At 39.2% G+C, this 56,160-nt stretch carries 42 protein-coding genes, 1 pseudogene and 1 riboswitch; of the genes and pseudogenes, 23 read left to right on the forward strand and 20 right to left on the reverse strand.

The genetic code is table 11. From position 1 onward, the window contains the following. Together ACEW8O_RS19880 and ACEW8O_RS19885 are read right to left on the reverse strand one after the other, a co-directional pair. Window positions 1-416 (reverse strand): annotated as a pseudogene (locus tag ACEW8O_RS19880) (hypothetical protein); the annotation flags it as partial. 397 nt (window positions 417-813) lie between these two features. After that, window positions 814-1,251 (reverse strand): DUF2147 domain-containing protein, encoded by a 438-nt coding sequence (locus tag ACEW8O_RS19885; protein WP_373496374.1) that lies wholly within the window; start codon window positions 1,249-1,251, stop codon window positions 814-816. A 143-nt stretch (window positions 1,252-1,394) separates the two neighbouring features. Here ACEW8O_RS19885 and pdeM point away from each other — a divergent pair, with 143 nt between their 5' ends. The 11 genes from pdeM (at window position 1,395) to ACEW8O_RS19940 (ending at window position 13,214) form a co-directional block, all read left to right on the forward strand. Beyond that, window positions 1,395-2,054: a ligase-associated DNA damage response endonuclease PdeM gene (gene pdeM / locus ACEW8O_RS19890; RefSeq protein ID WP_373496375.1), complete on the forward strand. Its 660-nt coding sequence runs from the start codon at window positions 1,395-1,397 to the stop codon at window positions 2,052-2,054. 53 nt (window positions 2,055-2,107) lie between these two features. Beyond that, complete coding sequence (locus ACEW8O_RS19895; protein WP_373496376.1) at window positions 2,108-2,998, forward strand: cell division protein FtsX; 891 nt, start codon at window positions 2,108-2,110, stop codon at window positions 2,996-2,998. Window position 2,999: 1 nt separating this feature from the next. Then, entirely contained in the window at window positions 3,000-3,209 is a 210-nt protein-coding gene (locus ACEW8O_RS19900) for a DUF3098 domain-containing protein (RefSeq protein WP_373496377.1), read from the forward strand. A 6-nt stretch (window positions 3,210-3,215) separates the two neighbouring features. Further along, window positions 3,216-4,010, forward strand: a complete 795-nt coding sequence (locus ACEW8O_RS19905) for an undecaprenyl-diphosphate phosphatase (protein ID WP_373496378.1) — start codon at window positions 3,216-3,218, stop codon at window positions 4,008-4,010. Window position 4,011: 1 nt separating this feature from the next. Continuing rightward, a complete protein-coding gene (gene truB / locus ACEW8O_RS19910; protein ID WP_373496379.1) occupies window positions 4,012-4,695 on the forward strand; it encodes a tRNA pseudouridine(55) synthase TruB in 684 nt (227 codons plus the stop codon). Beyond that, window positions 4,682-5,614 carry a bifunctional riboflavin kinase/FAD synthetase gene (locus ACEW8O_RS19915; RefSeq protein ID WP_373496380.1) on the forward strand — a complete coding sequence of 311 codons (933 nt, stop codon included), beginning with the start codon at window positions 4,682-4,684 and terminating at the stop codon, window positions 5,612-5,614. Before truB ends, ACEW8O_RS19915 begins: the two co-directional genes overlap by 14 nt. A 19-nt stretch (window positions 5,615-5,633) precedes the next feature. Further along, a complete protein-coding gene (locus ACEW8O_RS19920; RefSeq protein ID WP_373496381.1) occupies window positions 5,634-6,335 on the forward strand; it encodes a CoA transferase subunit A in 702 nt (233 codons plus the stop codon). Window positions 6,336-6,732: 397 nt separating this feature from the next. After that, window positions 6,733-7,398, forward strand: a complete 666-nt coding sequence (locus ACEW8O_RS19925; protein WP_373496382.1) for a 3-oxoacid CoA-transferase subunit B — start codon at window positions 6,733-6,735, stop codon at window positions 7,396-7,398. A 209-nt stretch (window positions 7,399-7,607) separates the two neighbouring features. Next, a complete protein-coding gene (gene gldC / locus ACEW8O_RS19930; protein ID WP_373496383.1) occupies window positions 7,608-7,952 on the forward strand; it encodes a gliding motility protein GldC in 345 nt (114 codons plus the stop codon). Between the two features lie 403 nt (window positions 7,953-8,355). Then, window positions 8,356-11,304, forward strand: coding sequence for a carboxypeptidase-like regulatory domain-containing protein (locus ACEW8O_RS19935; protein WP_373496384.1), 2,949 nt, complete (start codon window positions 8,356-8,358; stop codon window positions 11,302-11,304). Between the two features lie 158 nt (window positions 11,305-11,462). Next, window positions 11,463-13,214, forward strand: coding sequence for a SulP family inorganic anion transporter (locus tag ACEW8O_RS19940; protein WP_373496385.1), 1,752 nt, complete (start codon window positions 11,463-11,465; stop codon window positions 13,212-13,214). A 25-nt stretch (window positions 13,215-13,239) separates the two neighbouring features. Here the strand turns inward: ACEW8O_RS19940 and ACEW8O_RS19945 are convergent, their stop codons facing one another. Further along, window positions 13,240-13,896 (reverse strand): Crp/Fnr family transcriptional regulator, encoded by a 657-nt coding sequence (locus ACEW8O_RS19945; RefSeq protein ID WP_373496386.1) that lies wholly within the window; start codon window positions 13,894-13,896, stop codon window positions 13,240-13,242. A 369-nt stretch (window positions 13,897-14,265) separates the two neighbouring features. On the opposite strand from ACEW8O_RS19945, the gene ACEW8O_RS19950 reads away from it, so the two are divergent. Further along, complete coding sequence (locus tag ACEW8O_RS19950) at window positions 14,266-15,093, forward strand: universal stress protein (protein WP_373496387.1); 828 nt, start codon at window positions 14,266-14,268, stop codon at window positions 15,091-15,093. A 169-nt stretch (window positions 15,094-15,262) separates the two neighbouring features. On the opposite strand, the gene ACEW8O_RS19955 is transcribed toward ACEW8O_RS19950, so the two are convergent. From ACEW8O_RS19955 to ACEW8O_RS19980, 6 genes are all read right to left on the reverse strand, one after another. After that, on the reverse strand, window positions 15,263-16,915 hold the full coding sequence (locus ACEW8O_RS19955) for a Na/Pi cotransporter family protein (RefSeq protein ID WP_373496388.1): 1,653 nt from the start codon (window positions 16,913-16,915) through the stop codon (window positions 15,263-15,265). A gap of 84 nt (window positions 16,916-16,999) precedes the next feature. Beyond that, on the reverse strand, window positions 17,000-17,563 hold the full coding sequence (locus tag ACEW8O_RS19960) for a PepSY domain-containing protein (protein ID WP_373496389.1): 564 nt from the start codon (window positions 17,561-17,563) through the stop codon (window positions 17,000-17,002). Between the two features lie 83 nt (window positions 17,564-17,646). Beyond that, the gene (locus ACEW8O_RS19965) at window positions 17,647-18,495 is read right to left on the reverse strand and encodes a hydroxymethylglutaryl-CoA lyase (RefSeq protein ID WP_373496390.1); all 849 of its coding nucleotides are present in this window, start codon (window positions 18,493-18,495) and stop codon (window positions 17,647-17,649) included. 184 nt (window positions 18,496-18,679) lie between these two features. Further along, the gene (gene metF / locus ACEW8O_RS19970; RefSeq protein WP_373496391.1) at window positions 18,680-19,633 is read right to left on the reverse strand and encodes a methylenetetrahydrofolate reductase [NAD(P)H]; all 954 of its coding nucleotides are present in this window, start codon (window positions 19,631-19,633) and stop codon (window positions 18,680-18,682) included. 3 nt (window positions 19,634-19,636) lie between these two features. Continuing rightward, the gene (gene metH, locus ACEW8O_RS19975) at window positions 19,637-22,345 is read right to left on the reverse strand and encodes a methionine synthase (RefSeq protein WP_373496392.1); all 2,709 of its coding nucleotides are present in this window, start codon (window positions 22,343-22,345) and stop codon (window positions 19,637-19,639) included. Further along, window positions 22,338-23,381 (reverse strand): homocysteine S-methyltransferase family protein, encoded by a 1,044-nt coding sequence (locus ACEW8O_RS19980; RefSeq protein ID WP_373496393.1) that lies wholly within the window; start codon window positions 23,379-23,381, stop codon window positions 22,338-22,340. The genes metH and ACEW8O_RS19980 overlap by 8 nt, the downstream gene beginning before the upstream one ends. Window positions 23,382-23,445: 64 nt before the next feature. Next, window positions 23,446-23,547, reverse strand: a riboswitch (SAM riboswitch). Between the two features lie 188 nt (window positions 23,548-23,735). Between ACEW8O_RS19980 and ACEW8O_RS19985 the strand changes: the two genes are divergently transcribed. Beyond that, window positions 23,736-24,293: a RidA family protein gene (locus ACEW8O_RS19985; protein ID WP_373496394.1), complete on the forward strand. Its 558-nt coding sequence runs from the start codon at window positions 23,736-23,738 to the stop codon at window positions 24,291-24,293. Here the strand turns inward: ACEW8O_RS19985 and ACEW8O_RS19990 are convergent. The 3 genes from ACEW8O_RS19990 to ACEW8O_RS20000 all read right to left on the reverse strand — a co-directional run bounded on the left by ACEW8O_RS19990 (window position 24,290) and on the right by ACEW8O_RS20000 (window position 30,752). Then, window positions 24,290-25,513: a hypothetical protein gene (locus ACEW8O_RS19990; RefSeq protein WP_373496395.1), complete on the reverse strand. Its 1,224-nt coding sequence runs from the start codon at window positions 25,511-25,513 to the stop codon at window positions 24,290-24,292. The two genes, ACEW8O_RS19985 and ACEW8O_RS19990, sit on opposite strands and share 4 nt — an antisense overlap. Window positions 25,514-25,659: 146 nt before the next feature. Further along, complete coding sequence (locus ACEW8O_RS19995) at window positions 25,660-30,015, reverse strand: PAS domain S-box protein (protein ID WP_373496396.1); 4,356 nt, start codon at window positions 30,013-30,015, stop codon at window positions 25,660-25,662. Window positions 30,016-30,551: 536 nt separating this feature from the next. Then, window positions 30,552-30,752: a hypothetical protein gene (locus ACEW8O_RS20000; RefSeq protein WP_373496397.1), complete on the reverse strand. Its 201-nt coding sequence runs from the start codon at window positions 30,750-30,752 to the stop codon at window positions 30,552-30,554. Between the two features lie 215 nt (window positions 30,753-30,967). On the opposite strand from ACEW8O_RS20000, the gene fmt reads away from it, so the two are divergent. The 7 genes from fmt (at window position 30,968) to ACEW8O_RS20035 (ending at window position 37,274) form a co-directional block, all read left to right on the forward strand. Continuing rightward, window positions 30,968-31,891, forward strand: a complete 924-nt coding sequence (fmt, locus tag ACEW8O_RS20005; protein ID WP_373496398.1) for a methionyl-tRNA formyltransferase — start codon at window positions 30,968-30,970, stop codon at window positions 31,889-31,891. Between the two features lie 126 nt (window positions 31,892-32,017). After that, the gene (locus ACEW8O_RS20010; RefSeq protein ID WP_373496399.1) at window positions 32,018-32,440 is read left to right on the forward strand and encodes an antitoxin Xre/MbcA/ParS toxin-binding domain-containing protein; all 423 of its coding nucleotides are present in this window, start codon (window positions 32,018-32,020) and stop codon (window positions 32,438-32,440) included. Continuing rightward, window positions 32,437-32,901 carry an RES family NAD+ phosphorylase gene (locus ACEW8O_RS20015; protein ID WP_373496400.1) on the forward strand — a complete coding sequence of 155 codons (465 nt, stop codon included), beginning with the start codon at window positions 32,437-32,439 and terminating at the stop codon, window positions 32,899-32,901. The genes ACEW8O_RS20010 and ACEW8O_RS20015 overlap by 4 nt, the downstream gene beginning before the upstream one ends. Window positions 32,902-32,973: 72 nt before the next feature. Then, window positions 32,974-33,903 carry a DUF4412 domain-containing protein gene (locus ACEW8O_RS20020; RefSeq protein ID WP_373496401.1) on the forward strand — a complete coding sequence of 310 codons (930 nt, stop codon included), beginning with the start codon at window positions 32,974-32,976 and terminating at the stop codon, window positions 33,901-33,903. A gap of 230 nt (window positions 33,904-34,133) precedes the next feature. After that, on the forward strand, window positions 34,134-34,637 hold the full coding sequence (locus tag ACEW8O_RS20025; RefSeq protein ID WP_373496402.1) for a dihydrofolate reductase: 504 nt from the start codon (window positions 34,134-34,136) through the stop codon (window positions 34,635-34,637). After that, window positions 34,624-35,889, forward strand: a complete 1,266-nt coding sequence (locus ACEW8O_RS20030) for a competence/damage-inducible protein A (protein ID WP_373496403.1) — start codon at window positions 34,624-34,626, stop codon at window positions 35,887-35,889. The genes ACEW8O_RS20025 and ACEW8O_RS20030 overlap by 14 nt, the downstream gene beginning before the upstream one ends. Window positions 35,890-35,972: 83 nt before the next feature. Then, window positions 35,973-37,274: a dihydrolipoamide acetyltransferase family protein gene (locus tag ACEW8O_RS20035; RefSeq protein ID WP_373496404.1), complete on the forward strand. Its 1,302-nt coding sequence runs from the start codon at window positions 35,973-35,975 to the stop codon at window positions 37,272-37,274. Window positions 37,275-37,283: 9 nt separating this feature from the next. On the opposite strand, the gene ACEW8O_RS20040 is transcribed toward ACEW8O_RS20035, so the two are convergent. The 5 genes from ACEW8O_RS20040 to ACEW8O_RS20060 form a co-directional block, all read right to left on the reverse strand. Next, window positions 37,284-40,181, reverse strand: coding sequence for a response regulator (locus ACEW8O_RS20040; protein ID WP_373496405.1), 2,898 nt, complete (start codon window positions 40,179-40,181; stop codon window positions 37,284-37,286). Further along, window positions 40,178-41,182: a Cache sensor protein gene (locus tag ACEW8O_RS20045; protein WP_373496406.1), complete on the reverse strand. Its 1,005-nt coding sequence runs from the start codon at window positions 41,180-41,182 to the stop codon at window positions 40,178-40,180. Before ACEW8O_RS20045 ends, ACEW8O_RS20040 begins: the two co-directional genes overlap by 4 nt. Window positions 41,183-41,209: 27 nt before the next feature. Continuing rightward, on the reverse strand, window positions 41,210-41,449 hold the full coding sequence (locus ACEW8O_RS20050; RefSeq protein WP_373496407.1) for a hypothetical protein: 240 nt from the start codon (window positions 41,447-41,449) through the stop codon (window positions 41,210-41,212). Then, complete coding sequence (locus ACEW8O_RS20055; RefSeq protein ID WP_373496408.1) at window positions 41,446-41,862, reverse strand: OsmC family protein; 417 nt, start codon at window positions 41,860-41,862, stop codon at window positions 41,446-41,448. The genes ACEW8O_RS20050 and ACEW8O_RS20055 overlap by 4 nt, the downstream gene beginning before the upstream one ends. A 107-nt stretch (window positions 41,863-41,969) precedes the next feature. Beyond that, on the reverse strand, window positions 41,970-45,350 hold the full coding sequence (locus ACEW8O_RS20060) for a methylmalonyl-CoA mutase family protein (RefSeq protein ID WP_373496409.1): 3,381 nt from the start codon (window positions 45,348-45,350) through the stop codon (window positions 41,970-41,972). A gap of 351 nt (window positions 45,351-45,701) precedes the next feature. Between ACEW8O_RS20060 and ACEW8O_RS20065 the strand changes: the two genes are divergently transcribed. From ACEW8O_RS20065 to ACEW8O_RS20075, 3 genes are all read left to right on the forward strand, one after another. After that, on the forward strand, window positions 45,702-46,781 hold the full coding sequence (locus tag ACEW8O_RS20065) for a site-2 protease family protein (RefSeq protein WP_373496410.1): 1,080 nt from the start codon (window positions 45,702-45,704) through the stop codon (window positions 46,779-46,781). Between the two features lie 83 nt (window positions 46,782-46,864). Beyond that, on the forward strand, window positions 46,865-49,003 hold the full coding sequence (locus ACEW8O_RS20070; RefSeq protein ID WP_373496411.1) for a glycoside hydrolase family 97 protein: 2,139 nt from the start codon (window positions 46,865-46,867) through the stop codon (window positions 49,001-49,003). Window positions 49,004-49,195: 192 nt separating this feature from the next. Next, window positions 49,196-50,695 carry a glycoside hydrolase family 32 protein gene (locus ACEW8O_RS20075; RefSeq protein WP_373496412.1) on the forward strand — a complete coding sequence of 500 codons (1,500 nt, stop codon included), beginning with the start codon at window positions 49,196-49,198 and terminating at the stop codon, window positions 50,693-50,695. A gap of 11 nt (window positions 50,696-50,706) precedes the next feature. Here the strand turns inward: ACEW8O_RS20075 and ACEW8O_RS20080 are convergent, their stop codons facing one another. The 3 genes from ACEW8O_RS20080 to ACEW8O_RS20090 form a co-directional block, all read right to left on the reverse strand. Next, window positions 50,707-51,612, reverse strand: a complete 906-nt coding sequence (locus tag ACEW8O_RS20080; protein ID WP_373496413.1) for a hypothetical protein — start codon at window positions 51,610-51,612, stop codon at window positions 50,707-50,709. A gap of 162 nt (window positions 51,613-51,774) precedes the next feature. Continuing rightward, window positions 51,775-54,633 (reverse strand): PD-(D/E)XK nuclease family protein, encoded by a 2,859-nt coding sequence (locus tag ACEW8O_RS20085; RefSeq protein WP_373496414.1) that lies wholly within the window; start codon window positions 54,631-54,633, stop codon window positions 51,775-51,777. A 105-nt stretch (window positions 54,634-54,738) separates the two neighbouring features. Continuing rightward, window positions 54,739-55,923 carry an ATP-binding protein gene (locus ACEW8O_RS20090; protein WP_373496415.1) on the reverse strand — a complete coding sequence of 395 codons (1,185 nt, stop codon included), beginning with the start codon at window positions 55,921-55,923 and terminating at the stop codon, window positions 54,739-54,741. Window positions 55,924-56,160 lie beyond the last annotated feature (237 nt).

Consider the following 56,160-nt stretch of genomic DNA (forward strand, 5'->3'; position numbering starts at 1 on the left):
CCTCCGGTATCATAACTGTATTCCTTGGTAATAAAACTCTTCCCATAACCAATTCCGAAAGAGAAGTTATTCCTCGGATTTCCAATGGTGTTGGATGCATAAAATCCAAAAAAACCCGGTTGGCTAAATTGAGGCAAAGGTCCTTTACCCACAAAACCAGAAACTTTTAAATAATAAATATTTTCTTTTTGCCATACTGCATATGATGTACTAATTAAATACGCAATTTCAAAATCAGAAACAATCCCTAGGTCAGGAATAATCAAGAATGAAGCATTTGCAGAAAATTTATCGGTGATTCCTAAACCAAACTGATTAAATAGAAGGTAAATATTCTTCCATTCAAACTGCCCCGCCTCCATAGGTATTCCTGAATTAGAAATAATATTTCTATGCTTGTATTTGGTAAACTCCATATCAACGTTAGAGACGGAGTCCTCCCTAGAATCAAGTGCGTGTTTGAAATTTTGATCAAAAAAAGTAGTGTCGGTTTTCACTGATTCTGGATGACCTACAAGCAATATCAAGAATACAAGTAAAGTGTTCATAGCTTTGGATATTAAAGTGGATAATTTGGACTCAGGCTTTTAATCAACCTCTCCGCATGAAATAAATTTACCGAAGTCCATCCGATATGTTATCCAAAGCTATTTTTCGATTTTCGCAAAAAACAAAACAAATAAAGCAATTATCACCTGCAATAGTAAAACCTGCGGAACAATATGGATGATTAATTGGATTTGTGCCATTTTTCAATAAAAAAAGCTGAATCAATAAATGACCCAACCTAGTTATAATCGTTATTTTCCTCCTCTACTCAGCTTTAGTCCACTCCACTGTCCTTCCAATTAAGGAAATACCCACATATCCCCGAACCTCAAGCGTCTTATTATCTTTTTTCTTTATGATGCAGGAATAGGTTTTACCATTTTTTGGATCATAAATGGTTCCGTTTTCCCAGGTACGGCCTTTATGTTCAAAATCTGTCAAAAGCTTCATGCCCATAATCGGTCTGTCCCTTTTGGATTTATCGGAATTGTTTTTGTCTGTTTTGGGTTTTCCATTTTCTTTTGGATCCTGTAACCATACAATTTTGCCGTGGTATTTCCCGCCCTCTTTGAATATCTCCACCTGCGCATCTTTTTCAGTATTGTACCATTTTCCAACAATAGCATCAGCAGCTTGGGAATAAGCCGAGAGTGTTATTCCCGAAAAAAACAGGAAAGTGAAAATTAAAATATATCTTTTCATGGTCATTTTGATTTTTATTTGCCCTTTAATTAAACTGAAATTATACATTTATAAACGGGATTTGACTCAATTGTTTGGTGAATATCATAAAGCAATGGGTATGAGACCGTTTACTTTTGGATTTGATGGATGAAGTGAAAAAAATGGGAAGTTTTATTATGCAATGGGGGGACCTTTCAATCCAACTACTTCCTGAAAAGGCAATCTATATTGACGCACTCAGTTCGCTCTTGATTGCTGACCCTCATTTTGGAAAGGCAGCACATTTTAGAAAAGCCGGCATTCCGGTTTCGGAGAAATTGCATATTGGGGATCTCATGATCATTCAAAAACTGATACAAAAATACAAGCCTCTTCATCTCTATTTTTTGGGAGATTTGTTCCACAGTGATCTGAACATTGGGTGGAGCGACCTTGAAACCTTTGCCGAATATCATCCTGAAACCTACTTTCACCTGATCAAAGGAAACCATGACATACTTCCTGAGATGGTTTACCGTTCGGATATATGGGAGGTGCATACAGAATCACTGGCATTAGGGCAAATGATATTATCCCATAAACCGATGACAAATATCCCTGCGGAAAAAATCAACCTATGTGGACATATACATCCCGGCATTTCTCTTTACGGAACAGGGAGGCAAAAACTTACCCTGCCCTGCTACTTTGTTTCCCCCAATCAGATCATCCTACCTGCATTTGGGAGATTTACCGGATTGTACATCATGAAATGCGGCAAAAATGACAAGGCCTTTGTAATTGCAGAAAAAAAAGTTATTCCAGTCAATTTCATAGATTAAGATTGGTTTAGTAACCCAAGCTGTTTAATTTTGACACAATTCTAATTCACGACATGAGGGTAAATCCAAGAAAAAAAACCAAGCTGGGGAGATTTAAATTTATTTCAGTACTTTTCAGCACTACCCTTTCCCTATTTATTTTAGGTCTTTTTGGAGTGATTGTTATTCAGGCCAAGACCCTGACAAGCATTATTAGAGAAAATATCGAAATCCAGGTCTTCCTAAATAAAAACATAACCGATGCAGACAAAACCCAAATCGGGAGTTTGCTGGAATCCAAACCATATATCCTTCAAAAAGAAGGTAAATCCGGCATTTCATTTATTTCTCAGGAAGAAGCAGCCCAATCATTTCTGGAAAGTACCGGGGAAGACTTCACAAAATTTCTGGATGACAATCCACTTAGGGACAGTTACACCATTGCCATTGCAGAAGAATATCAGACGGCCGAACTCATTGAAGAAATCGTCAAAGAGATAGAATCTATTGATGGGATTTTTGAGGTGACCTACATGTCTGACCTGGTAGAATCCATCAACCAGAATCTGTTCAAAGTGGCCCTGGTCATGGGAGGTTTTATACTTATTCTGGTTTTCACCGTGGTAATGTTGATCAATAATACCATCAGACTGGCGCTGTTCTCCCAACGATTCCTAATCAGGAGTATGCAATTGGTAGGGGCAACAAGGGGTTTTATAAGAAAACCTTTTTTGGGCAGGGCATTGGTTTTTGGCTTACTTGCAGGTCTGATTGCCTCTGTGCTTTTGTTTGGCATTATTGAATACACCAAGGCCAACATTGATGGATTTGCATTGCTTCAGGATTACAACTTATTATATGGCCTTTTTGGTGCATTGATTTTGATCGGTATCCTACTTTCGGTATTCAGTACTTTACAGGCTGTAAACAAATATTTAAACATGTCTTTGGACGAATTATATTAATATGAACAACCCACAATTTGCATTTACCAAAAAGAACTACCTCCTCATGCTGATAGGCATTGGCATTATTGCTTTGGGATTTATCATCATTGGGATGGATAGTGCACCACATGGTTTTGGCTTTTTGGGTCTTACCTTAGGCCCCATCATTACTTTGGCTGGATTCATTTTTGAGTTCTATGCTATTTTTTACCGTTCTGAAAAAAAATAATTTTCTATGGAAATCATTGATGCAATCATCCTTGGGATAATCCAGGGACTGACTGAGTTTTTGCCTGTTTCCTCCAGTGGGCATTTGGAATTGGGTTCTGCTATTTTGGGTGATGACAAAATCCCTAAAGAAAGTCTTATGTTCACGGTAGTATTACATTTTGCTACTGCTTTAGCCACCATAGTGGTGTTCAGGAAAGATATTGTAGAAATCGTAATCGGACTGCTTAAATTCCAATGGAATGAAGAAACCCAATTCACGGTAAAAATCATCCTTTCCATGATTCCCGCTGTCATCATTGGTTTGTTTTTTGAAGAGCAATTGGAGCAGTTTTTCGGTGGTAAAATTGTTTTTGTTGGCTTTATGTTATTGATTACTGCTTTGCTGCTATTCCTGGCGGATCGTGCAAAGGATACTGGGAAGCCTGTGAGTTTTACCAACTCCGTGTTGGTAGGTTTGTCACAGGCAGTGGCCATGCTACCGGGAATTTCAAGAGCCGGCGCTACGATTTCAACATCAGTCCTACTGGGAATTGACAAAAACAAGGCAGCGAGATTTTCATTTCTGATGGTAGTACCGTTGATTATAGGAAAAATCGCAAAGGATATTCTTGACGGGGAATTGACTTATAATGAAGCAAGTTTTGGTTACCTCTCTGCCGGATTTATAGCTGCTTTTATTGCGGGTATTTTTGCATGTACCTGGATGATCCAATTGGTGAGAAAAAGTAAATTGACCTATTTTGCAATTTATTGTACCATCGTTGGTCTGTCAGCCATCTTTGCAGGATTATATATGTAACATGCAGGAAGAACCTTACGGAGAAGTTTTTCTCATCGACAAACCTTACCAATGGACCTCTTTTGACGTCGTCAAAAAAGTCAGAAATGCCCTAAGGATCAAAAAAGTAGGACATGCCGGCACTTTGGATCCATTGGCAACAGGGCTCCTGATTGTCTGTGTGGGTAAAAAAACCAAATCCATAGAGTCTTACATGGCTAAGGAAAAAGAATACACAGGGGTCTTTGTTTTAGGCAAAACCACCGAAAGTTTTGACCTTGAAAAGGAAATCATCGAAGTGGCCGATCCCTCCCATTTGACCATAGCCGACGTAGAATCAGCCACCAAGCAACTCTCAGGTGATATCATGCAGGTACCTCCCATGCATTCGGCGATAAAAGTGGGCGGTAAAAGAGTTTATGAATCTGCACGGAAAGGAGAAGAAGTAAAAATGGACGCAAGACCTGTCACTGTCTCAGAATTCGAAATTGTTAAATTTGAAAACCCTGAAGTACATTTCAGGATAGTTTGTTCCAAAGGCACTTATATCCGAAGCCTCGCAAGGGATTTGGGTGAAATATTGGAAACCGGAGCTTACATGTCCTTTTTGACAAGGACAAGGATTGGGGAGTTTAGGCTGGAAGACGCTTTTGATCTTATGGATCTGATAGAAAAAATCAAAAACAGACAGAATGAAAATCTATGAGGGCATAGAACATTTTGATCGGGTAAAAAACCCTGTCGTCACAAGTGGTACTTTTGACGGGGTTCATCTCGGCCATCAAAAAATATTGAGCAGAATCAGAGAATTGGCAGATGAAATCAATGGAGAAACTGTTCTCATTTCATTTTGGCCACATCCCCGGATGGTACTTTATCCCAATGAACACAACCTGCGTTTGTTGACCACTTTTGAAGAAAAAACCAGGCTTCTCAGAAATCTCGGTATTGACCATCTACTGACAATCCCATTTACAAAGGAATTTTCAGAACTGAGTTCAGAACAGTTTATCAGAAATATACTGATCGATAAAATTCAAACCCGTAAATTGGTCATAGGATATGACCACAGGTTCGGAAAAAACAGAGAAGGAAGTTTTGAATACCTTAAATCCAACATCATGCAGTATAATTTTGATCTAGAGGAAATCTCTAGGGAAGATGTGGACAATGTTGGCGTTTCAAGTACCAAAATCCGGAAGGCTTTGGAGGAGGGAAAAGTAAACATTGCAAACGAATACCTTGGTAGGGATTATGAACTGAATGGGATCATCATCAAAGGTCAGCAACTTGGCCGATCAATTGGATTCCCCACAGCCAATGTCCACATTACACATGATTATAAACTCATCCCCTGTGATGGTGCCTATGCCGTTAAAGTGGAAATTGAAGGCAAAACCCATGGTGGAATGCTCAACATAGGCAACCGACCGACCGTAAACGGAAGTAGTCAGACCATAGAAGTACATTTGTTTGATTTCAACGGTGACCTATATGATAAAAGAATCAGTGTTTACCTCAAATCTTATTTGAGACCGGAGTTCAGGTTTTCCGGACTTGAATCCCTCCAAAATCAATTGGAGAAGGACAAACAAGAAGCCAAACGGATTTTGACCCAATTTTAACCAATTAATATTCTTTTCAATGATCGATAAAACCATAGCCAATGCAAGAGAAGCTGTAAAGGATGTCTTTTCGGATGCGGTATTGATGTTTGGAGGTTTTGGCCTCTGCGGTATTCCTGAGAATTCCATCCGCGCACTTTTGGAAAAAGATCTGAGTGGTCTTACCTGTGTCTCCAACAACGCCGGAGTGGATGATTTTGGGATTGGTCTGATGCTCAAAAAGCGCATGGTCAAAAAAATGATTTCCAGCTATGTGGGGGAAAATGCTGAATTTGAAAGGCAACTGCTCAGCGGGGAATTGGAGGTGGAGCTCTTGCCGCAAGGAACATTGGCAGAAAGAATCAGAGCAGGTGGGGCAGGAATCCCTGCATTTTTTACCCCCGCTGGAGTTGGCACTGAAGTAGCCGATGGCAAGGAAATCAGGGAGTTTGACGGCAAACTCTATTTATTGGAAAGGTGGATCAAAGCTGACTTTGCATTTGTCAAAGCATGGAAAGGCGACACAGCAGGAAACCTGATATATAAAGGAACTGCCCGCAATTTCAATCCCATGATGGCCTCAGCCGGAAAAATCACTATCGCAGAAGTTGAGGAACTGTTGCCCGCCGGAGAACTTGACCCCAATCAGATCCATACCCCCGGGATTTATGTGCAAAGAATCTTTCAAGGGGAAGGATATGAGAAAAGGATTGAGCAGAGGACGGTGAGAGTAGAAGGATGAGGGATGAAGGTAGAGGGATGAAGGGATGAGGGTAGAAGGTAGATTTTAGATTTTAGATTTTAGATTTGGGAAGGATAAAGTGTGAAGGAAGGATGAAGGATGAGGGATGAAGGGTAGAAGCGAGAAGCGAGAGTTTAGAAACAAGATACAAGATACAAGAGCCAAGAATTTAGAAATTAGAGGCGAGAGGCGAGATGCTAGACATTTATAATCAGACCCAATAGTAAAGAAAATAACGAATTGATATAAGAAGGCGAAAAGTTTAAAAATGGGCCTTTCCTTGTCATGTCGATCCCGACAGCAGTACGGGAGAGACATCTATAGAGACTGAGACACAAGCTTGTCCCGAAAAATTTCGGGGAACCAAACAACTGGACAATAAAAATTATCAACTCCCATGCTGGACAAAACCCAAATAGCGCAGAGAATAGCTAAAGAAATCAGAAACGGACAATACATCAACCTGGGAATTGGTATTCCAACTTTGGTGGCCAATTATATCCCTGACCATCTTGAAGTCGTCCTGCAATCTGAGAACGGGCTTTTGGGAATAGGCCCCTTCCCTGTAGAAGAGAAAATTGATCCTGATCTGATCAATGCCGGAAAACAGACCATCACGATGACAAAGGGTTCAGCATTGTTCAATTCCTCCGAATCTTTTGCCATGATACGGGGCGGTCATGTACATTTAACTATATTGGGTGCCATGGAGGTTTCTGAGAATGGGGATATTGCCAACTGGAAGATTCCCGGAAAAATGGTAAAAGGGATGGGTGGGGCGATGGACCTGGTAGCTTCTGCCGAAAATATCATAGTCGCCATGCAGCATTGCAGCAAAGACGGTCAATCCAAACTTCTGAAAGAATGTACCCTTCCGATTACAGGTATTCGCTGTGTCAAAAAGATAGTGACTGACCTTGCTGTTCTGGATGTTCTTCCTGAAGGTGGATTTAAATTACTGGAAAGGGCCCCGGGAGTAAGCGTGGATGAAATCATGGAAAAAACCGAGGGGAGATTGGTCATAGAAGGGGACATTCCTGAAATGCAGTTTAATCAAGGATAATTATTTTTGAATCTTTATACCAAAGCCGGAACTATATTTTGATGAGTATGATTCTTTTTCCTAGTGTTAAATTAACTCTAACATTTAAAGGTTATCACCATTGCGCAAAGATTCAAGTTTTCCTTCTTTGCGTCCTTGCGTCAGGAGAAAGATTGTCAATTCATCCTTAACAAAGCACTGGTTTTACAATAAAAATCACCAATCCAATAATGAAAAACTCTGAAATAAAATTTTCGATTGAACTCGATGAAAAAAACCTTCCGAAAAAAATACAATGGGATGCGTCTGACAAGGAAGAAGAAGGTGCCGAATCCACAAAAAGCATCAGTCTCAATGTTTGGGATAACTTAAACCAAAGTACATTGAGGATTGACCTTTGGACAGAAGATATGTCGGTGGTGGAAATGAAACGCTTCTACATAGATATCTTGGGAGGAATGGGCCAGACAATTCTGAACAGTACCGGAGATGAATTTATCTCCGAAGAAATAAAAATCCTTTGTGATAAACTTGTCAAGCATGTCAATGAGGAAAACAAAAAGTCTTCTAAATAACAATTTGACCCTGAATCCAATCAGGGTCTTTTTTTGACATTTTTATTTAATCCCTCCTCCTTCATCCCTAAAGAGATTGCCACGTCGCACGAAGGATTATTCAAAATATTAATATTTTCCCAAGTGCTCCTCGCAATGACGCACCTCCTTCCTCCAAAAGAAACATACATTATTCGCTAAATGTCTGTCAACCCTATTAATTTTTCCCAAAAATTAATTCACAGTTTGCATTTTTCCTTTTGATAATGAGTAGGTTTCAAATAAATTTATAATTCTATTAATATTTGTTAAAAATTTTTTTTGGTGAATGATATTGATAATTGGTATTTTAATCTAAATTTCCCCCAAATTAATGGCTTATTATTTGGCGATAATCAAATTAACAATTAACCCAATATACCTTATGCAAAATTTTACTAAAAGTTTTAGCCAGGGAGTATTCCTACTTCTTGCATTAGTTTCCCTTAGTACTGCTGAAGTTTTTGCCCAGACGACAACAATTTCAGGACAGGTGACCGAAGAAGGAACTAAAGAGACACTTATTGGTGTCAACATTGTGGTAAAAGGTAAAGTTGTAGGTACCATTTCTGACCTGAATGGTAATTTCACTTTGCGAGTTAACCAGGCACCTCCATTGACACTTATCTTTTCAATGGTAGGGTTTTCAAGTCAGGAAGTGGAAATCACAGATTCCAATGTCTCTAACCTTCAGGTAACCTTGGCAGAAGCTTCCATCCTCGGGCAAGAAGTGATTGTTTCAGCCTCAAGAATCGAAGAAAATGTCCTTCAGTCCCCCGTGACAGTCGAAAGGATGGATATCATTTCCATCAGAGAAGCTCCTCAGGCCAACTTTTATGATGCTTTGAATAACATGAAAGGAGTGGAAATGAGCACCCAATCTCTCACTTTCAAATCATTCAACACAAGAGGATTCAATGCCAATGGAAACGTAAGGACTGTCCAACTCATAGATGGAATGGACAATCAGGCACCCGGATTGAACTTTTCAGTGGGCAATATTGCCGGTATTTCGGAATTGGATCTTGAAAGCTTGGAATTGCTACCAGGTGCATCCTCTGCCCTCTATGGACCCAATGCCATCAATGGGATCCTTTTAATGAACAGTAAAAATCCTTTCCAGTATCAGGGATTTTCGGCCCAGATAAAAACCGGTGTAATGGATCAAGGACAAAGAAGCAATCCCACCACTGGATTTTATGATTTTGCTGCAAGGTATGCTACTGCTTTCAATGATAAAGTCGCTTTAAAAGTCAATTTCAATTACCTGAGAGCAGATGATTGGCAGGCCAATGATTTTAGGGACCAGTCTTTATTGAACGGATCTACAATTGAAGGTGGTACCAGACAAAATAACCCAGGATACAATGGGGTCAACGTTTACGGAGATGAAACTGCAGTGGACATAAGTCTATTTGCGCCAGGAGTAATCCCCACCGGCACTTTTGTTTCCCGAACAGGTTATAATGAAAGGGACTTAGCAGACTACGGTGCAAAATCCATAAAACTGAATGCAGCCCTTCATTGGAGATTAAATGACAGGGTTGAAGCCATATTTCAGGGAAATTATGGTGCAGGTACCACCGTATTCACTGGTGCAGACCGCTATTCCATTACAGGATTCAATATCGGTCAATACAAAGCAGAGTTGAAGGGTGCAAATTGGTTTGTACGAGCATACACCACTCAGGAAAGATCTGGAGATACTTATGCAGTAGGCATTGCTGCCCAAGGAATTAATGAAGCTTGGAAACCAAGTCTTAATACTGCAAATTTAGCGGGTTCATGGTTTCCACAATATGCAACAGCTTATGCAACAGCAGCAAGTCAAGGGGCTAATGCATCTGCGGCTCATGCCGCAGCAAGGGCATTTGCAGATCAGGGAAGGTATGAACCTGGTTCGGCCCAGTTCAATCAGGCATTGGCAGATGTACGATCCAGACCAATCCCTGGAAATGCCCAAGGAGTAGGCGCAAGATTCGTAGACAAAACCAACCTTTACCATTTAGAAGGTTCTTATACTTTCAAAGATGTGACTTGGGCCGATTTTGTCATGGGCGCAAATTATAGACTTTATTCATTGAATTCTGAGGGTACTTTATTTGCCACCCAGGAAAATGGTGATGAATTTTCCATCAATGAATATGGAGGTTATTTACAAGGCTCCAAAAGATTGATCAATGACAACTTGAAAATAACAGCATCTGTTCGTTATGATAAAAACGAAAATTTTGATGGCCAATGGTCTCCTAGGCTATCGGCTGTTTACACAGCAGGCCAACATAATTTCAGGGCTTCCTACCAAACAGGTTTTAGAATTCCTACCACTCAGGACCAATATATTGATTTAATGACTCCACAGGCAAGATTGATCGGTGGTCTTCCATTTTTAAGAAACAGGTATAATTTCAATACCAATCCTGTCTATTCTTTGGCAACAGTGACCCAGTTTGGAGGAGCTATCCAGCAATTGGCTCAGAATCCTGCTTTCCAGCAAGAAGTATATGGAATAATTCGTGACCAATTCCCTCCAGGAACAGCACCAAATGACCCAGCATTATTGGCTGCTGTCGCACAGGCCATACCTGTAATTGCGGCACAAAGAAACCAAAACCTAAAACAAGAATACGAAGTAAGACCATTCCAGCCTGAAATAGTCAGATCCTATGAGATTGGTTATAAGAGTCTTGTAGCAGGTGATAAATTGATGATAGATGGATATTACTACTACAACAGGTTCGAGAACTTTATCGGAGGACAGGTACTTGTTCAGGATCGTAATCCAGGACCTGGGCCTGCTTCTACCCTTGGTTTGAACCTATTGAGTGCAAACACCAGAAATGTATTCTCCATGCCCGTCAACCGTCAGGAAATCATCAAATCTTATGGATGGGCTTTGGGAATGGACTATCAGTTACCTAAAAACTACACCATTGGTGGTAACGTATCATTCAACAAACTATCCAATATTGAAGATTTGGGTGGTTTCCAGCCTTCCTTTAACACGCCTGAATACAGGACCAACTTCACATTTGGAAACAGAAACATCGCATACAAAAACATCGGATTTGCGGTTGCTTGGAGATGGCAGGATGAGTTTGTATGGCAGTCTTCATTTGTAGCACCTGCTGTTACTACCCAGATGCTTTCTGTCATGCCCGCATTCAGCACCTTTGACGCGCAGGTGAGTTATAAACTCAAAAGCCTAAAATCCATCATCAAAGTCGGTGGATCCAACCTTTTCAACAGCACTGGATACCGTCAGGCTTGGGGTAACCCCACTGTCGGAACCATGTACTTTGTATCGCTTACATTTGATGAGTTCTTAAATTAATTGACCACTGATTCCTATAAAAAACCACCTCAAAAGGGTGGTTTTTTTCTTGTAACAAACATCACCGTCAACGAAGACAGAATTATTGAATTTTGTGGCTGGACTTGGGACATGGAATAGCATGTTCCCGAATTTTGTTAACTTCAAGATATCAATCAATGAAAAATACAGTACCGGAAATAGCCAAACGATACCTTCCCATTTTGGATTGGTTACCCCAATATAAGAGCAGTGAGCTTCAGGGTGACTTAACTGCTGGGTTGACAGTGGGCATCATGTTGATTCCTCAGGGAATGGCCTATGCCATGCTGGCCGGATTGGAACCAATTCACGGACTGTATGCGGTCACAGTACCCTTACTGCTTTATGCCATATTTGGGACATCCCGGCAATTGGCAGTTGGTCCTGTCGCCATGGTTTCCCTTTTGACAGCCGCCGGTATTGCAGGACTTAATGCAAGCTCCCCCGAACAATATCTGCTTTACGCCTTAACCTTGGCTTTTCTGGTCGGAATGATCCAATTTGGAATGGGCATTTTGAGATTGGGCTTCGTCGTCAATTTTCTTTCTCATCCTGTCATCAATGGCTTTACATCCGCAGCAGCCATCATCATCGGACTCAGTCAGGTCAAACACCTTTTTCGGATCGATCTTCCCAATTCCGAGCATATTCAGGAAATGGCAGTAGCCATCTTCCAAAATATAGGAGAAATCCACTGGATTACTTTTGGGATAGGACTCATTGGAATTATCATAATCAAATACGGTAAAAAAATCCATAAAAGCTTTCCAGCACCTTTGGTTGCGGTCATTGTCGGGATAGCTTTGGTATCAGGATTTGATTTGGCGGGGCTTGGGGTAAAAATCGTCGGGGACGTGCCAAGTGGTTTACCTTCGTTTTCAAGTCCTTCATTCGACCTGACAACTTGGAAGACACTGTTCCCGATAGCTTTTACAATTTCTTTGGTAGGATTTGCAGAGAGTTTTGCAGTGGCCAAGACCATTCAGGCAAAGCATAAGAATTACCGCCTGGATTCAAATCAGGAATTGGTAGGGTTGGGCATAGCTAACTTTGGAGCGGCCTTTTTTCAGGGATATCCTGTTACAGGTGGATTTTCTAGAACTGCAGTCAATAACGATGCAGGTGCGAAAACAACCATGGCTTCAATCATCAGTGCTTTTTTAATCGTTCTGACGTTGTTGTTTTTCACAGGATTATTCTACAATCTACCCAGTGCCATCTTGGCTGCTGTCGTGCTGGTTGCAGTTTCAGGCCTGATTGACCTCAAGCAACCTGTACATCTATGGCACAAAGACAAGTCTGATTTTTCCATGTTGATCGCAACATTTGTCATCACCTTGACCTTGGGAATTGAAATAGGGATCATTTCCGGAATGGCTCTTTCTTTATTGGTTGTGGTCTATAGGGCATCTCGACCGCATATGGCACAGTTGGGAAGAGTTCCCGGGACAAATATTTTCAGGAATATCGACCGTTTTCAAAACCTGGAGATCAAGGAGCATCTCCTGATGATTCGTATTGATGGGCCCATTTATTTTGCAAATGTGGAGTATATTAAAGATAAGCTGGAAAAATGGATTCTTGAAAGGAATGAAAAAGTGAAAATGATCGTATTCAATATGGAAAGCGTGACCAATATTGACAGTACAGGAGCCCACGAACTGAACGATTGGATTGTGACGTGGAGAAAATCAGGAATGGATGTCTGCATGTCAAGTATCAAAGGTCCTGTGAGAGATGTGCTGAACAGATGGGCTTTGCTGGAAGGTGTAGGTGCTGACCACATCTTCCTGGACGACAATACAGCCGTGTCTGCATTTGACCATGCCATTGATGATGATATTCTCGAAAAATATTCTCCTTATGCCACCCAATCCAATATCAAATAAATACAATATTCAAATAGCAAAGAATCTAACCACTCATCAACTCTTCAAAATCATCTCTGATGTAGATGATATTTCTTCTCAATTCTATCCACTTTTTCTTTTCCAACTGTTTGAGCAATCTTGAAATAACCTCCCGGGAAGTCCCCAATTCATTGGCAATTTCCTGATGGGTAGTATGAAGTTCATTGGATTTTTGCTGCTTCATTTTGGTGACGATGTAGCGCATTAATCTTTCATCCATCCTTTTGAAAGCTACCGCATCCAAAGCTTCGAGCATCTCCTGAAATCTGGTCTGATAGGTCAAAGCCACAAACTCCTTCCATTGCTTGAACTGACCTGTCCATTCCTCGTGCCTTTGGATAGGAATGCCAATCAATGTGGTTTTTTCTTCTGCTACGGCTTTGATTTCGCTGGGTTTGGAAGCCGAACAACAAGTCAATGACAATGCGCAGGTCTCTCCTGGCTCTAAATAATACAGGAAAAGTTCTTTCCCATCCTCATCCATGCGCAAAATTTTGATAGCTCCCTCCAAAATCACCGGAACCATTTTGATAAACTGACCTGGTTCGGTAATGGTTTTACCTGCCTGAAAAACATGGACAGTTCCATATTTCAGCATCGCATCCAAAAGATCCGGGTCAGTGATGTTTGGTAATTTCCCTTTAAGGTCTTCTAATTCCATATTAAAAATTATTATAAATTAATTGGTTTACTAAAATCAATTTAGTGATAATAGTTACATAAAAAAAAAAGCTGGAAGAAACATCCGGCTCTTTTCGATATACAAAACCAATTAACTTTTAGACTGTAAAGCCACCATCTATCAGATACATTTTTTAGCGGTAGCCAAACCAATCCCGCCTGCTCCACCTGTAATAAATGCTTATTTCCCTTTGAGAGTCATGATGCTTTATATTTTTGGTTTATCAAATTTATACATACCACTAATCATTTATCCCAAGAACAATCAGGAATTTAGATGACTTTCATCATAATTTTGCAAGAAATATTTATAGAAATTTGACCAACAATAATCCAAATCAATAAAGCCATGAAAAGAATAATCGTCCCTATTGATTTCTCCTCATACTCTGACAATGCGTTTTTGAGTGCACTCAAAATAGCACAGAAATCAAACAGCAGTATTACACTGATCAATGTGGTAAGTACTGAACTGGACTGGAAAAATCTTTCCAAAGAGAGGAAAAATCAAAACCAAAAAATACTGGATATGGAGGCTGAGGCAAAGGATAAATTAAGGGCATTTATCATGGACCATAAGCTGAATACCGTACCTGTCGAAGCAGTAGTTGAAGTGGGAGTTCCACATCAGGAAATTGTCGATACCGCGAATAAACATGCCGCCGATCTTATCGTGATCGGAGCCTATGGAATGGGCCATACCAACGAAAAATTTGTGGGTTCAAACCTCCAGAAAGTATTAAGGAATGCAGATTGCCCTGTTTTGGCCGTAAAAAAAGCCATGAATGGCAATGATCTTAGAAAAATGGCTTTTGCTTCCAAATTCAATGAAGATTCCAGACCTGCCTTTATGAAAATGAAACCTATCTTAAAGGATTTTCAAACATCCGTACATTTTCTTTTTGTGAATACACCATCTGATTTTATCAATTCAGGAGAGGCCGAAAGCAAAATGGATACTTATGCCAAAGGATTGGAGGACCATGTTATCCACAAACATGTCTATAGCCATAAAGAATCTGAAAATGGCATTGTGGAATTCGCTAAGAAAAATAAAATCGGCTTTATAGGTATTGCTTCCAATAACAGAAAAGCCAAATCTACCTATCAGATCGGTACAACTGACACTGTGCTGTTCAAGTCAGATATACCTGTGCTGAGTGTGAAAATGGTGTAAATATTATGAGTATCCGTAAATCCCTGAACTGGGTGGAGTGCATAACTCCGCCTTATTTTTTTCGAATTTTTAAAGGAATTCCCATCATAAATGCTTTGTTTTAATTACTTCGGACTTCCTACCATTTGCAAAAAAAAATGTTATCTATTGTCCAGAAAGCGGTCAATTGCTAACCTACATCAATCACATCCTTTTTCTGATGTTTCCAATGAATGACCGAACTTCCCAAATTATCCATACCTGATACTACCTGTTTGATCACATTGGTGAGTGTAGATACAGGAAATTCCATTGGATTGGTTTTTATTTTTTGGTAGAGTCCTGAAATGAATTTCTTGTATTGTCTGGCATTTTCACCCATCCAATCAGGGACCTCATCAGGGAAGTTTTCCTGAAGGGTATATTCCCTGATTTTTTTCAAAAATTCAAATGTAAAGCCTTTCAGTTTATCAAAGAATTCCCGCACAATTTTGTCTTCCTCATCCTGCATATCATTGATATTGTGCATGACATCTTTAAGGTCTTTGGCGCCATACACCATGGTTCTCAATGCCAACATCAAGGAGGTAAGTTTCCGTGCCTCCTCGATGCTTAGATTTTCCTCCTGAACCTGAAGATGGTATTTGGTCAGTTCATCTTCCAGATTTTTGATTTCCTTATATTGTTCCGCAAGATCATGAGGCTGTTGGAGGATTTTTTTCCAAATAGAAACATTACCTTTTTCACTTTCTCCTACATTCCATACATTGATCATAAACTCAATTGTCTTTTCGAAAGCTAAATTGATGTCTTTTTCCAATGCGGCTATCGCTGCTTCGGGCACTTGTGGGTTTACATTTTTGGTGTAAACTGAAACTCCTTTTGGTTCGAATTGAGAAAACCGATTTTTGAGCCATTTCTCTAATTTTGAAATGAAAGGAAAAAACAGGACAATCCCTATCATATTGATGATCGTATTGAGTAGCACCAACTCCATTAGCGGGTCTGAAATAGAAAAAACAGACATGGTAATGTCAATCAAAGGTCTGATGAAAGAAAAAACCAGTAATCCTGTTATCACATTAAAAAGGAAATGTGCCAATGCCAGTCGCTTTTTGTCGGCAGGTCCGTTTAGGGATCCTATACCCACGGTGACAGTAGTTCCTATATTGGCCCCAATAATCAAAACCGCACCCTCTGTCAGCTCAATCACACCTGCACTCATGGCACTTAAAATGATTACCACCATGGCCGAGCTTGATTGGATCAGGGCAGTAATGACAAGCCCGATCACAAGGTATATCCAAAGACCATAAGCATGAAATTCACTCAGGTCAATTTGATCTGCTATTGCTTCGATGGCCGTTTTCATAAAATCCAGCCCTAAAAACAACAGACCGAAGCCTACTGAAAACGCCCCTAAATTCCTAAGAATTGGTCTGCTTGAAGCAAATAAAAACAACAGACTGCCTATGCCTAAAAAAGGCATGGAAAAAGCTGCAACGCTCAATTTAAAACCCAAAGTGGCGACAATCCATGCTGTGACTGTCGTTCCCAAATTAGCACCCATAATAACTCCAATGGCATTTTTTAAATTAATGACCCCCGCACCCAAAAATGCCAGGACCATCAGCGTAACCAATGAACTGCTTTGCAGAATTGCGGTAATCAGCGTACCAACAAGGATTCCTTTCCAAGCCGTATCAGTGAATTTTTGGAGTAAATGCCTGAATGATTTGCCGCCAAGTTCTTTGATTGCTGTTTCCAATTGGTGCATTCCCCAAAGGAATAAACCAATGCCTGCCAAGAATTTCCAAAAATCAAAAATTTCATCTTGAATCATCGGTGTTGGGTTTTTAATGGTAATACAGCAAAACCTTTAAGACAAATATAAATAGTTGAAGGTACTATAGAGAAAAACAATGAATTACATTTCAGGCTTCTTTTTAAATCTTTTCATCTTCCGTGGATTATACCAAAGGTAAAAGCCTGTAAAGCATAGAAAAATCAATCCCAAAGAAGTCAATGTACTATAAATGATTTTGGAATTTTCGGAATCAGAATCCATCAAAAAATCCAATATACTGCCATCATGTATTTTCTCCACCAAGTGAGAATTCCGCTGTTTGATGGATAATACCTCCCCGGAAAACCCATCAATCTGTATTTCAGTAAAATGTTTCTTGAAAACAATTTTGGCTATTCCTTTGTCAGGACGTACATCCACCCTATCAATCAAGTCACTTTTCCCAATGCTGTCTCTCATAAAAGTCTGACCTGTGATGATCATCTGTTCCAAACTGATCCAATCTCCCGGGTTTTCGACTTTTGTGGTTTGGGTTTTTGGGATCAGTTTCATTTCCTTTTTCCAAGCTAGGAGAATTGCAGTGATTCCGATGATCAATAAAAAAATAACGAATGTGATACTGACCAATTTATGTATCCTTCTGTGAATCCTTGTATTTCTGGCTGTTTTGGAAATGTTAATCATGTACTCCGTATTGAGGGGCAATATATTTCTAATTGTAAGGGTAAAAAAACACTATCCTATTAACGGTGATATTCATTGGTTGATCAGTGAAAAACCACATTGGCAAGTTTCATGGCTTCTGTGAATTCAATTTTATTCAGGTTGAGGGCAAAACCATTGTCTTCCAATATCGCAATCAAGGATTCGGTAGCTACATTTCCCACCAATTCATCTTCTGCAAATGGACATCCTCCAAATCCTTTGATGGCTCCGTCAAATCTTTTGCAACCGGCCTGAATTGCCGATGCAATCTTTGGTTTCAATAATTGTGGATTGGTATGTAAGTGGAGGCCGAATTCAATTTGAGGGAATTCAATCGAATTGACCGAATATAACTTGGAAATCAACTCAGGTGTGGCAGTACCGATGGTATCGGCAAATGAAATGATTTTGATTCCCAAATCATCCAAGTGATGAACAAACCTAGCCACCAACTCAGCCGAAAACGGATCTCCGTAGGGATTCCCAAATCCCATGCTCAGGTAAGTCACCAAAGTTTTACCTTTTATCTCGCAAAGGTTTTGGATTTCTTCCACTGTTTCCAATGCCTCACTGATGGATTTATTGGTATTTCTTTGCTGAAAAGTCTCCGATACCGAAAGCGGAAAACCCAGGTAATCAATTTCTTCAAAATGAAGTGCATCCTCGGCACCTCTCCTATTGGCAACAATACCCAACAGTTTGGATTTGGCATCAAACAAATCAAGTAGTGACAAAACCTCTTCCGTATCCCGCATTTGAGGCACCGCTTTTGGACTTACAAATGAGCCGAAATCAATGGTATCAAACCCAACCTGCAAAAGCTGATTGATATAAGCAGCCTTGATTGCGGTATCTATAAATCCACTCCGCCCCTGCATGGCATCCCTCGGGCATTCGATCAATTTAATCATGGCTCGAAATTAGGAATATGGGAGAAAAGGAACAAATGGAAGGAAAAAGACCATATTCAAATGGCCTCACACCCCTATTTTTTTAATTTTTGAATTCTTATCCGCCTTGGCGGATCCAACATCGAATGATGAACTATTCGCACGCAACCAATCTACAGTCAAGCAGGCCTTCCAATCTTCCAATCTAAAACACCTCCTTAGCAATCCTATACGTCGCATCTGCCTTACTCATGGTGTAATAATGCAAAACCCTTGTGCCATTCGATACAAGCTCCTTGCTTTGTTCTATAGCCCATTCTATCCCTACCTGCTTGACTTCTGCATTGGTCTTGCATTTTTCAAGTTCGTCCATTAGTGGATCAGGAAGATCTAAAAAGAAAGTCCTCGGAAGCATGGATATTTGTCCCAAAGTGGTAATTGGTTTCAATCCCGGAATAATCGGAACGGTAATTCCCAATTCCCTCACTTTTTTCTCAAATTCGAAGAATTTTTGGTTATCAAAAAACATCTGTGTAACAATATATTCGGCACCTGCATCGACTTTTTCTTTCAGAAATTTCAGGTCAAACTTCATACTCGGCGCTTCAAAATGTTTTTCAGGATATCCGGCCACTCCTACACAAAAGTCTGTGTGGAAACCCGTCTCAGTTTCTTCATGTAGGTATTTACCATGATTCATACCATATATTTGAGTGACGAGGTCTTTGGTATATTCATGGCCATTTGTCTCAGCTACAAATTTCCCCTCATTTTTTGGTGCATCACCTCTCAAGGCAAGTACATTTTGAACACCTATAAAATTGAGATCAATGAGGGCATTTTCTGTTTCCTCTTTGGAAAATCCGCCACAAAGCATATGGGGAACAGCCTCAACATTGAATCTGTGCATAATCGCCGCACAGATCCCAACTGTTCCCGGTCTTTTCTTGGTGCTGACTTTTTCGAGTAAACCATTGGGATGCTTTTTATAAATAAACTCTTCCCTATGGTAAGTCACATCCACAAAAGGTGGCTTGAATTCCATCAAGGGCTCAATTCCTGTCAACAACTCATTAAGGCTCTGCCCCTTCAATGGGGGTAGGATTTCAAATGAAAAAAGTGTTTTTTCAGATTGATCGATATATTCTGTTATTTTCATATATTATTTTTCCTGTATCTGTAATGAAGGGGAATATCCTAAATTCGGTGACAACCATCTTTCTGCCTGCGCTTTGCTCACTCCTTTTCTTTTGGCGTAATCTTCTACCTGATCCTCCCCTATTTTTCCCAATCCAAAATATTTGCTTTCGGGATGTCCAAAGTAAAATCCGCTTACCGAAGAAGTGGGATACATGGCATAGCTGTCTGTTAAAGTAATTCCGGTTTTATTCTCCACCTGAAGCAGGTCAAAAAGTGTCCTCTTTTCTGAATGTTCCGGACATGCAGGGTATCCCGGTGCTGGACGAATCCCCAAATACTCTTCTCTGATCAAAGAATCATTGTTGAGATTCTCATTTTTGGCATATCCCCATAGATCTTTTCTGACGACCTCATGCAGATATTCTGCACCTGCCTCGGCCAGTCTGTCTGCCAATGCTTTCAGCATAATATCATGGTAGTCATCATGTGTTTCTTGGAACTGTGCCAATTTAGCTTCAATCCCCCAACCAGCTGTGACAGCAAAGCCACCCAAATAATCAACCTTATCCGGATGGATATAATCCGCGAGAGAACGGTTGGGCACTCCTTTTCCTTTTTTGCCCTGTTGACGAAGGAAATGGAATTTAAAGGAAGTTTCTTTTCCATTATCCAGTACTGTTACATCATCCTCCTCTCTTTTCACAGGGAACAAACTGACAATAGCCCTAGCAGAAATCCATTTTTCTGCAATCAGCTCGTCCAACATGCTATTGGCATCAGCAAGCAGTTTTTTAGCTTCATTGCCAACAATGGGATCTTCCAAAATCTTGGGGTATTTGCCTGAAAGCATCCAGGTGCTGAAGAATGGCGTCCAATCTATATAATTCCGGAGAATGGACAGGTCCAATTCTTCCCAGACCTTTTCACCAAGTTGTTCTGGAACCAATGGTTCGTAATGCTCCCAATCGATGTAAACAGGATTGGCTTTGGCTTCTTCCAAAGTGGCCATTTGCTTGACCATTTGTTTTGCCTCATGTTCTATCCGAAGCTGTCTGTAGGTTTCTTTGATTTTGATTTTGTAATCAGACTTTGTCTCTTCACTGATCGCCTCACCTGCAATCGGCACCGACTTGGAAGCATCGGTCACATGCACCACAATCCCACTATACACCGGGTCTATTTTGACCGCTGTATGGATTCTTGATGTGGTAGCTCCACCAATCAACAATGGAATATCCATTCCCTGTCTTTCCATTTCCGAAGCTACGTTCACCATCTCATCCAAGGAAGGCGTAATCAACCCGCTTAGCCCTATGATATCCACCTGATTTTTGATGGCCTCATCAATGATTTTTTGGGCATCGACCATGACACCTAAATCAATAATTTGATAACTGTTGCAGGCCAGGACAACACCCACAATATTTTTACCAATATCATGCACATCCCCTTTGACCGTAGCCAAAAGGATTTTTTTGATGCTGCTCTGTTCCGAATTGTAATCAAGGTCTCCCACTTTGGGCATAAATGGCTCTAGATACGCCACTGCTTTTTTCATTACCCTGGCAGACTTCACCACTTGGGGAAGAAACATTTTGCCTTCTCCAAACAGATCCCCAACCACATTCATTCCATCCATCAATGGCCCTTCAATCACTTTCAATGGACTTTTATAAGCAATTCTTGCTTCTTCTGTATCTTCAATGACAAAGTCTATGATACCTTTGACCAAAGCATGTTCAATTCTTTTTTCGATGGGATCATTCCTCCATTCTTCATTGACCACTTCCTTTTTTCCGGATGCTTTGACAGTTTCGGCAAATGTCAGCAATGCCTCGGTCGCATCCTCATTTCTATCAAAAAGGACATCTTCGACTTTCTGCAAGAGATCTTTTGGAATATCATCATACACCTCCAGCATCGAAGGATTGACAATCCCCATATCCATTCCATTACGGATGGCATGATAAAGAAAAGCAGCGTGCATGGCCTCTCTCACAGGATCATTTCCCCTAAATGAGAAACTGACATTACTTACTCCTCCACTAACTTTGGCACCGGTAAGGTTCTGCTTGATCCATTGGGTGGCGTGAAAAAAGTCCAGGGCATTTTTCCTGTGCTCATCCATTCCGGTAGCTACCGGAAAAATATTGGGATCGAATATTATGTCATGAGGATTGAACCTGACTTCATTGACAAGGATGTCGTAGCTCCTTTTACAAATATCAATTCTCCGCTGATAGGTATCTGCCTGACCGGCTTCATCAAATGCCATGACCACCACAGCGGCGCCAAATTTTTTAATAGTCTTTGCCTGATGGGTAAATTCTTTTTCTCCGTTTTTCAAGCTGATGGAATTGACAATGCCTTTTCCCTGAACGCATTTCAAACCTTCCAGGATGATCTCCCACCTTGAGCTATCGATCATAATGGGAATTCGGCTGATTTCCGGTTCGGAGGCTATTAGGTTCAGGAATTTTTTCATGGCGACGACACCATCAAGCATCCCTTCATCCATACACACATCCAAAATCTGAGCTCCGCCCCTCACCTGATCCAATGCCACTTCCAAAGCCTCATCATAAAGTCCGTTCAGAATCAATCGGGCAAATTTCTTGGAGCCGGTTACATTGGTTCTTTCTCCTATGTTGACGAAATTGATTTCAGGAGTGAAAACCAAAGGCTCCAAACCTGAAAGTTTCATTACGTTATGTTTTTGGATTCTACTCATCTAATGTTGATACAAAATCAAGTTTTCTTGGGCTATATTTCTGTGCGGTCTGAGCTATTGCTGCAATATGTTCAGGCGTAGTGCCACAACATCCCCCCAAAATATTGATCAAACCATCTTTTAGGAATTCTTCTACTTGGGCTGCCATTTCTGTTGCGTCTTGGTCATACTGCCCAAACTCATTCGGAAGTCCAGCATTGGGATAGGCACTAACAAGGAATGGTGCATTATCTGCCAAGACTTTTAAATATGGTCTTAATTCTTTTGCACCCAAGGCACAATTTAATCCCACACTGAACAAGGGCACATGCGATACAGAAATTAAAAAAGCTTCTGTGGTCTGCCCTGACAATGTCCTGCCTGAAGCATCCGTGATGGTTCCTGAAATCATGATAGGAATCCCACCATCCTCCGGATTTAAAGGAATATTTCTTTCTTCAAACACCTCCTGAATGGCAAATAAAGCGGCTTTAGCATTTAGTGTATCAAAAATTGTCTCTACCAATAATATATCAGAACCTCCATCCAATAATCCCCGAACCTGTTCTTTATAAGCCTCCGAAAGCTGATCGAAAGTGATTGCCCTGTATCCTGGGTCATTGACATCAGGAGAAATTGAAGCTGTTCTATTGGTAGGGCCAAGAGCACCTGCTACAAATCTTGGTTTATCGGGGTTTTTGGCTGTAAATTCATCTGCTACTTCCCTGGCAATTTTGGCAGACTGGAAATTAATCCGGTATGCAAGATTCGAAAGTCCATAATCTTCCTGGGCAATTGAAGTACCGCTAAAAGTATTTGTTTCAATAATATCAGCACCCACTTCGAGATAAGCTGTATGTATTGCTTTGATAATGTCCGGCCTGGAAATGGAAAGTAAATCATTATTGCCTTTCAGGGGCTTTGGATGCCGGGCCAACTCAGGCGTTCTAAAATCCTCCTCGGACAATTTGTACCGCTGAATCATGGTACCCATGGCACCGTCAAGGATAAGGATTTTTTTATTTGCCAGGAAAATCAATTGCTCGCTTCTATTCATAATAATCTTCGAATAATAAAAGCTTATGCGAGCTAGAACCGGATGAAAAAGAGATTTTAACGTCCGCTCATCTTCTCCCGCCATTTGCGGAATGGGAATTAGCACCTTGTATTTTCAGGTTGCTAAGACGTCTCAGGGCCCTTCCCTCGGTCTTTCTCGATAAGCAATATCAAAGGTAATCCCAATTCTTCAATATTGTCAACTTTTTACTTAATTCTTCAATAAATCTATCATATTCCTATTGGATTCTATTTTTGATTGCCGATTAAATAAATCACCATCACACCTATTTGATTTACCGAATTGTACCCTTAATTTATGAATTCATTCAAAACCATTAATCTTTCTACTTATATGAAAAATCTTCTTTCAATTACCCTTTTGCTGATTTTAATCTCATGTTCTCAGCCTTCAAACGATCAAAACATTGAAACCCCGATTGCTGATTCGTGGGATGCCGAAAAGAGGGTTACAGAACTTGGATTAGAACTTCCCCAGCCTAGTTCCCCGGTGGCCAACTATGTAAATGCAGTAAGGACAGGAAATCTACTGTTTTTGTCAGGGAAAGGGCCAAATCTTCCTGAAGGAGGGTATGTTACTGGAAAAGTCGGTCTGGATCTGACCGTTGAAGAAGGAAAGGAAGCTGCAAGGTTGGTTGGCATCAGTCAATTGGCGGTATTAAAAGCAGAACTTGGAAACCTCAACAGGGTCAAAAGGGTGGTGAAAGTTTTGGGAATGGTCAACTGTGGACCGGAATTTACAGAGCAGCCACAGGTCATTAATGGTTTTTCTGATCTGATGGTGGAAGTTTTCGGAGAAAAAGGAAAGCACGCCCGTTCAGCTGTAGGGATGAACGCTTTGCCGTCAAATATAGCTGTTGAGATTGAGCTGATTGTTGAAATAGAAGATTAGGGCCTAACTCCTACACTGAACTGAAGATAAGGATTAGCCATATATTGGTACATTGAAAATTCTTCCAACCTGTAATTTGAAAGCGGGAGTTCATAACCTCCATGTACACCCAAAATAATCTTTGATGAGGAGTTTGAGGAAATAGGAATTCCATAAGAAAGGTAAATTTCAGGTTTTGCCATTAAACCTGCATTTCTCAAAAATCCATCATGTAGTGGCTCCTCAAATAGCCTTGGAAAATCAGGTTTTTCGTTTGATAAAAGACTGTACCTGATATTTGCAAAACCCAACCCACCTAAACCACCAAGTTCAAGATTTCTTCTTTCGAAAAATTTCATGCCCAAATTTGCATAAAACCTCAGGCTATTCAAAGTATGGCTTTTAGATTCATTCGCCTGACCTGCCAAGCCTAAATTATAAAAATCAAATCCATATAGAAATCCTTTAGATTCCCCTAATATTTTTAATGCCCAATTATTGGGCCTTCCTGTAAAAGGCTGAAGTCCGTTTTCTTCCAACTTCTTATTGAATCCCTCGGGTCTGGTAAAATGCATCCCGTATATCAGGTGGGCACCAAGCGAGGCATCTTTATAGAAATAATTGTGGTCGGGAAGGGAAATTCCCATACCAAGCCTGAAAAAAGCACCACTCTGAATACTACTGAAGCTAATGTCCTTCATATTCCAGGAATCTTCAAAAGGGCTGAATGAATATCCAAATCTCGCCAACAGCTCAAACGCCTCTTCTCTTCCCGGAATAGGAAGATCATAGGTCATTTGAAAGCCAATTTCGGTAAGAAAACCTGACATGTTCAGTGTACCCTTGTGCAAATTGCCTTCCCTTAGAATATAACCGTGTTCGGGATTCTGTAAGAATCCATTCAGGGAATTAACCTCATTTTCCCTTAACATTTGAAAATTTACAAAACCTGAACCAAACGACATGTAATGAATTAACTGGAAATTACCTTCCTCTGTAAAGGCAAAACCAACGTTTACATAAAATCTTGTGGTTTGATAATCTATTTCATAATTATTGAATTGTGATTTAAGTCCATGATTTTGAAATAATTCCACACCTAAGATAAAATCATTGAAACGGGTCAAATAGCCAACACTCAAATTGGAGTAGCTGTTTCGCATGGGAGTAAGCCCCTTATCTTCAAGCATTTTATTAAATTCCCTGAGGTTTGCACCCGTCTTTCCAAAAGTGGTGTACATAGTAGTTCTATTGGTCCTTTCAGACTGACCATGTAATGGGATGATACAAGAAAAAGAAAATATGATTAGGAGAAACGCTCTCATGAATTTCAATTTGATCCCAAATTTATTATTAAAAGCGTAATTGAACCTAAGTTTCATCAAAATTATGGCTCCAGAAATTTCAGAATTTTGGTGTAAAGATTGTCCGGATTGAAAGGCTTGGGTATATAGTCATCCATTCCTACTTTTTCCAATTGTTCTTTGACTTCAATCAATGATGATGCCGTAAGCGCAATGATCGGTATGTTTTTCTTTTTTGAATCTGGGAAAGACCTTACAAATTCAGCTACCTGAAAACCATCTTTATCCGGCATTTGCAGATCAAGTAAGATCAAATTGAAATCCTGCTTTTCAAATGCACTGATGGCTTCGTTTCCATCATTGGCCATCACAACCTCTCCAACCCCCCATTTTTTGAGGAATTTTTTGATCATGATCTGATTGACTAGATTGTCCTCAGCAACAAGAATTCTGGCATTTTGAAGGATCTTATATCCGTCTTCATTCCCTTTGGGTGAAAGTATATCATTTGACTTGGTCTTTTCAAAAATGATGGTAAAAGTAAACCTTGTTCCACCTTCCGGCCTATTGTATGCTTTGATTTTGGAACCAAAAAGCTCCACCAGTCTTTTGACAATGGCCAATCCAAGACCTGTTCCTCCATACTTTCTGGTAGTCGCAGTACTTGCTTGGGTAAAAGCCTCAAATACCAGGTCCAGTTTTTCTTTGGGAATTCCAATACCGGTGTCTTCAAAGTCAAACTTAATAGCAATAAAGTCCTTGTCTTCTTTTTCACCGGTCAGCCTGATTTTCACACTCCCCTGCTCTGTAAATTTAACTGCATTTGAAACAAGGTTATTGACTATCTGACCCAATCTGACAGGATCTCCTATCAGATTTTTTGGCAAATTCGGATCAGATTCAAATAAAATGTCAAGTGATTTTTCTCTGGCCTGATAAGAATAGGAATGTAAAATCCTGTGGAACACGTTATTTAGTTCAAAACTCACCTTTTCCAATTCAACCTTGCCTGAATCGATCTTACTGTAATCAAGGATATCATTGATCAGTCCAAGTAGATTTTCTGCAGAAAACTGAAGTGTTCTCAGATTTTCCAATTGATCCGGCCGAGGATTATCTTCAATCAGGAGATGGGACATTCCTATAACAGCATTCATTGGCGTCCTGATTTCATGGCTCATAATGGACAAAAACTGGGACTTGATATTGGAGGCCTGTTCGGCTTTTTCTTTTGCAAGAAAAAGCTCTTTTTGCGCCTCTTTCAACTTTGTAATATCCCTGGCAATCCCGGTGTAGTAAATCTGATTCCCCTCATCATCAGATACCAGTTTGCCATTTGAACTAAAAATCTTATAAAATCCTTCACGATGCCTGAGCTTGAATTCATGGTATTGGGTTTTTTGGAAGAAATCAGGTTCGTCCCGGCTTTTTTCAGCAAACCCGGTCAGATCCTCAGGATGTAGAAAATCGGTCAGTTTCTTACCCATTACATAATCAGGAGAATAACCCAAAAACTGCTTGACATTGGGAGATATATAGGTTATGGTCATGTCAAGTGCCAAAGAAAAAATGATCTCAGTTGATTCTTCGACCAACCTCCTGTATTTCTCCTCATTCTTTTTCAGGTCCTCTTTAGCCTGTTGCTCTTCGTTGATGTCTCTTAAAATACCAAGAGCATACTCTACCTCTCCTCCATAATTGATCGGTCTGACGGTAATCTCATATACCCGCTTTCTGAAAACAATGTGTTTTTGAACAATCTCATTTTTCAATAAAGCCTTGGTTACCAACGGCTGAATTTCATTCAGATTCTTTTTATGGACTTCTGATAAAGTCTTTCCTTCAAAGTCCGCAGATGTCATTCCCCAATCCACAAAGTTTGTCCCTTGCGCAACGATATATCTGAGGTCTCTATCAATAAGAAACACGCTAGTTCCCGGAATATTTGAAGCCAATACCCTGTATCGTTCCTGACTTCTCAGAATTTCCTCCCTGTTTATCTTTCTTTCTGTGATGTCCTGGATGATGCCCTCATGCATCAAAATTTTACCTTCTGAGTCATAAACCTCCCTGGTCCTGTCCTCCACCCATCTTACCGATCCGTCTGGTTTTTGTATCCTGTATTCCCCGGAAAAAGCCGGAATTCCCTCTTCTGATTTTTTTGAATTATGGAAATCCAACAACATGTCCACATCATCCGGATGGACCAGTTTTAGAATACTTGTTTTTGATTCTATCAGCTTTGGGGAGCTATAGCCGAACTGCCGGATATTATCAGATATATACATTATCCTGAAATTTTCATTCGGATCAACAGTGAATAGTACAGCAGGACTGTTTTCCACTATCATCTGCGCCTTTCTTGCTATTGCTTCCTGTTTAACCTGAATGGATAGGTTTCTGATGATAAAAGAATATCCTATTTCCTCCTGATCATCATTGAGGAAATGCTGAACGGTCACTTCATGAAGTTCCGCCTCACCCCCACCTGACCTCAGGTCCATCTGTTCTCTAAAACTTTCCTCTGGTCCCAATGATTTCAGAGATTCTTCAATTCTTCTGCCTCCGGGGATAAGAAATTCAAACAGGTCTGTGATTTTACCTTCATATTTCTCATCATCGTTTATCTGGCATTCCTTTAGACCTGCCCTATTGATATAAATGATATTAAAGTCATTATCTGTCACAAAGATCGGGTCACTGACCTGTGCCAGAATTTGCGACTGAAGTTTGAGATAGTTTTCAGCATCCCTTTTGTGGGTGATATCAGTGCAATACCCAAATACCTCTACTTCCTCGCTTTCGGTAGATCTTCTGACCTGAATACTGTAATTGATGTACTTTTCCTTGCCCACTTTGGTATTTGTAGAAAAAGTCCCTGTCGAAGAACTTAGCCTATTAATCGCCTCATGGAAATTTTCCAAAAAATCGATTCTATCTTTCTTGGATATCTTGGTGATAAACTGCGAAAAGCTGGCGGAATCCACTTCATCTTCCAGATCAAAAATCCGCTTCAAACCATTGGAAAAAAAAAGTCTCTTTTTGGAATTACTATATCTCCAAGAGCCCGATTTTGCCAAAATCTCTGTAGAAGCCAATAACTTTTCATTTCGATCTAAACTTCTTTTTATGGCTCTGTTGATAAAACTGCCGGCATAAATATCACCAAGTTGCCTTAGTACATATTCATCTTTTTCGTGCCAATCCCTCTTTTCACGAACTGCATCAAGGCCAAAAAAACCTATTAATCTGTTTTCTGAAAATATAGGGATCAATACGAATGATTTGATACCCTGTTGTTGATATACTGCTCTTTCCTGCGCAAATTTTTCCGCCATAAGGTCCACATCAGGTACCACCAAAATATCACCTTTGGTCAAACTCTCAATGGTAAGGTCATCCTCCTTAAATGGAATATTCTTTAAATACTGTATTTGAGGGTCTATGCCTTTTCCGGACCATTCATAGACATTTTCGATTTCATGAAGATCTTGGTGGACCAAAAAAATGTAAGATCTATCCGCCTTTTCAAATTCACCGAGCATTTTTAAGGACAATCTGAAAACGTTGTCAATTTCATCAAAATCTGCATTTACAAATTTTGCGGAAATCCTGTTGATCAGGTTTTCAAGTTCAAACCTTTTTTGGAGTGACTTTTTGGCTTTATAATATTCCGTGACATCCCTAGCGCTGAAAAGAATACCTTCAACCAATGGATCATCAAGAAGGTTTTTGGAGTAGCTCTCGATAAAAACCTGCTTACCATCGGGTTTATTTATCCAAAAGTTGATATTAACCTCTTTATCTGATAAAAAAACATCTTGAAGATTGCCTTCTTCAATCACAATAATTCCCCGATCAACAAACTCTTTATAGCTTTTACCAATGACTTTCGATGGCTCAACTCCAAGTTTATCAATGATCGCTGAACTAATGAATTTATATATACCATCCTTATCGAGGATTGCCAGCATATCATGGCTATGCATCAATATACTCTCAGCCAAATGTAAATCCCTAAATGTTTTTAAGGATCGATTTCCACTTTTATTATTCTTGGGGAGGCTCTCAAAAGAAGGGTCAAACTTATGGATTTTCCCAACACAGATTAATTTTTCTTTGTCGTTCGAAAATCCAATAAAGTTCCAATGGTATTTTATTTTACCTCCATTGACTTGCTCCAGCTCAGAAAAAATTTCAATATTCGGTAAAGATCCATTTTCGAAATATCCGTCCAACATTTCATGGGACTGATTTTCCCTGATCACTTCCTTCCAAAGTGTCGGTAATTTGATAAAATTGGCTTTGAAGTATTGATTAATCAGGTCAATACCCTGTTTGGTAATGACCATCACAGGATCTTTTAATTGATCAAAAAAAGACCTTAAGTCAAAGTTTTCCTCTCTACTCATACCTGGCAAATAAAAACTATGATGCATATTATTTTTGCATCTTATATCATGGGTGATATTTTCAGGCAATATACTATTTATGAAACGGAATAATAATCAAATTATAAACAAAAACAATCAACATGTTAATATTTAAATTCTATCTGGATTTACTATTAATATCCACTCATTCTGTGCTAGGCCAATCCGAGGGGGAAAATAAAAAACCTATTTTCTGGCATGATGTCCCGGATTGAATAGCTTTCAGAGCAGAAAAACTAAAACTTGAGGAACATCTTGAAACAGGGTATAAAGTGAAGATAGTGTCAAGTATTCATAATTATTTAACTATATCACTATTAAATAGCATAAATAAGTAATCAAAATTAAAAAATACCCTCTATTGGGTATTTTTTAAGTAATTTAATTAAGTACATTTGAATACTTTGTAGAGTTTCTCTATATAAGTGTTTAAGTTCAAATAAGGGTTAGTCCCAACAATTAAAGGTCTCTGCTGTTTGCAGAGACTTTTTTTGCATTAAAAAAGGCCTGCGTTTCGGCAGGCCTTTTATTTTAATTTTTTTTTAATTTGAGGGAGTTTCCTCTACCTCTACAGAAGTCGAATCAATTTCGATTTCAATCACTTCTACTTCTTCAACTTCAACTTCAGGAGCAGTTTCTTCAACAGGAGTAACTTCAGCTTCAGATTCTTCAGTTGTTTTGTTGCCACAAGATGCCAATAGGGCTGTTGCGGCAAGCGTCATCGCAAGGATGGTCTTTTTCATAATTGATGATTTTTTTAAGTCCTCACCGGACAATTATATATGCATAAAATGTGTGCCAATTTTTATAAATATTTCATTTCACTAAAAATATATTTTTATTTTTAGTAGAACTTTAAAACACTAAGAGTCAGTGATTTTATAGTCCATTTGATTATGATAAACATATCAATTTAAGTGGAATTTGTTGAGACCATTAAGAAGCGTAATTTTGGTCGATGAATAAAGACCTGAGGATTGTGTATATGGGAACCCCGGACTTTGCGGTTCCTTCATTAGAGCTATTAGTAAAAGAGGGCTGGAATGTGGTTGCTGTGATTACTGCACCTGACCGACCAAAAGGAAGAGGACAAAAACTCATTCCATCCCCTGTTAAGGAAACAGCCCTCAGACATCAAATTCCGGTACTTCAACCAACCAATCTGAAGTCCGATGAATTTTTGGAAGAACTCAAAGGATACCAAGCGGACATTCAGGTGGTCGTAGCTTTCAGAATGTTGCCCGAAGTCGTTTGGAATATGCCACCACTTGGTACATTTAATCTCCATGCATCCCTATTACCAAACTACCGGGGGGCGGCTCCTATCAATTGGGCCATCATAAATGCAGAAAAGGAAACCGGTGTGACCACCTTTTTTCTCAAGCATGAAATTGATACGGGAAGTATTATTTTTCAGGAAAAAGAACCAATTTATCCTGAGGACAATGTGGGCACTCTTTATGAACGGTTGATGAAAAAGGGTGCATCATTGGTTTTGAAAACAATTGAAGCTGTGGCCGGAGGTAATGTTACCACCGAACCACAAACAGATAGTGGAAATCTCCAACATGCTCCTAAAATCTTTAAAGAAACCTGTGAAATAGACTGGAACATGTCTGCTGAAGAAATCCATAATTTTGTAAGAGGTCTTTCGCCATACCCTGCTGCTTGGACCAAATTCCAAGAGAAAATATGTAAAATCTTCAAAACTGAAGTATCAGATAAAGTCCTTTCTAATCTAAACACAGGAGAGTTTCTTTCTGATGGCAAGACAAATTTGTTTTTTCAAACAGGAAAGGGCAATCTTAAAATCCTTGAGCTACAATTAGAAGGAAAAAAGCGAATGGGGATAGAAGAATTTTTAAGGGGAAATAAAGTTTGACCTATCAAAAATTAATATTGCAGATCTTACCATGAATATTTGTTTATAGACTCAAAAAAAAGGAAAAAGAATTTGAAAACCCCGACAATTGTCGTAAATTTATTGACAGTTAAACAATCGGAGAAAATGGATAATCTATTGAGTGATTTTGAATCGCCTTACACTAAAGCCCCAAGATTGACCCAAAAGTTGATCATCAAAAGCAGGGATGGGATTTCTTTTGGGGAGTTTGAGTACTTTTTGGACAGAAGTCCAATCTATATTGAAGAATGGGCGGGTTTACTTCATTTATCAGATCGTACGCTTCAGCGATACAAAAAAGACAACAAATCCTTTGAATCCATTCATTCAGAGAGGATTTTAGACCTTTTTATGCTATTCAAATTTGGCGAGGAAGTGTTTGGAGACAAAAGCACTTTTCAATCGTGGCTTCATGACCAAAATATCCCTTTGGGTAATGTCACTCCATTATCACTATTGGACACTTCATTTGGGATTGTGCTGGTTAAAGAAGAATTGGGCAGAATCCAACATGGCATCTTTGCATGATTGTATTCAGGCTGTCCACCAGTATTTATGCTGAAAATCTAAGTGGCAAAGGGGCGGAACTTTATGGAGGAAGATGGAACAGTATTGGAACTCCCGTTGTCTATTCTGCTTCTTCCAGGGCTTTGGCAATGGCAGAAGTAGCTGTTCATCTGCATTTTCAAAAAATCCCGAAAGATATGATGATGGTTGAATTATACCTTCCCGAGGATTCAATGACTTCATTACCCATACAGGAATTAAATGCAAATTGGGAAATGTTCCCCTATTCCTATCATACCCAGAAAATCGGTGACGATTTTATCCAAGAAAACAGGTTTTTAGTTATCAAAGTACCATCTGCTGTGGTAAAGGGGGATTATAATTTTTTGATCAATCCCAGACACATTGAACTCCAAAAGATCAAAATAGTGAATATCTCTCCGTTCAGGTTTGATTCCAGAATTTTTTCAAAAGAAGGGTGAATCTATTCCATTTCCACAGGTAGTTCCTCGATATTTTTTTTAAATTGTAGCTTTAAACCAACCCCAGACAATATGAAACATATTATCAAACTTTTGACACTTGTTATATTCTTAATCCCGACAGTGGATTCCCATGCCCAATTTGCAAAACAACTTAAAAGAGCTGCAGAAAGAGGGGTCAGTCGGGCTATCGAACGAAAAGTAGAAAGTGAAATGGAAAAACTCGCCATGAGACAGCTTAATAAGATGCTTAAGGACGTGTATGGCACCGAGGATATGGAAAAAATTCCTGGTATGGATATCGGGAAAATACTGGAAGCCATCGAAAATGATGTTGAAGTAGATGAATCTTATGATTTTACCGGATATTCTGTGCTTGAAATTTCCGGATTGGATGAAAAGGGAAAACCTATTGATCCTGTAAATCTAAAATCATATTTATCAGACGATTCTAGTATCACAGGGATGGAATTCTCGGAAAAAAACAAAAAATCTTCAGAAACCTATGTCATGATTTTTGATTTTAACCGAAACATCTCCATTACTTTATTTGAAAATGACGGTCAAAAAATGAGAATGGCTTTTGGTTATGATTATGCTGCAATGAGTAAGGCCGTTGATATGGAAGATACAATTGAAGAAGGAGATGATGAAAATGTTTCATTCAAAAAAACCGGGAATACAAAAACCATCATGGGTTATGATTGTGAGGAATACTTGGTCGAGACAGATGAGAATATCACCAATTATTGGGTGACAAAAACTCCTATCACCGGTCATGCTTCTTTTTGGGGACAAAACAATCCATTTCTTACAGCAAGAATGAAAGATCATAATCCCAATCTATTCAACAACCTTCCTACCGGCAATATGATGGAAGCGTACATGGAAAGTAAAAAAGACAAAAGCAAGATGGAAATGAAAGTCATTGACCTGAAATCTAACGAACCCAACAGCTTCCTGATGGCCGAATATCCAGGTATGGCTAATTTCAAAGATTGATTTTATCAAAATAAAGATTTAATCATTTGTTATAAAGGTTAGGCACTAGCAAATATTAATTCCACATTAAATAGATTGATTGCCTGATTTTCAGTTTACAAATAAAATCCCATTGTTCCAGATAGACCAAGAGTTTTGGATATTTGTAGCAATGGGGTTTTTATTTAGAAGATTTACATTTTTTTGATTTGATAAAGCTTAATAACTTAGCAAATAAACAATCTACTATTTTGAAAATTTCAATCATCGTCGCGAAAGCTAAAAACAACGTAATCGGTAAAGACAACCAATTGGTCTGGAAACTCAGTTCCGATCTGAGATTATTTAAAAAACTGACCACCGGTCATCATATCATCATGGGCCGAAAGACTTACGAGTCAGTTGGCAAACCACTTCCTAACAGAACTTCAATTGTCATAACCAGAAATGAAGATTTTAAGGTTCCTGAAGGTCATTTTGTCTTTCACTCACTGGAAGATGCCATCAAGCTATGCATCAGCAAAAACCTTGGACAGGTCTTTATCATTGGTGGGGCAGAAATTTACCGTCAAACCTTACCAATATGCGATGAACTTATCGTGACTGAGGTAGATGCTTACCCGCAAGGTGATGCTTATTTCCCTGATATTGAATCAAACAAATGGGAAGAGATTTCCCGGGAACATTTCAAAAAAGACGAAAAAAACGAATATGATTTTGACTTTGTCATCTACAAAAGAAATGACAGAATATAAAGAAATTAAAGCAGAAATATTGGCCATTGGGGATGAACTGCTATATGGTCAGATCATAGATACCAACAGTCATTGGATAAGTCAGGAACTTGACAAAATCGGCGTCCGGGTAGTTAGGAGAAGTACAGTAGGAGATTCAAGGGAATCTATACTGACAGCATTTGGAGAGGCGGAACAAAGAGCAGATATTATTCTGATGACCGGAGGATTGGGTCCCACAAATGACGATCTGACCAAACCTTTATTGGCAGAATATTTTAATTGCAGCATTGAATTGGTGCCTGAAGCATTAGATGCTGTCAGAACTTTTTTTGAAAAAAGGGGAAGGGAACTCACTCCTCTCAATAAACTTCAGGCACATTTACCTACTAAGTGCACCTATGTTCCCAATGAGTTGGGCACAGCCCCCGGCATGTGGTTCAATGAAAGCGGTAAAGTCTGGATGTCAATGCCCGGTGTCCCTCATGAAATGAAAAAACTTATGTCGGATCATGTGTTACCAAAAATCAAAGAGCTATTTCCCCTCCCAAATATTTATCATAAAGTAGTCAAAACGGTAGGAATAGGAGAAAGCTGGTTAGCTGATTTGATCAAAGATTGGGAGAAAAATCTTCCTGGACACATCAAACTGGCCTACTTACCTTCTCTTGGTCATGTCAAACTTAGGTTAACCGCATTTGGAGAAGATAATGCTAAACTTCATGATGATGTGGAAAAACAAATTGAAAAAGTCAAACCACTCATTGAAAAGTATATTTACGGTTATAACAAGGAAACACTTGAAGAATCAATAGGAAGGCTTCTTAAACAACAAAATAAAAAAGTTGCTCTTGCCGAAAGCTGCACAGGAGGCTATATTTCCCATCTAATGACAAGCATTGCCGGAAGCAGTGAGTATTTTCAGGGCAGTCTTGTCCCCTATCACAATCATTTCAAAAACAGGATTTTAGAGGTGAAATCAGAAACCTTAAAAGAATTTGGTGCTGTAAGCGAAGAAGCGGTCATTCAAATGTCCCAAAATATCAAAAAAATGTTCGAGGCTGATTTAGGACTTGCAAGCAGTGGAATTGCAGGACCTGGGGGTGGATGGGCTGAAAAACCCGTAGGAACAGTTTGGATAGCTTGCGCAATGAAGGACAAAACCGTCACGAAAAAATTACAGCTTACCCAGGACCGAATGCTGAATATTCAATTGACTGGGGTTGCGGTTTTGAATTTGCTAAGATTATGTTTATTGAATAAAACAGAATAAAAATTTTCAATCGGAGTTTTGTATTCGAAAAAATAAAATTTAATTTTAAAACTCGGAAATAAACCCAATTAAATAAAAGTAACATGGCTACTGTAGAAATGCTGATGCCCAAGATGGGTGAGAGTATCATAGAAGGCACCATACTCACTTGGCTCAAGAAAGAAGGTGATAAAATAGAACAGGATGAATCTGTTCTCGAGGTAGCTACTGATAAGGTGGACACAGAAGTCCCCGCTATCCATGGAGGTACGCTTAAAAAAATCCTTGCCAAAGAAGGTGAAGTGGTAGCAGTTGGTTCGGCCATTGCCCTTATAGAAACGGAAGGGCAAGAAAATGGTCATATTGAGGCATCCGCACCAAATGGTAAATCTGCAAAAGAAAAATTGATTGAGGCGGCACCTTCACAAACTGCCACTTTGTTCGATGAACCTAAGGTTATCAGTAGTTCAAGTATTGCTGATGACAGGTTCTATTCCCCTTTGGTATTGAGTATCGCAAAAGAGGAAAAAATAAGTAAAGATGAATTAGCCTCCATTCCCGGATCCGGTAAAGATGGTAGGGTCACAAAGCAGGACATGTTGACTTATATCAAAGAAAGAGAAAAGCCAAGGTCAGGCAGTGTTTCAGCATCTCAGGCCTCATATACTCCTCAAAAGGTGGAAATGAGTATTTCTGCACATGATGAAATCATGGAGATGGATCGGATGCGCAAAATGATCGCGCAAAGGATGGTGGATTCAAAAAGGATTTCGCCACATGTAACGTCTTTTGTAGAGGCTGATGTCACGAATATAGTCCTGTGGAGGAATAAGGTAAAAGACAATTTCAAAAAGAAAGAAGGTGAACCACTGACTTTTACACCATTTTTCATTCAGGCTGTGGCAAAAGCCATCAAAGACTTTCCAATGATCAATATTTCTGTTGATGGTGAGAATATTATCAAAAGGAAAAGCATCAATATTGGAGTTGCGGTGGCCTTACAAAGTGGAAATCTGATCGTACCGGTAATCAAAAATGCTGATCAATTAAATCTGACCGGATTATCCAAAATAATAAATGACCTCGCTAACAGGGCGAGAACCAATAAGCTTTCACCGGACGAGCTTTCAGGTGGTACGTACACCGTTTCCAATGTAGGTTCTTTTGGGAATGTCATGGGTACTCCTATCATCATGCAGCCACAGGTAGCAATCTTGGCCGTTGGTGCCATTCAGAAAAAGCCTGCGGTAGTCGAAACACCGACCGGTGATGTGATAGCCATAAGACACAAGATGTTCCTTTCACATTCATATGACCACAGGGTAGTCGATGGTTCTTTGGGCGGGATGTTTGTCAGAAGGGTTGCAGATTATCTGGAAGCTTTTGATCTGAATACCGAACTATAAAAAAAGTGGTCAATCGACCTCTTTTTTATTGAACTTCTTTTCTGCAGTTATTTTAAAAATTTCAGCTAAATCATCAATTTTCACAGGTTTGGTAAGGTATGCATCCATTCCAGCATCAATAGCCCTATCCACATCTTCCTGAAATGCATTTGCTGAAAGGCCAATGATTTCAACTGAATTTGAACGTCGTTTTTTTATATGCCTGCTAGCATCAAGACCATTCATGACCGGCATTTGAATATCCATCAATATTAGATCATACCCATTGATTTTTGCCATATTGACTGCTTCTTCACCATTGGATGCAACATCATATGTATATCCCAATTGGCCCATCAGCAAATCCATAAACCTTAGATTGGTTTTGTTGTCCTCAGCTATCATGATTTTGAGAGGATATTTCCCGGCCATATTTTTCCAATCAAACAAGGTGTCTTCTTCATTTTCGATAAATTCCTTTGAAGAAATTCCTTTCTGTTCATTCCAGATTTTTCCAAAAACCGAAAATACAAATGTTGACCCTATTCCGATCTCACTTTCAATACTCAATTGTCCACCCATCAATTCGATAAACTTATTAGAAATAGCCAAGCCCAATCCGGTTCCCTGATGCTGCCTGGTATTACTGCTATCAACCTGGATAAAAGGTTTAGCCAAATTATCTATTTGGTCTGCCGGAATCCCAATACCTGTATCGGTAACTTTGAAATGTAGTAATATGCTTTTCTCTAAAATCTCCTCTCCTGATATCTTAAGGTTGACACTACCCCCGGCAGGTGTGAATTTAATAGCATTGCCTATAATATTGATGAGAACTTGGATCAGTTTTTCTTTATCCAACATTACATACTCCGGCAACATTGATTCAAACTGATAGGTAAAAAGTATATTTTTTTCGCTGATCATTCCCGAAAAGATTCTTAATGATTTTTCAATTTCCTTTTTGAAATTGAAAACTTTTGGGACCAGAGACATCTCTCCGGCTTCTATCTTGGAATAATCCAGAATGTCTTTAATTATATTCAGCAATGATTCTCCCGAGTCCTTGATGATTTCCACGTATTCTTTTTGAATATTATCGAGTCTAGTTTGCTCCAAAAGACCAATAATACCTAAAAGGCCGTTCATGGGAGTCCTGATTTCATGACTCATATTTGCTAAAAATTCCGACTTAGCTTTATTGGATTGGTCTGCGGACAACATCGCCTCTTGCAGTCCTTTTTCCAGCAATTTTTGGGCAGTGATGTCCCTTGCCATAGAGATTATTCTACCTTCATCAAGCTTGAAAAGTCTAGCTTCAAATATCCTTTTCCCAATCGTCAGCATTAATTCAAATTCAATTGTCTGCATCTTTCCAGTCTGCACTACTTTAGTAAACAAAGCCATCATTTCCCTGTTCAATGGATCAGGAAGCACATCAAGCAAAGTCTTTCCCATGGAATCTGAAGCCGGGTATAGCAACAGACTTTCATCCTGAACATAATAATCTAAAAAAATTCCATCTTTGTTATATATGAAAATCAAGTCCGGAAGGCTGTTCAATACTGCTCTGAGTCTGTTTTCACTTTTGATAAGTTCTTGTTCGGACTCGTATTTATCATTGATATCTGTACAGATTCCAACATTCCCAAGATATTCACCTTCAGGACTATATAGTAACTTTTCGAAGGCTCTTACCACAATAATCTCTCCGTTGGATTTCCTGAACCTAATCTGAGCGGTTACAACTTCCTTTTTTTCATTTTTGGAATCCTCAATGATTTTGTCCAACCTTTGGCTGTCTTCTTTTAAAATGTAACTTTTAAAGTTTCGGATAAAATCATTTTTGTGATAACCCAGGACATTATATACCTCATCTCCCACTTTGGTCATTTTCCCATCGGCACCTTGGAAATAAATAAAACCCTTTGATTCTTGAAGCAGAAGTGTCTGCCTCCTAAAAAGTTCTGCTATTTCTTCGGATTTTCTTGAGAGTAAATCATTTGCATATTGGGTGTTTTTGATAAACTTGTATAGGATCAAAATCACAAAAACCAATAAAACCAAAAGTCCCAAAAGCAAATAGAAATAAGCACTGTAAACCGCAAATCCTATGTAGGTAATATCCTGAATGAAAACAACAGCAAACTTTTCATCAGAGGCAGATAGGATGAAAGGATATTGGTGGACAAGTACCCTTAATTTTTCCTTTGAATCAATGGAACTGATATTACCTATGTAATCACCTTTTAATCCTTCATTGACATTTTGTTCAATACTTGAAAGTATTGAGCCTTCAATGATGTAGTTTTCAAACTGCTGTTCGAGCCCAAGAGTGAGAAACTCACCGTCACGGTAAATAAATTTATCCCCTGACTTACCCAGATAGTAATTGCCTAATTTGTAAACAAAAAATCTAGTCAAATTAGTCTTTACTGTGATACCTACACCTTTGTTGGGATTTGAAAAAACCACGTCACCTTTGCTTTTAGGCACTTTCTTGTAATTATCGAATATGGTTTTCAAAAAATTGTTCTGATCGTCAAAGTGAAATGAAACTACCCTATTTGGAAAGGTCACAATTATCGTATCCAATACATCCCTGTGATTGTTGAAAATCCTTCTAGCTCTTTTTTCAAAGGCAAGCTCTTCATTAGAAGTCCTTTCGTAAGTCCATGGTTCGAGATTGTTTACAAAAAACAACATATCATCATACATGGACGAAAAATCGGTTTGAATATCTTTCGCCGCAAGTTCAACTTGCTTGGAAAAAGCCTGCTTTCTCGAATTGATCTGATTTTCCTTAAGAACACTAAAAAAACTATAAGATAAAAACAATACCAATAAGATCACAGAAATCCCAATGGCTACAAACCAGCTGTAGTAGCTTTTGCCTAATGAGAAAGAAGAATAGATTTTTGATCTCATTGTAAATTCAAATCGAGTATAAACCAGTTGAGGCGGTCAATCCTTTCTGCCCTGATCGTTATTTTTTCCCCATTATCATTCAATACATACATTTTTTCTCCGGCCAAAATTATGTCAGAAGCCATTTTCCTGACTTCTCTGCTTTTACTTTTGAACAAATTGAAATCTTCAACCCTGTAACTGTCAGAGGTTATCGTTTGTGTATAAGTATGGTTTTTTAAAGGAGGTAAGGACAGTGCTTCAATAGCTTTGTTTTTACCTGCCACCACTGTGCCGGTGGCATCTATAATCAACAAAGTTTTATTTGATTTATTGATATATGATTCAATGATATCATTGACGGTAATATCAAATGCCAAAACCATCATTAGCTTGTTTGCATAATATACCGGCTGAAGCAAGGAAATCATCCAACCCCTACCCACCGGATCAATATAGATTTCCTGTACCCAAACAGCGGATTTTGAGGGATTGTGTTCCTCATCTCCTTCATAATAAAAATTAAAGGAGGTAACATCCAGATCCGGTTCAAGCATATTGTAAATATCATATGGTGGATAAAGTCTATTTAATTGTACTGAGGAATTAAAATACACTTGAGAAACCACACTTCTCCTTTTCACAATTTCCCTGAACAGACTATCAAGTGGATTGGTAATGTAAATCATTTCCATCACTGCATTAAGGTCCTGCCCCAAGTCCGGTATATACAATGAACTCATACTTGAATCCGCATCAGGTGCTGCATTTGCGGCTACACCTTTTATCCGGTATTTAGATTGGTCTGCTTTTGAAATCCACTCCTCCCTATGCTCAAATAGGCTCTCTGTATATTGACCTAAGCTGATTATTTCATCTTCAAGTTCTTTGAGATCATAGTCCATGAGTGAGGCCATCGCCTGAAGCTCTAACCAATTTTCAGAATTTTCGGCTGAATCTGTGGGGCTACATGAACAAACAACCACCAATAATAATGAAACTAAATACCCGGTGTTCCTCATAATACAACTAAAGGTTTATCCCTAAAGCTAAAGATTTTCAAGTTGTTTTTGAAAAGTTTGTCCCATTTCTTTAAATCTTGCAAGTACGGCTTTAAAAAAAATCCCATGATAAAACCCTTCCAGTTGAGATTCTTCTAAAATATCGGTTTCGGGAATTTTAAAGGTCTGTTCCATAGGACCAAATTCGAACTTGATCAGGTATTTGTTATTCCAGGAAAAAACTGAAATACGGACATCTTCTTTTGTAAATTCTTTGACCACTCTCATGCCGGCCTTTTTACTTCTGTTGTAAAGGTAATTTTAGACTTTAGAGAAGAAGCAACTGAACAATATTTTTCAACAGAAAGCGCCACTACTTTTCTAAATTCATCCTCTGTAGAATCTGGAGAAACAATGACAAAATTCAGCACGATATCAGTATAGAATGCCGGAATACCATCATTCCTTGTTCCTTCTATTTCGATATAAAAATCATCTATGGTTTTCCTTTTCTTTTTCATCATCAGCACTGCATCCACTGCCGAGCATCCCCCCAAAGCCGAAAGCAATAAATCCATTGGTGATTGGGCTTTTTTGTCATCTGCATCATACATGTCTATGTCCACCTTATTTCCCTGAAGGTTGGTAGCCTCGTATTCATAGTCCGCCTTCATACGGACGGTCACGTTTCTTTTGCTCATTCTTTTTTGATTTTAAGATTGAAAGATTGGAAAATTGAAAGATTAACCCTGAAAATTGAGTTCAAAATCTTTTAATTTTCCAATTTCATAATTTTGCAATTTTGAATTTACATATTCCTTCTGTACTGTCCGCCGACTTCATACAAAGCCTGCGTAATTTGGCCCAAGGAACAGTATTTCACTGCTTCCATCAATTTTTCGAAAATATTATGATTCAGAACGGCGGCAGTTTGAAGATCGTTCAAATACGCTTGTGACCTGTCTATATTTCTGGCTTTTAGAAGTTCCAAAGTTTTGATTTGTCCTTCCTTCTCCTCTTCATTGGCCCTGATGACTTCACCAGGAGTTACTGTAGGGGAACCGTCAGAAGATAGGAAAGTATTTACCCCAATAATAGGATATTCACCGGTATGTTTCAAGGTTTCATAATGTAAGCTTTCTTCCTGTATTTTACCTCTTTGGTACATGGTTTCCATGGCACCCAATACCCCGCCTCTTTCGGTTATCCTATCAAATTCTTTATAAACAGCCTCTTCCACCAGGTCTGTCAGTTCTTCAATAATAAAAGCACCCTGAATTGGGTTTTCATTTTTGGCAAGTCCCAATTCCTTATTAATGATCAACTGAATGGCCATGGCCCTCCTTACAGAAGCCTCGGTAGGGGTAGTGATCGCCTCATCATAAGCATTGGTGTGCAGTGAATTGCAGTTATCATAAATGGCATACAAGGCCTGGAGCGTGGTCCTGATATCATTGAAATCTATTTCCTGTGCATGCAGGGACCGCCCTGAAGTTTGAATATGGTATTTCAACATTTGGGAACGTTCATTAGCACCATATTTCATTTTCATGGCTTTTGCCCAGATTCTCCTGGCTACCCTGCCGATAACTGAATATTCAGGATCAATACCGTTGGAAAAAAAGAAGGATAGATTGGGTGCAAATTTATTGATGTCCATTCCCCTCGAAACATAATATTCCACATAAGTAAACCCATTGGAAAGTGTCAATGCCAATTGGGTAATCGGATTAGCACCGGCTTCGGCAATATGATACCCGGAAATCGAAACAGAATAAAAATTACGGATTTTCTTTTCAATAAAATATTGCTGCACATCTCCCATCAACCGCAAGGAGAATTCTGTAGAGAAAATACAGGTGTTTTGGGCCTGATCTTCCTTAAGAATATCTGCCTGAACAGTTCCCCTTACTTTTTTCAGCGTTTCTTTTTTGATGGTCTGATAAATTTCAGCAGGCAGAACTTCCTCTCCCGTAACACCCAAAAGCATCAGTCCCAACCCGTTATTTCCTTCAGGAATTGTAGCATTATAAGTTGGTCTTGGCGATCCTTTGTCTTTATACAAAGCATCGATTTTGGAGTTCGCTTCCTCTTCAAGACCATTTTCCCTGATATAGATTTCACATTGCTGATCTATGGCTGCATTCATAAAAAACGCCGTCATGGTTGCCGCAGGTCCATTGATAGTCATCGAAACAGAAGTCATCGGATCCGCAAGGTTGAAACCGGAATAAAGTTTTTTGGCATCATCCAAGCAACAGATATTCACCCCCGAATTCCCTACTTTACCATAAATATCCGGTCGATAATCAGGATCCTCACCGTATAGGGTTACTGAATCGAAAGCTGTTGACAGTCTTTTTGCGGGAAGTCCGCGTGAAACATAATGGAACCTTTTGTTCGTCCGTTCGGGTCCTCCTTCACCGGCAAACATCCTGGCCGGATCTTCCCCTTCTCTCTTGAAAGGAAAAACTCCCGCCGTGTATGGGAACTCACCGGGAACATTTTCCTTTAATCCCCATTTAAGGATATCTCCCCACGCTTCATATTTTGGAAGAGCTACTTTGGAGATTTTAGTTTGGGAAAGAGAAGAATAATAAGTCTGAACTTTCACTTCTTTGTCCCTGACCTTGAACACATAAAATTCATCAGCATACCGCTGTTTCTTTTCAGGCCATTCCTCCAGCCACTTTTTGTTTTTTGGATCAAGGTTCAATTCCACCTGTTCATAAACTTCTTCAAGTTCCTTGACCAATCTATCCTCATCCGAAACTTTCGCCGATTGGATTGCTTCTATTGATTTTTTGATGCTGTAAAGTTTTTGGGCAACTTCTTTTTGTTCTTCTACCCATTTGTCATAGCCTCTGTTATTTTCGGAGATTTCGGAAAGATACCTGATCCTGGCAGGGGGAATGATATAAATCTTTTCAGACATCTCTTTGTTGGCCTCATATGATGTGGTCAAATCAACTCCTGTCTTTTCAGCAAGCTTATGGATTACTGCCTTGTAAAGATTGTTCATCCCTGGGTCATTGAACTGGGATGCAATCGTGCCGTAAACGGGAATTTCCTCATCTGATATATCCCATAAATTATGGTTACGCTTATATTGCTTTTTGACATCTCTCAGGGCATCCTGCGCCCCTCTTTTGTCAAATTTGTTCAGTGCAATGATATCGGCAAAATCCAGCATATCGATTTTTTCCAACTGAGTGGCCGCACCATATTCTGGTGTCATCACATAGAGTGACATGTCGGAATGCTCGACGATCTCAGTGTCAGATTGGCCTATACCGGAAGTCTCAAGAATGATCAGGTCAAAATTGGCCGCTTTGACAATATCCACGGCATCCTGAACATATTTGGAAAGCGCCAGATTGGACTGCCTTGTGGCCAAGGAACGCATATATACTCTTGGATTGTTGATGGCGTTCATCCGGATACGGTCTCCCAACAATGCACCCCCTGTTTTCCTTTTGGATGGATCCACAGAAATAATGGCAATATTTTTATCCTTGAAATCCACCAAAAATCTTCTGACCAATTCGTCTACCAAGGAAGATTTTCCTGATCCACCTGTCCCTGTAATTCCCAACACGGGCACTTTACTTTCAGATGCAGTACTTTTGATTTTCTGAAGCATGGACTTACTTTCTTCAGGGAAATTCTCGGCAGCAGAAATAGCCTTTGCGATGGTTTTAGCATCTGATTTTTCAAAAACCCCATCATGGGTTACACCCTTTCCGACAGGAAAATCAGATTTTTTGACCAGATCATTGATCATTCCCTGTAGCCCCATTGCACGTCCATCGTCCGGAGAATATATCCTGGTAATGCCATGTTCATGAAGTTCTTTGATTTCTTCAGGCAAGATTGTTCCACCGCCACCACCAAAGATTTTTATGTAATCTGCTCCTTTTTCCTGAAGGAGGTCATACATATACTTAAAAAATTCCACATGGCCACCTTGATAGGAAGTAATGGCTATTGCCTGCACATCCTCCTGAATGGCACAATCGACGATTTCCTGAACTGACCGGTTATGTCCCAAATGAATCACTTCACAACCTGTAGATTGGATAATTCGGCGCATAATATTTATAGCGGCATCGTGCCCATCAAAAAGCGAGGCTGCTGTAACAATCCTGATATGATTCTCCGGTTTATAAATCTCTGGGGAAAAAGACATTGTAATTGGGTTTATTTCATCTAACAAAAAACCTTAAATAGAGGTTTAAACTAACCTCAATCTTTGGTTTTAGGAATATTCTGTCTGCGAAGATAAGAAAAATCAAAGTGTCAAATCCATAATATTGAGGATAAATCGAAATATTATTTTGATAAATTAAGTAAAATATGATATTTCAGAACATCGTTTGAAGATTTTCTTAGAAAACAAAAATAAATGTAGCATTTCAAACAAAAGACAATCAAAGCTCTCAAAAATCACCGTTTGGACGGCAATAGTGGTTTTCTTTGTAGAAAGCAACAGATAAAAAGCTTAATTTAGGAACTGGAAATCTAACAAAATGAACTACAAATGAAATTTTCACTGCTTTTGGGAAAATATAAAAATGTCAAAGTTTTTATTCACTGGACCTTTTCACTGTTATTGTTATGGATCATCATATCCAATATGCGGCAAGGGATGCCGACAATGGATATCTTTTGGATCATCATTTTTGTTCTTGCCTTATTCTTCTGTGTGGTCTTACATGAATTTGGCCATGCCCTAGCTGCTCAAAAGTATGGGATCCAGACAAAAGACATTGTGCTGTATCCAATCGGTGGAGTTGCGAGACTTGAAAAAATACCCGAAGACCCCAAACAGGAACTTTGGGTCGCTATTGCCGGACCACTTGTTAATATTGGATTATTTCTCATTCTTTCAGCCATTTTGAGTTTCACAGGATTTGACCTTGAAAACCTGGAAGAAGTCAAAATCAACCCCAGTACAATGGTTTTATACCTTGCATCTGCCAACTTGATTTTGGCACTGTTCAATTTACTCCCTGCCTTCCCAATGGATGGAGGTAGAGTGTTACGGGCAATTTTGGCCATCAGACTTCCAAGGGCCAAAGCAACACAGATTGCAGGGGGAATTGGTCAGTTCTTGGCCATTCTTTTTGTTTTCTTCGGATTGTTCAACAGTGCCATATTGGTGCTGATAGGGATTTTTATATTTCTGGGTGCAAGTGCAGAAGTAAACCATACCCAGCAGGAAAGCTTTTTGAAAGGCTTTAAAGTCAAAGACGCCCTGATGATGAAGTTTCAGATCATAGGTTTTGATGCGCCATTGGCAAAAGCCATAGAAAAACTTTTAAACTCCCAGGCAACACATTTTGTGGTGGTCAAGGATGATGTAGCCATAGGTACCCTCAGCAGAAATGAAATTATTAAAGGACTTAAAGAAGGAAATGAAAATACATTAGTGGAAAAAGTCGCAGATTTCAGTCCTTTGAAAATCGAAACGGAACAGGATCTTGATGATGCCTGGCGCATTATGATCACCGGAAATAAAAAGGTGGCTTTTGTCATTGAGGACGGGAATTTTCTGGGCATTCTTGATCAGGAAAACATCAATGAGTTTGTAATGGTGAAATCCGCTTTGACAAAATGACCTATAATTCCGGCTCATATAGTCTCTATTTATCTATGAAAAAATATACTTTAAGATCTCAACTTTCTAAAAAATATACCCAAATGAAAAACCCGATCTGCCTTTCTTTATTATTATGCTTTTGGTCATTTTTATTATGCGCACAATCCATACAATCCCCAAACGGCAATGTAAAACTTGATTTTGAACTTATTGAAGGCAAGGCGATTTATCAGTTGTCTTATAAAGGAAAACCTGTAATCGCCCCAAGTCAACTGGGCTATGAAATAAAGAACCAGCCAACACTTACGGATGGGTTTCAGATTGTGGAAACAAAAAATTCATCATTTGACGAAACATGGAATCCGGTATGGGGTGAAGAGAGCGAAATCAGAAACCATTACAACGAACTTTATGTGGAACTAAGTCAACTAACATCTGAGCGCATTTTAGCCGTCAGGTTTAGGGTTTTTGATGATGGGTTGGGCTTTAGGTATGAATTTCCTTCCCAACCGGGATTAGCACATTTTGTAGTCAAAGAAGAACGGACCCAGTTTGCTATGTCCGGTGATCATACTGCTTTTTGGATTGCCGGAGATTATGATACCCAGGAATACGATTACACTGAATCCAAACTTTCTGAAATCAGAGAGCAAATGGCGAAAGCGGTCACTGCCAATCTTTCCCAAAAACCGTTTTCACCTACAGGAGTGCAGACTTCCCTGATGCTGAAATCTGCAGATGGTTTGTATATCAATCTACATGAAGCGGCATTGATAGATTATTCAACCATGCACCTCAACTTGGATGATAAAAACTTCGTCTTCGAATCTTGGTTGACCCCTGATGTCAACGGTGACAAAGGATATCTACAGACGCCATTCGACTCTCCATGGAGAACCGTGATAGTCAGTGACGATGCACGGGAAATCCTAGCTTCTAGGATGACTTACAACCTCAATGAACCTTCCAAAATAGAGGATACTTCATGGATTAAGCCCATGAAATATATTGGGGTTTGGTGGGAAATGATCACGGGAAAAAGTTCTTGGGCCTATACCGATGAATTCCCTGCTGTCAGGTTAGGTGAAACAGATTTTTCCAAAGCCAAACCAAATGGTAGGCATGGTGCAAATACAGCCAATGTCAAACGTTATATTGATTTTGCAGCCGAGCATGGATTCAGGGGTGTTTTGGTGGAAGGCTGGAATATCGGATGGGAAGATTGGTTTGGTAATTCCAAGGATTATGTGTTTGATTTTGTGACCCCATATCCGGATTTTGATTTGATAGATATCAGGGATTATGCCAAAAGAAAAAACGTTGAAATGGTGATGCACCATGAAACCTCCTCTTCAGTGAGAAATTATGAAAGACACATGGATCGTGCCTATCAATTTATGAAAGACCATGGCTACAAAGACGTTAAGAGCGGTTACGTTGGAGATATACTTCCCAGAGGGGAAAACCACTATAGCCAATGGATTGTCAATCATTACCAATATGCCGTTGAAAAAGCCGCTGATTACCAAATCATGGTCAATGCCCACGAAGCAGTCAGGCCAACAGGAATTGCCCGTACCTGGCCAAACCTAATCGCCAACGAATCCGCAAGGGGCACGGAATATCAAGCTTTCGGTGGAAACAAGCCCAACCATGTTACAGTGCTGCCATTTACCAGACAGATCGGAGGACCTATGGATTATACTCCTGGTATATTTGAAATGGACATCAGCAAAATCAACCCTGATAACAATTCCTGGGTCAATAGTACCATTGCCAATCAATTGGCTTTGTATATTACCATGTACAGCCCACTTCAAATGGCCGCAGATCTGCCGGAGAATTACGAGCGTTTTATGGATGCATTTCAATTTATCAAAGATGTCGCTATTGATTGGGAAGAAAGCAGGTATTTGGAAGCAGAACCGGGATATTATATTACCGTGGCCAGAAAGGAAAAAGGAAGCAACAATTGGTTTGTAGGCAATGTCAATGGCGTACCGGTAAGGACATCCACGATTTCATTTGATTTCCTCGATGCTGACAAAACTTATATCGCCACTATCTATGCTGATGCAAAGGATGCCCATTATCGGAACAACCCTCAAGCATATACTATCAGAAAAGTAATTGTCAACAATAAGTCTAAACTCAGCCAGCAATCTGCTCCCGGCGGTGGCTACGCCATCAGTATCATTGAAGCCACTAAAGAGCAGACCAAGGGATTGAAGAAATTATAAAGCGGAATTTATGAACCACAAAAGGAATAAAGGGAACAAAAGAATCAGGTAGGAGGACTTGAATTATAACTTAATCCTTTTCTGATAAGACTTTTGTTTTCTTTTGTCACTTTTGTGGTTCAATTTTTTAAACTCATTCCTTTCAAAAAAGGTCAATTCTGTTAAATTTGAATTAAGAACAAATTCTTCAACATGAAAAAATTTCTGATACTTCTTCCATTCATCCTCACTTTTTTTGTTTCATGCCAACAGGAAAAACAACCTGAACCGGAAAACATGAATTTTTACTCAGAACCTTTCCGTCCCCAATTCCATTTTTCACCTGAAGCCAATTGGATGAATGACCCAAATGGTATGGTATATCTGGATGGAGAATATCATTTGTTCTATCAATATTATCCTGACAGCACCGTTTGGGGCCCGATGCATTGGGGGCATGCTGTTTCTACAGACTTGGTTCATTGGGACCATTTACCCATTGCCATTTACCCTGATAAAAACGGCTGGATATTTTCCGGTTCGGCTGTGATAGACCATAACAACACCAGCGGTTTGGGGTCAGATCAAAACCCTGCCATGATTGCCATATTCACTTATCATGATCCTATCGGTGAAAAAGAAGAAAGGGCTGATTTTCAGACCCAAGGGATAGCCTACAGTCTGGACAAAGGGAGGTCTTGGACTGTTTATAAAGAAAATACGGTTCTAAAAAACCCCGGGATCAAAGATTTCCGTGATCCCAAAGTGATGTGGTATGAAGATGGCAAAGAAAATGGAAAGTGGGTGATGTCTCTGGCTGTTCTGGACAAAATCGATTTTTACTCCTCCCCGAATCTGATAGACTGGACCTTTGAAAGTGACTTCAATCCTGATTGGGCTGCCTATGGTGGAGTATGGGAATGTCCGGACCTGTTTCCTTTGACTGCTGAGGACGGCACCGAAAAATGGATCCTGTTTGTCAGCATCAACCCGGGCGGTCCACAGGGAGGATCGGCAACGCAATATTTTGTTGGAAATTTTGATGGAAAGACTTTCACCACTGAAAGCTCGGAAACTTTGTGGTTGGATTATGGTGCAGACAATTATGCAGGGGTAACTTGGTCCAATGTGCCTGAATCAGATGGAAGAACGCTGTTGATCAGCTGGATGAGCAATTGGCAATATGCGCAAATCGTTCCGACCCATCCATGGCGCTCTGCCATGACCATCCCAAGAAACCTTGAATTGGTCAAAAAGGATGACGGATATCTGGTTGCATCTCGCCCTGTTAAAGAAATTGAAAAATTAAGAAAGGAATCAAAAACTGTATCAGGTACTTCGATTGAATTGGAAAATGATCTGGCAGAAGTTATCCTTTCCCCGAATCAAGCTGATTTCAAAATCCATATTTCAAATGAAAAAGGGGAGATCGTAACTATAGAAAAAGCAGGTGGGGAATTAAAATTTGACAGAACCAAATCGGGGTTGTCCGATTTCAGTAAGGTATTTGCTGCCGTGCATAAAGCTCCTTTAAATGGGATTGCGGTAGAAAGCATTAGGATATTTATTGATCGGTCTTCTATAGAGATTTTTGTCAATGAAGGAGAATTGGCCATGACTGAATTGGTCTTCCCTACTTCCCCATACACCAAAATAAATCTGGAAGGTTTTACTGATAGAAATTCTTTGTATTATTTAAGTGGAATATGGTGAAATTCAGGTCATCAAAACAAAGACCATAAATATAAAGGAACAGAGCCTACAAACTCCAATTGACTTTGATTATTTACTTTCATCAAAAATCCATCAGACATATTGAAAGGTCTGAACAAATTTCTGTGGGGATTGCCTGTTATTATATTAAAATGACCAACTAAAAGTTGAAATCCTGCCGAACGATTTTCTTTAATTATATCAAAGACATCTTCAAACATACGTTCATTCGGATTGGCATTTTCATGATTTATCCTTGAATCAGTTTCAATTGTGAGATTGAGTTCCATGGCCTCGATGGTCTGAACTGCCCTGCAAAACTCGCTGCTAAGGGCAATCCCAATTGGCATTTGGAGTTTTTTGATTGCATCGCCGATCTTTTTGCCATTTCTCCTGCCATTGTCATCCATTTGTCTGGCGACTTGAGGATCACAGGATTTCCACCATTCCGGCAAAGGCGAATCAATTATATCATCTCCGATTCTGGCATCTGAATGTCTCAATACCAAAGCAAATCCCTCGGGCTCATCTTTCATATTTCTCAAAGACCCGACTGTTCTGACTGCATTTGCCTTATTCTTCATGATCAGGAGGGGAATTGTCAGAATAAGATTTGGGCTTTCATCAAAAGAACAATCAATCCAATAAACACCTTGGGGCAGATTCAAATCGGCAAATCCTGACTCTTCAATTTCAAAGGTTTGTTGCTCTGTATTAGGATAAAACTTTGCAGGTTTATTTGTCTCGATGTTAATATGATAACCATCATCCGAATGCTCTACAAAAAATACCCCATCAATAAAATCCTCTGAGGTTATCATGTTTTCTTCTTTTTCTTCTCCTTCCAAACAGGAAATAATCAATAAAGGAACTAACATTAACATCAAAAGATGGATCGGTTTGAAGTAATATTTCATAAGTAAATGATCAATGGTGGAAAAATTAAAAGTTTTATTCGGAAAGACTTATTCAAGTCACCCTGTTGGGTAACTTTAAGTACCCGAACAATTTGTGAAAATAATCAATTTTTATACCAAAAATTTTACAATTAAAATTAAATACATATTAAAGATAACAGATTATCTTCCGCAAATCTCCTTGTAGGAACAGTATCTACATTTATCCCAATCCTCTGTTTGGCTAAATGGAATTTCCGGGTCAAACATGTCCTCCAATAATCCTTTTAAGCCATTTTCATATAAAAGCGCAAATTCCCGGTAGTTTTCTATTTCAACAGCTTTCCCTTTAGGTTCTTTTTGTTGTAGGTAAGGATTGAAGTCCTCTTGGAATATTTCTTTGAAATTAAATAGTGCCGGTTTTAAAGGCTTGGTGTTTTCAGGATGGGTGGCTTGGTAGAGCAATCCATAGTACATGGTCTGCATTGCTGCTTTGTTGCGATTTTTATCTTCACGGTCAAAAAGAGATTCGATATTGGCAAAAACCTTTTTGTCACCACCTGATTTGTAATCAATCAACCTGATGGTGCCATGCTGTTCATCCACTCTATCTATATATCCTTCCAATCCAACTTCAACTTTACCATTTACAGTATCAATTTGAAATTTGGCTTGGTGAGCTTTTTCCATAGATAATATTTGAAATGGTGCCTCTGCCTCATCAATCTCCAATAACCTATGGAGGTATTTCTGTAAGACATCCCTGACGATGGCCATCTGACCGCTAAGCTTGGTATCAGCACTGTCATCCAAATGATAGAATTTTCTTACTCCTTTTTCTATTGCCGGAAAAACCCAATTCTTCTTTAGATCCTGAAAATCTTCCTGTTCCAGAAAAGATCTCTTTTTTCTTTCCTGAAATCCCTGATACAAAAACTCCATACTGTAATGGGCTATATTGCCAAAAACCGAGGCATCAATTTCCTCCTTTACTTCCTCTTTTTCTTTGATTCCGGCCAAATACCTAAGGTAAAACTTGAATCTGCAATCCAGATAAACACTAAGCGCTGAGGGTGAAATGGTCACCCTCGATTTACCATCCTGATTTACTACATACTTTTCCAACAATCGAAGAACTTCATCATCCTTTTCAATGACAATCGAAATCGTCTTCTTAAGGTCCACAGGCACATAAACCACCTCCTCTTTCATTTCTAATCCCATCTCCACATCCATTTGCTGTATATACCTGCTCTTTTCACCAACCTTTCCCTGATCGGATGCAGTGGTATAAATCATATGGACCTCTTCCGCGCTTTGAAGCAAGCGATAAAAAGTGTAGGCATAAATAGCATCGTTCTGTTCCTGTACAGGCAAGCCAAAAGCCCTTCGGATGTTGTAAGGAATTAAGGAATTAAGACTACCTGCCGGAGGAAAACTGCTTTCATTCATGTTGCAAATGATGACCCGCTTAAAATCTAGGTTTCTGGATTCCAATACCCCCATTACCTGCAATCCCTGCAAGGGTTCCCCTTCAAAGGGCAATTTCACCTCTCTGAATACCTGTCTGAACAATCGAATGAAAAATTCCCGGTCTACAGAAAGTCCATCCTGTTTTTCAAAATTTCCCCTAAGCCGGTTCAGTTGCTTGAAACACTGATATAGATAAGAACGCTGAAGAGGTTCCTCCCCCAAACGTTTTGCCAATTCCTCCATCAGGGTAGAGAGGTAAGGAAATAATTGTTCACTGCTGAGTGGTCTAAAAATCAATTCAAAAAACGCCCCTCCCTCATGCAACTTCTTTTGAGTGATGTAAATTTGATTTTGTTCTTTCATTTCCCTAAGCAAATCCATCACAAAAGTTGGATTGACAGATTGTAAGTATATCGATGAAAGCAGGCTTCTAAGTGGCTGATGATAAAATAAAGGTATTCCATCCTCAACTTTAATATAGCGCTGCATTTCAAGAACTGCTTCCAAAAAAGCATAAACCGGAGTGTTTTTGACAGGGTAACCCATGGTGACATTGACCTTGTCAAGGTTCTCAGGCAAGGTGTGTAATACAGGAAATAATAGCTGCTCATCCGGCAAGATGATGACAGTTTCCTCCCAGTTTTCGTTTTTGTCAACCTTCTCCAATAAAGAACCTACCAGATTGGCCTGATTGGTTTTTAGGGGAGTTGCATAGGTGTGGATTTTTGCGTTGCGTTTTGCGATTTGTTCTGGTATTTCTTTGGGAAAAGTCGGCCCAAAGATGGAGTCATTTCGATATTCCCTAAAAAACAATCCTGCCTCTTGATTTCTATCTTCCAAATAATAGGAGTCGATATCCCAAAAAATCTTAGCCCTAAATTCCGAAACAAAATGCTTGATCAGCTTTTCCTCTGTTTTGGTAAAAGCATTGAAACCGATAAAAGCATATTGCTTTTCTGGTTTTGCAATCACATCTAATTTTTCTGCGACTTTTCGATATAACATCCCTGAGAAAGCCATTCCGGAAACACTCAAGGAAGCTTTGAAAGCATCATACAAAGGGTATAAAATCTGCCAGAATTTGAGGAATTTTTCCTGATGTCCTCTACCCTGATTTTGGAAAGAATCCCAAAATTGTCTGATCAAAGCAATTTGCTGGTCAGTCAGAAAACTCAGATCAGATTCTATTTCTTTGATTTCATATAAGTATAGGTATAGTTTTTTGGCCTCGGCCATAAACTGATCCACATCATTGAAATCCTTTAGAATCATCTCCCCCCAAAAATAAAAGCGATCAAAGGTTTCTGGTTCAGGATGAAGGGTCTGATAGACTTTATAGAGTTCAAAGATCAAAGTAAGGTCATCAGAGGGCCTTTGTCCGGCAAATTGATAGAAGACATCCTCAATGGTTTTGACCTCAGGCATCCAGGTAGGCTTATCGATCAGGGTCCCCAAGTGTTTGGTAAAAAAAAGCCCTGCCCGCCTGTTAGGAAGGACCACTACCAGATTTTGCAATTCAGGATAGGTTTGAATGATTTCCTGGGCGGTATTTCTTAAAAAACTGTGCATTTCTTCAAATTTTCATTATTAACAAAACAAAGCTTTTTAGGGCATGTAAAAAAGCGAATGACAAAGGATGTCGGAATAAAATTTTTATTATTGGGATAATTCTAGTTAATACAAAAAACCAAAAAGCCAAAGTGGAATTTTGAAACCTTGTCCTGATTTTATTTCATCAGCCGCAATATAAGCTGATGGAATACCCTTGATTTGTTGTGCCGTTTTTCCAGCACCTCCTATTTCAAATAAATACTGATCATCCAATAAAAAATCCCCGAATTTGGGGAAGGTGACTTCATGTTTTACTTTGGTTTGTGACAAGAAAAAAGTTTCTCTCAAATTACCTTTGTCTGGAAGACCACTTGACAAAGCAAAACTTAAGTTCGGATTATTCAGGTATATTTTTTCAGGCTTTTGCAAAAAACTCACTCCCTTAGTTTCCTGCTTTAATAAATTCAGTATCTCAGCATTTTCAAGCAAATCCAGAATTTTTAAAATCTGATTTCTTGATGCTCCCAATTTCTCAGACAACTTGCTGATATTCGGAATAAAGGGCACCGACTGACTGATGATATACAAGAGCTTGTACATATTCCGAACTGTCTGATGATTGATTTCTTCAAAAGGCGCCACATCCATTTCAATAATGACTTTTGTAATTTCCATTAATCTGGAATGGTAGGAAAGCAAACTTTCCCGATAAAAGGGGAAATAACCAAAGGAAAGATATTTTTGGAAATGTTTAAGGATTTCAACAATGTCCGAAATTTCGTTAGCTTTTTCTGAATGATGCTCTAGAATATATTGTAATGAAATAGGCTCAATTTTCAATTCATTTTCCAAGTTGACGTATTCCCTAAAAGAAAGTCCTGGTAACTTGTAAACAACCGCTCTCCTAGACAAATCTGCCTGTCCCTTGGCCAATTCAAGTATGGATGAACCTGTAACCACCATCCTGATGTCTTCGAAATTATCGTAAAGGATTTTTAAATCCTTTGACCAATAAGAATACCGATGGACCTCATCCATAAAAAAATTTCTATAACCCTTAGCGTACAAGGATTCAACCAATTCAACTAGTCGATTCACTTCAAAATAAACATCATCCAAACTTAGATATACACTTTCCCCTTCTGTGATGCTTAATTGTTGGAGCAATAAAGTGGTTTTGCCAGTACCCCTTGGACCAAGAACCATGATTAATTTCAAGTTCCAGTCTATATCATTGAAAAGAAATCTTTTGAAAGTTTCGTTTTGGTTTTTGACTTTTCTTTTTGATATCTCTATTAATCGATCCATATTGTTTTATTCATAATACAAATATATAAATTGTTTTTTACAAACAACAATATATTAATTTGATTTTTGTAAAAACCAATAAAAATTCCTTACTCAACCTCTACAACTCTCCCGTCTTCCAAATAGCACAAATAACCCTTTGTAGTCTTTTGACTTAGAGATGCCACCAAGTCCATATACTCTCTGACCTGTTTTTGATGTTTCTCAAATTCATAACCTGTCTTAAAATCCACAATA

This window comes from Aquiflexum sp., from assembly GCF_041749095.1.
GTDB lineage: Bacteria > Bacteroidota > Bacteroidia > Cytophagales > Cyclobacteriaceae > Aquiflexum.

Excerpts from the sequence above, each read along its gene's own strand:
- ACEW8O_RS19990 (WP_373496395.1), bottom strand. The coding sequence starts at position 25,513 with ATGTACACCACTTTTGGAAAGACGGGTGCAAACCTCAGGGAATTTAAT.
- ACEW8O_RS20000 (WP_373496397.1), bottom strand. The coding sequence starts at position 30,752 with ATGAAAAAGACCATCCTTGCGATGACGCTTGCCGCAACAGCCCTATTG.
- ACEW8O_RS19950 (WP_373496387.1), top strand. The coding sequence starts at position 14,266 with ATGAAAAGAATAATCGTCCCTATTGATTTCTCCTCATACTCTGACAAT.
- ACEW8O_RS19925 (WP_373496382.1), top strand. The coding sequence starts at position 6,733 with ATGCTGGACAAAACCCAAATAGCGCAGAGAATAGCTAAAGAAATCAGA.
- ACEW8O_RS20085 (WP_373496414.1), bottom strand. The coding sequence starts at position 54,633 with ATGCACAGTTTTTTAAGAAATACCGCCCAGGAAATCATTCAAACCTAT.
- ACEW8O_RS20075 (WP_373496412.1), top strand. The coding sequence starts at position 49,196 with ATGAAAAAATTTCTGATACTTCTTCCATTCATCCTCACTTTTTTTGTT.
- ACEW8O_RS19935 (WP_373496384.1), top strand. The coding sequence starts at position 8,356 with ATGCAAAATTTTACTAAAAGTTTTAGCCAGGGAGTATTCCTACTTCTT.
- ACEW8O_RS20080 (WP_373496413.1), bottom strand. The coding sequence starts at position 51,612 with ATGAAATATTACTTCAAACCGATCCATCTTTTGATGTTAATGTTAGTT.
- fmt (WP_373496398.1), top strand. The coding sequence starts at position 30,968 with ATGAATAAAGACCTGAGGATTGTGTATATGGGAACCCCGGACTTTGCG.
- ACEW8O_RS20050 (WP_373496407.1), bottom strand. The coding sequence starts at position 41,449 with ATGAGAGTGGTCAAAGAATTTACAAAAGAAGATGTCCGTATTTCAGTT.
- ACEW8O_RS20035 (WP_373496404.1), top strand. The coding sequence starts at position 35,973 with ATGGCTACTGTAGAAATGCTGATGCCCAAGATGGGTGAGAGTATCATA.
- ACEW8O_RS19945 (WP_373496386.1), bottom strand. The coding sequence starts at position 13,896 with ATGGAATTAGAAGACCTTAAAGGGAAATTACCAAACATCACTGACCCG.
- ACEW8O_RS19900 (WP_373496377.1), top strand. The coding sequence starts at position 3,000 with ATGAACAACCCACAATTTGCATTTACCAAAAAGAACTACCTCCTCATG.
- ACEW8O_RS19915 (WP_373496380.1), top strand. The coding sequence starts at position 4,682 with ATGAAAATCTATGAGGGCATAGAACATTTTGATCGGGTAAAAAACCCT.
- ACEW8O_RS19980 (WP_373496393.1), bottom strand. The coding sequence starts at position 23,381 with ATGAATAGAAGCGAGCAATTGATTTTCCTGGCAAATAAAAAAATCCTT.
- ACEW8O_RS20015 (WP_373496400.1), top strand. The coding sequence starts at position 32,437 with ATGATTGTATTCAGGCTGTCCACCAGTATTTATGCTGAAAATCTAAGT.
- ACEW8O_RS20020 (WP_373496401.1), top strand. The coding sequence starts at position 32,974 with ATGAAACATATTATCAAACTTTTGACACTTGTTATATTCTTAATCCCG.
- ACEW8O_RS20090 (WP_373496415.1), bottom strand. The coding sequence starts at position 55,923 with ATGGATCGATTAATAGAGATATCAAAAAGAAAAGTCAAAAACCAAAAC.
- ACEW8O_RS20055 (WP_373496408.1), bottom strand. The coding sequence starts at position 41,862 with ATGAGCAAAAGAAACGTGACCGTCCGTATGAAGGCGGACTATGAATAC.
- metF (WP_373496391.1), bottom strand. The coding sequence starts at position 19,633 with ATGAAAATAACAGAATATATCGATCAATCTGAAAAAACACTTTTTTCA.
- ACEW8O_RS20070 (WP_373496411.1), top strand. The coding sequence starts at position 46,865 with ATGAAAAACCCGATCTGCCTTTCTTTATTATTATGCTTTTGGTCATTT.
- truB (WP_373496379.1), top strand. The coding sequence starts at position 4,012 with ATGCAGGAAGAACCTTACGGAGAAGTTTTTCTCATCGACAAACCTTAC.
- metH (WP_373496392.1), bottom strand. The coding sequence starts at position 22,345 with ATGAGTAGAATCCAAAAACATAACGTAATGAAACTTTCAGGTTTGGAG.
- ACEW8O_RS19985 (WP_373496394.1), top strand. The coding sequence starts at position 23,736 with ATGAAAAATCTTCTTTCAATTACCCTTTTGCTGATTTTAATCTCATGT.
- ACEW8O_RS19955 (WP_373496388.1), bottom strand. The coding sequence starts at position 16,915 with ATGATTCAAGATGAAATTTTTGATTTTTGGAAATTCTTGGCAGGCATT.
- ACEW8O_RS20060 (WP_373496409.1), bottom strand. The coding sequence starts at position 45,350 with ATGTCTTTTTCCCCAGAGATTTATAAACCGGAGAATCATATCAGGATT.
- ACEW8O_RS20065 (WP_373496410.1), top strand. The coding sequence starts at position 45,702 with ATGAAATTTTCACTGCTTTTGGGAAAATATAAAAATGTCAAAGTTTTT.
- ACEW8O_RS19885 (WP_373496374.1), bottom strand. The coding sequence starts at position 1,251 with ATGAAAAGATATATTTTAATTTTCACTTTCCTGTTTTTTTCGGGAATA.
- ACEW8O_RS20045 (WP_373496406.1), bottom strand. The coding sequence starts at position 41,182 with ATGAGGAACACCGGGTATTTAGTTTCATTATTATTGGTGGTTGTTTGT.
- ACEW8O_RS20010 (WP_373496399.1), top strand. The coding sequence starts at position 32,018 with ATGGATAATCTATTGAGTGATTTTGAATCGCCTTACACTAAAGCCCCA.
- ACEW8O_RS19960 (WP_373496389.1), bottom strand. The coding sequence starts at position 17,563 with ATGATTAACATTTCCAAAACAGCCAGAAATACAAGGATTCACAGAAGG.
- ACEW8O_RS19920 (WP_373496381.1), top strand. The coding sequence starts at position 5,634 with ATGATCGATAAAACCATAGCCAATGCAAGAGAAGCTGTAAAGGATGTC.
- ACEW8O_RS19940 (WP_373496385.1), top strand. The coding sequence starts at position 11,463 with ATGAAAAATACAGTACCGGAAATAGCCAAACGATACCTTCCCATTTTG.
- ACEW8O_RS19995 (WP_373496396.1), bottom strand. The coding sequence starts at position 30,015 with ATGCATCATAGTTTTTATTTGCCAGGTATGAGTAGAGAGGAAAACTTT.
- gldC (WP_373496383.1), top strand. The coding sequence starts at position 7,608 with ATGAAAAACTCTGAAATAAAATTTTCGATTGAACTCGATGAAAAAAAC.
- pdeM (WP_373496375.1), top strand. The coding sequence starts at position 1,395 with ATGGGAAGTTTTATTATGCAATGGGGGGACCTTTCAATCCAACTACTT.
- ACEW8O_RS19905 (WP_373496378.1), top strand. The coding sequence starts at position 3,216 with ATGGAAATCATTGATGCAATCATCCTTGGGATAATCCAGGGACTGACT.
- ACEW8O_RS20040 (WP_373496405.1), bottom strand. The coding sequence starts at position 40,181 with ATGAGATCAAAAATCTATTCTTCTTTCTCATTAGGCAAAAGCTACTAC.
- ACEW8O_RS19965 (WP_373496390.1), bottom strand. The coding sequence starts at position 18,495 with ATGATTAAATTGATCGAATGCCCGAGGGATGCCATGCAGGGGCGGAGT.
- ACEW8O_RS20030 (WP_373496403.1), top strand. The coding sequence starts at position 34,624 with ATGACAGAATATAAAGAAATTAAAGCAGAAATATTGGCCATTGGGGAT.
- ACEW8O_RS19895 (WP_373496376.1), top strand. The coding sequence starts at position 2,108 with ATGAGGGTAAATCCAAGAAAAAAAACCAAGCTGGGGAGATTTAAATTT.